Source organism: Bradyrhizobium sp. BR 10261, from assembly GCF_019455395.1.
Classification (GTDB): domain Bacteria; phylum Pseudomonadota; class Alphaproteobacteria; order Rhizobiales; family Xanthobacteraceae; genus Bradyrhizobium; species Bradyrhizobium manausense.
The window spans coordinates 1-57,671 of record NZ_JACOFQ010000012.1; the positions used below are offsets into that span (position 1 = coordinate 1).

At 64.3% G+C, this 57,671-nt stretch carries 51 protein-coding genes (1 of these 51 running past the window's edge); 28 read left to right on the forward strand and 23 right to left on the reverse strand.

Annotation, left to right across the window (positions count from 1 at the left end; translation table 11 throughout):
- Positions 1-255: 255 nt before the first annotated feature.
- A complete protein-coding gene (locus tag HYH07_RS15795) occupies positions 256-1,395 on the reverse strand; it encodes a cysteine desulfurase family protein (RefSeq protein ID WP_220003334.1) in 1,140 nt (379 codons plus the stop codon).
- A gap of 51 nt (positions 1,396-1,446) precedes the next feature.
- Positions 1,447-2,640 (reverse strand): acyltransferase, encoded by a 1,194-nt coding sequence (locus HYH07_RS15800; RefSeq protein ID WP_220003335.1) that lies wholly within the window; start codon positions 2,638-2,640, stop codon positions 1,447-1,449.
- Between the two features lie 44 nt (positions 2,641-2,684).
- Here HYH07_RS15800 and HYH07_RS15805 point away from each other — a divergent pair, with 44 nt between their 5' ends.
- The 4 genes from HYH07_RS15805 to HYH07_RS15820 all read left to right on the forward strand — a co-directional run bounded on the left by HYH07_RS15805 (position 2,685) and on the right by HYH07_RS15820 (position 5,539).
- On the forward strand, positions 2,685-3,635 hold the full coding sequence (locus HYH07_RS15805; RefSeq protein WP_220003336.1) for a LytTR family DNA-binding domain-containing protein: 951 nt from the start codon (positions 2,685-2,687) through the stop codon (positions 3,633-3,635).
- 353 nt (positions 3,636-3,988) lie between these two features.
- A complete protein-coding gene (locus tag HYH07_RS15810) occupies positions 3,989-4,636 on the forward strand; it encodes an alpha/beta hydrolase (protein ID WP_008143006.1) in 648 nt (215 codons plus the stop codon).
- A 63-nt stretch (positions 4,637-4,699) separates the two neighbouring features.
- Positions 4,700-5,212: a DUF1697 domain-containing protein gene (locus HYH07_RS15815; protein WP_220003337.1), complete on the forward strand. Its 513-nt coding sequence runs from the start codon at positions 4,700-4,702 to the stop codon at positions 5,210-5,212.
- A 51-nt stretch (positions 5,213-5,263) separates the two neighbouring features.
- Entirely contained in the window at positions 5,264-5,539 is a 276-nt protein-coding gene (locus HYH07_RS15820; RefSeq protein WP_220003338.1) for a DUF1330 domain-containing protein, read from the forward strand.
- A 17-nt stretch (positions 5,540-5,556) separates the two neighbouring features.
- On the opposite strand, the gene HYH07_RS15825 is transcribed toward HYH07_RS15820, so the two are convergent.
- The 3 genes from HYH07_RS15825 to HYH07_RS15835 all read right to left on the reverse strand — a co-directional run bounded on the left by HYH07_RS15825 (position 5,557) and on the right by HYH07_RS15835 (position 7,762).
- Positions 5,557-5,880, reverse strand: a complete 324-nt coding sequence (locus HYH07_RS15825; protein WP_220003339.1) for a multidrug efflux SMR transporter — start codon at positions 5,878-5,880, stop codon at positions 5,557-5,559.
- Positions 5,881-5,884: 4 nt separating this feature from the next.
- Positions 5,885-6,562 (reverse strand): glutathione S-transferase family protein, encoded by a 678-nt coding sequence (locus tag HYH07_RS15830; protein ID WP_220003340.1) that lies wholly within the window; start codon positions 6,560-6,562, stop codon positions 5,885-5,887.
- A gap of 96 nt (positions 6,563-6,658) precedes the next feature.
- The gene (locus HYH07_RS15835; RefSeq protein ID WP_220003341.1) at positions 6,659-7,762 is read right to left on the reverse strand and encodes an anhydro-N-acetylmuramic acid kinase; all 1,104 of its coding nucleotides are present in this window, start codon (positions 7,760-7,762) and stop codon (positions 6,659-6,661) included.
- Between the two features lie 165 nt (positions 7,763-7,927).
- Between HYH07_RS15835 and tyrS the strand changes: the two genes are divergently transcribed.
- The 3 genes from tyrS (at position 7,928) to HYH07_RS15850 (ending at position 11,174) form a co-directional block, all read left to right on the forward strand.
- Positions 7,928-9,181 (forward strand): tyrosine--tRNA ligase, encoded by a 1,254-nt coding sequence (tyrS, locus tag HYH07_RS15840; protein ID WP_220003342.1) that lies wholly within the window; start codon positions 7,928-7,930, stop codon positions 9,179-9,181.
- 56 nt (positions 9,182-9,237) lie between these two features.
- On the forward strand, positions 9,238-10,509 hold the full coding sequence (locus HYH07_RS15845; RefSeq protein WP_220003343.1) for an MFS transporter: 1,272 nt from the start codon (positions 9,238-9,240) through the stop codon (positions 10,507-10,509).
- A gap of 218 nt (positions 10,510-10,727) precedes the next feature.
- The gene (locus HYH07_RS15850; protein ID WP_220003344.1) at positions 10,728-11,174 is read left to right on the forward strand and encodes a DoxX family protein; all 447 of its coding nucleotides are present in this window, start codon (positions 10,728-10,730) and stop codon (positions 11,172-11,174) included.
- A gap of 180 nt (positions 11,175-11,354) precedes the next feature.
- Here HYH07_RS15850 and HYH07_RS15855 read toward each other — a convergent pair whose 3' ends face one another.
- Positions 11,355-15,167, reverse strand: a complete 3,813-nt coding sequence (locus HYH07_RS15855; protein WP_220003540.1) for an AsmA-like C-terminal region-containing protein — start codon at positions 15,165-15,167, stop codon at positions 11,355-11,357.
- A 204-nt stretch (positions 15,168-15,371) separates the two neighbouring features.
- Between HYH07_RS15855 and HYH07_RS15860 the strand changes: the two genes are divergently transcribed.
- Entirely contained in the window at positions 15,372-16,073 is a 702-nt protein-coding gene (locus HYH07_RS15860) for a peroxiredoxin (protein ID WP_220003345.1), read from the forward strand.
- Between the two features lie 111 nt (positions 16,074-16,184).
- Positions 16,185-17,546, forward strand: coding sequence for a M23 family metallopeptidase (locus tag HYH07_RS15865; protein ID WP_220003346.1), 1,362 nt, complete (start codon positions 16,185-16,187; stop codon positions 17,544-17,546).
- A 37-nt stretch (positions 17,547-17,583) separates the two neighbouring features.
- On the opposite strand, the gene HYH07_RS15870 is transcribed toward HYH07_RS15865, so the two are convergent.
- From HYH07_RS15870 to HYH07_RS36735, 7 genes are all read right to left on the reverse strand, one after another.
- Positions 17,584-18,819: an ABC transporter substrate-binding protein gene (locus tag HYH07_RS15870; protein WP_220003347.1), complete on the reverse strand. Its 1,236-nt coding sequence runs from the start codon at positions 18,817-18,819 to the stop codon at positions 17,584-17,586.
- Positions 18,820-18,928: 109 nt separating this feature from the next.
- A complete protein-coding gene (locus HYH07_RS15875; RefSeq protein ID WP_220003348.1) occupies positions 18,929-19,840 on the reverse strand; it encodes a DMT family transporter in 912 nt (303 codons plus the stop codon).
- A 116-nt stretch (positions 19,841-19,956) separates the two neighbouring features.
- Complete coding sequence (locus HYH07_RS15880) at positions 19,957-20,838, reverse strand: NAD(P)-dependent oxidoreductase (protein ID WP_220003349.1); 882 nt, start codon at positions 20,836-20,838, stop codon at positions 19,957-19,959.
- A gap of 2 nt (positions 20,839-20,840) precedes the next feature.
- Positions 20,841-21,972 (reverse strand): peptide chain release factor 2 gene (gene prfB, locus HYH07_RS15885; protein WP_220003350.1). Its coding sequence is split into 2 segments (ribosomal slippage): positions 20,841-21,902 and positions 21,904-21,972, totalling 1,131 coding nucleotides; the frame shifts between segments, so codons are not numbered across the junction.
- Positions 21,973-22,173: 201 nt separating this feature from the next.
- Positions 22,174-24,681: a penicillin-binding protein 1A gene (locus HYH07_RS15890; RefSeq protein WP_220003351.1), complete on the reverse strand. Its 2,508-nt coding sequence runs from the start codon at positions 24,679-24,681 to the stop codon at positions 22,174-22,176.
- 231 nt (positions 24,682-24,912) lie between these two features.
- Complete coding sequence (locus HYH07_RS15895) at positions 24,913-26,211, reverse strand: N-acetylmuramoyl-L-alanine amidase (RefSeq protein ID WP_220003352.1); 1,299 nt, start codon at positions 26,209-26,211, stop codon at positions 24,913-24,915.
- Positions 26,212-26,824: 613 nt separating this feature from the next.
- Positions 26,825-27,799, reverse strand: a complete 975-nt coding sequence (locus HYH07_RS36735; RefSeq protein WP_312016673.1) for a hypothetical protein — start codon at positions 27,797-27,799, stop codon at positions 26,825-26,827.
- Here HYH07_RS36735 and HYH07_RS15900 point away from each other — a divergent pair.
- On the forward strand, positions 27,734-30,043 hold the full coding sequence (locus HYH07_RS15900) for a ribonuclease E/G (RefSeq protein WP_312016674.1): 2,310 nt from the start codon (positions 27,734-27,736) through the stop codon (positions 30,041-30,043). The genes HYH07_RS36735 and HYH07_RS15900 overlap by 66 nt on opposite strands.
- A 65-nt stretch (positions 30,044-30,108) precedes the next feature.
- Here HYH07_RS15900 and HYH07_RS36320 read toward each other — a convergent pair whose 3' ends face one another.
- Entirely contained in the window at positions 30,109-30,312 is a 204-nt protein-coding gene (locus HYH07_RS36320; RefSeq protein WP_228749581.1) for a hypothetical protein, read from the reverse strand.
- A gap of 194 nt (positions 30,313-30,506) precedes the next feature.
- On the opposite strand from HYH07_RS36320, the gene HYH07_RS15910 reads away from it, so the two are divergent.
- A complete protein-coding gene (locus HYH07_RS15910) occupies positions 30,507-31,259 on the forward strand; it encodes a prephenate dehydrogenase (RefSeq protein ID WP_220003354.1) in 753 nt (250 codons plus the stop codon).
- A gap of 215 nt (positions 31,260-31,474) precedes the next feature.
- On the opposite strand, the gene HYH07_RS15915 is transcribed toward HYH07_RS15910, so the two are convergent.
- Genes HYH07_RS15915 through HYH07_RS15925 form a run of 3 tightly spaced genes read right to left on the reverse strand, consistent with a single transcriptional unit; the run spans position 31,475 to position 33,092 of the window.
- Complete coding sequence (locus HYH07_RS15915; RefSeq protein ID WP_220003355.1) at positions 31,475-31,771, reverse strand: hypothetical protein; 297 nt, start codon at positions 31,769-31,771, stop codon at positions 31,475-31,477.
- Positions 31,765-32,403, reverse strand: coding sequence for a hypothetical protein (locus HYH07_RS15920; protein WP_220003356.1), 639 nt, complete (start codon positions 32,401-32,403; stop codon positions 31,765-31,767). The genes HYH07_RS15915 and HYH07_RS15920 overlap by 7 nt, the downstream gene beginning before the upstream one ends.
- 26 nt (positions 32,404-32,429) lie before the next feature.
- Complete coding sequence (locus tag HYH07_RS15925; RefSeq protein WP_220003357.1) at positions 32,430-33,092, reverse strand: helix-turn-helix domain-containing protein; 663 nt, start codon at positions 33,090-33,092, stop codon at positions 32,430-32,432.
- 208 nt (positions 33,093-33,300) lie between these two features.
- Between HYH07_RS15925 and HYH07_RS15930 the strand changes: the two genes are divergently transcribed.
- From HYH07_RS15930 to HYH07_RS15940, 3 genes are read left to right on the forward strand one after another with little or no spacing between them, the layout of a single operon-like run.
- Positions 33,301-34,797 carry an amidase gene (locus HYH07_RS15930; RefSeq protein ID WP_220003358.1) on the forward strand — a complete coding sequence of 499 codons (1,497 nt, stop codon included), beginning with the start codon at positions 33,301-33,303 and terminating at the stop codon, positions 34,795-34,797.
- 59 nt (positions 34,798-34,856) lie between these two features.
- Entirely contained in the window at positions 34,857-36,071 is a 1,215-nt protein-coding gene (locus HYH07_RS15935; RefSeq protein ID WP_057744918.1) for an MFS transporter, read from the forward strand.
- Positions 36,072-36,085: 14 nt separating this feature from the next.
- A complete protein-coding gene (locus HYH07_RS15940) occupies positions 36,086-37,318 on the forward strand; it encodes an FAD-binding oxidoreductase (protein ID WP_220003359.1) in 1,233 nt (410 codons plus the stop codon).
- Here the strand turns inward: HYH07_RS15940 and HYH07_RS15945 are convergent.
- A complete protein-coding gene (locus HYH07_RS15945; RefSeq protein ID WP_220003360.1) occupies positions 37,315-38,151 on the reverse strand; it encodes a helix-turn-helix transcriptional regulator in 837 nt (278 codons plus the stop codon). The genes HYH07_RS15940 and HYH07_RS15945 overlap by 4 nt on opposite strands.
- A gap of 89 nt (positions 38,152-38,240) precedes the next feature.
- Between HYH07_RS15945 and HYH07_RS15950 the strand changes: the two genes are divergently transcribed.
- The gene (locus HYH07_RS15950) at positions 38,241-39,119 is read left to right on the forward strand and encodes an SDR family oxidoreductase (protein WP_220003361.1); all 879 of its coding nucleotides are present in this window, start codon (positions 38,241-38,243) and stop codon (positions 39,117-39,119) included.
- A gap of 26 nt (positions 39,120-39,145) precedes the next feature.
- On the opposite strand, the gene HYH07_RS15955 is transcribed toward HYH07_RS15950, so the two are convergent.
- The 3 genes from HYH07_RS15955 to HYH07_RS15965 form a co-directional block, all read right to left on the reverse strand.
- The gene (locus HYH07_RS15955; protein ID WP_220003362.1) at positions 39,146-40,480 is read right to left on the reverse strand and encodes a dicarboxylate/amino acid:cation symporter; all 1,335 of its coding nucleotides are present in this window, start codon (positions 40,478-40,480) and stop codon (positions 39,146-39,148) included.
- Between the two features lie 87 nt (positions 40,481-40,567).
- Positions 40,568-41,125, reverse strand: coding sequence for a biotin transporter BioY (locus HYH07_RS15960; RefSeq protein ID WP_220003541.1), 558 nt, complete (start codon positions 41,123-41,125; stop codon positions 40,568-40,570).
- Positions 41,126-41,215: 90 nt separating this feature from the next.
- The gene (locus HYH07_RS15965) at positions 41,216-42,403 is read right to left on the reverse strand and encodes a pyridoxal phosphate-dependent aminotransferase (protein ID WP_220003363.1); all 1,188 of its coding nucleotides are present in this window, start codon (positions 42,401-42,403) and stop codon (positions 41,216-41,218) included.
- A gap of 152 nt (positions 42,404-42,555) precedes the next feature.
- Between HYH07_RS15965 and HYH07_RS15970 the strand changes: the two genes are divergently transcribed.
- The 10 genes from HYH07_RS15970 (at position 42,556) to aat (ending at position 52,514) form a co-directional block, all read left to right on the forward strand.
- On the forward strand, positions 42,556-43,950 hold the full coding sequence (locus HYH07_RS15970) for a M48 family metalloprotease (RefSeq protein ID WP_220003364.1): 1,395 nt from the start codon (positions 42,556-42,558) through the stop codon (positions 43,948-43,950).
- Positions 43,951-44,143: 193 nt separating this feature from the next.
- Positions 44,144-44,911, forward strand: coding sequence for a DsbA family protein (locus HYH07_RS15975; RefSeq protein ID WP_220003365.1), 768 nt, complete (start codon positions 44,144-44,146; stop codon positions 44,909-44,911).
- 208 nt (positions 44,912-45,119) lie between these two features.
- A complete protein-coding gene (locus tag HYH07_RS15980) occupies positions 45,120-45,956 on the forward strand; it encodes a DUF1236 domain-containing protein (RefSeq protein WP_220003366.1) in 837 nt (278 codons plus the stop codon).
- 225 nt (positions 45,957-46,181) lie between these two features.
- Entirely contained in the window at positions 46,182-46,649 is a 468-nt protein-coding gene (gene aroQ / locus HYH07_RS15985) for a type II 3-dehydroquinate dehydratase (protein WP_220003367.1), read from the forward strand.
- A gap of 37 nt (positions 46,650-46,686) precedes the next feature.
- Positions 46,687-47,181 carry an acetyl-CoA carboxylase biotin carboxyl carrier protein gene (gene accB, locus HYH07_RS15990; protein WP_220003368.1) on the forward strand — a complete coding sequence of 165 codons (495 nt, stop codon included), beginning with the start codon at positions 46,687-46,689 and terminating at the stop codon, positions 47,179-47,181.
- A gap of 81 nt (positions 47,182-47,262) precedes the next feature.
- Positions 47,263-48,621, forward strand: a complete 1,359-nt coding sequence (gene accC, locus HYH07_RS15995) for an acetyl-CoA carboxylase biotin carboxylase subunit (RefSeq protein WP_220003369.1) — start codon at positions 47,263-47,265, stop codon at positions 48,619-48,621.
- Positions 48,622-48,723: 102 nt separating this feature from the next.
- On the forward strand, positions 48,724-50,241 hold the full coding sequence (locus HYH07_RS16000; protein WP_220003370.1) for a CHASE3 domain-containing protein: 1,518 nt from the start codon (positions 48,724-48,726) through the stop codon (positions 50,239-50,241).
- Entirely contained in the window at positions 50,238-50,678 is a 441-nt protein-coding gene (locus HYH07_RS16005; RefSeq protein ID WP_220003371.1) for a response regulator, read from the forward strand. The genes HYH07_RS16000 and HYH07_RS16005 overlap by 4 nt, the downstream gene beginning before the upstream one ends.
- Entirely contained in the window at positions 50,675-51,781 is a 1,107-nt protein-coding gene (locus HYH07_RS16010; RefSeq protein WP_220003372.1) for a sensor histidine kinase, read from the forward strand. Before HYH07_RS16005 ends, HYH07_RS16010 begins: the two co-directional genes overlap by 4 nt.
- 52 nt (positions 51,782-51,833) lie before the next feature.
- The gene (aat, locus tag HYH07_RS16015) at positions 51,834-52,514 is read left to right on the forward strand and encodes a leucyl/phenylalanyl-tRNA--protein transferase (protein WP_220003373.1); all 681 of its coding nucleotides are present in this window, start codon (positions 51,834-51,836) and stop codon (positions 52,512-52,514) included.
- Between the two features lie 38 nt (positions 52,515-52,552).
- Here aat and HYH07_RS16020 read toward each other — a convergent pair whose 3' ends face one another.
- Positions 52,553-53,605 (reverse strand): DUF2155 domain-containing protein, encoded by a 1,053-nt coding sequence (locus HYH07_RS16020; protein ID WP_220003374.1) that lies wholly within the window; start codon positions 53,603-53,605, stop codon positions 52,553-52,555.
- Between the two features lie 197 nt (positions 53,606-53,802).
- Between HYH07_RS16020 and HYH07_RS16025 the strand changes: the two genes are divergently transcribed.
- Positions 53,803-54,750 (forward strand): alpha/beta hydrolase, encoded by a 948-nt coding sequence (locus HYH07_RS16025; protein WP_220003375.1) that lies wholly within the window; start codon positions 53,803-53,805, stop codon positions 54,748-54,750.
- Positions 54,751-54,766: 16 nt separating this feature from the next.
- Positions 54,767-55,774 carry a Na+-dependent transporter gene (locus HYH07_RS16030; protein WP_220003376.1) on the forward strand — a complete coding sequence of 336 codons (1,008 nt, stop codon included), beginning with the start codon at positions 54,767-54,769 and terminating at the stop codon, positions 55,772-55,774.
- 28 nt (positions 55,775-55,802) lie between these two features.
- Here the strand turns inward: HYH07_RS16030 and HYH07_RS16035 are convergent, their stop codons facing one another.
- On the reverse strand, positions 55,803-56,705 hold the full coding sequence (locus HYH07_RS16035; protein ID WP_228749582.1) for a LysR family transcriptional regulator: 903 nt from the start codon (positions 56,703-56,705) through the stop codon (positions 55,803-55,805).
- Between the two features lie 114 nt (positions 56,706-56,819).
- Here HYH07_RS16035 and bla point away from each other — a divergent pair, with 114 nt between their 5' ends.
- Positions 56,820-57,671 carry the 5' portion of a class A beta-lactamase gene (bla, locus tag HYH07_RS16040; RefSeq protein WP_220003377.1) on the forward strand. 33 nt of this gene lie beyond the right edge of the window, so only the first 852 of its 885 coding nucleotides appear in the window; its start codon is at positions 56,820-56,822; the stop codon falls past the right edge of the window.

Genomic DNA, 57,671 nt, shown 5'->3' on the forward strand with positions numbered 1-57,671 from the left:
TCTTCTGCGAGATGAATTTGACGATCTCTTCCGACAGCCCCTTGGGAGCCTTCTCGGAGTCGATCAGGGTCTCAAACCCATAACGATACTGGTCGACGTCGATGCGCTTGACGCGCTCGACCGTCTCTTGAACGGCTGGCATTCCATCCTCCGCTCGTGGTTTCAAGGACCACGGTGGATCAAACTCGAACGACTATTACGATGTTTCTGTGCGGAAAGCACGGGCTTAGAACGGTTCAAGCCGTGTTTCGTCGCTTACGCTCTAAGTAGGGTATTACCGAGCTTTCGCCAAGCCTCTAACGCCCGATTGATGTCCTCAGGTCCCGTGGACCAGCCCAGACTAAGGCGCACCGCTCCCTGGGCCACGGTGGCATCATACCCCATCGCCGAAAGGACGTGGGACGGCTGGACCTTTCCCGAGGAACACGCGGAGCCCGAGGATACGGCAATGCCCTCGAGGTCAAAGCCGATGACAGCGGTCTCGGCCTTCAACCCGGGCGCAGTGAACAAGACGGTATTGGGCAACCTCTTCACATCTTCGGCGAAGACCGTCGCTCCGGAAATTTCGCGAAGACCATTTCCCAAGCGATCTCTGAGGCTTGCCATCCGCTCCAGATCCTCAGGCAGAGCCTGAAGGACAGCTTTCAACGCCGCGCCCAAGCCCACGATCCCTGCGACATTCTCGGTTCCGGCCCGCCGGCCGAGCTCCTGCCCGCCGCCGCGCAGGACCGGTTCCAATCCGGAAAGTCCTTCCGCCACGACCAGTGCACCCACGCCCTTGGGGCCGCCGATCTTGTGCGCAGAAAAGGCCGCAAGGTCGGCGCCTACCGCGTTAAGATTGAATACAATTTTGCCCAGCGCCTGGACCGCATCGACATGCAGAAGGCCGCCGGCCTCGTGGACCAGCCCAGCCGCCTCGGCCACCGGCTGGAGTGCACCCGTCTCGTTGTTGGCCGCCATGATCGAGACGAGCGCCGGCGGGCCACCATGCAGCAGTTCTCGCAGGTGATCGAGATCGACGACGCCGGATCGCGTGACCCTGATCTGGCCGACGCTTTCGGCCGGAAACCGCCCGCCAGCCAGCACTGAGGCGTGCTCGACGGCCGAGACCAGAAGCCGCCGCACTGGCTCGCCCGATCGGCCGCGTAGGCCGGGCGACAGCGCCAGAGCATTGGCCTCGGTTCCAGCCGAGGTAAAGATCACATTCCGCGGCAGCGCGCCCACCGCCGTCGCCAGCGCGGCTCGCGCCTCCTCGACCAGCCGCCGCGCCTCCCGCCCCTCGGCATGGACCGAGGACGGATTGCCGATCAGCTCGTAGGCGGCCAGCATCGCTGCGCGCGCTTCCGTGCGCAGCGGTGTGGTCGCATTCCAGTCGAGATAGACACGGCTCGGCATGGCGCCCTCTTAGCACCTTTTGTCCGCTCGCCAATCGGGCGCTGCCGCACATCAGGCCGGCTGTTGTCGCGCGATCCCGGCGACGGAACGCGGCTCCACGCGCAGCCCGAACAACGGACGCAGCCAGAAGATGCGCCGCGCGACCTCGTAAGTCACCGCACAGGTGAGCGCGGTGCCTGCTATCACGATGGCGGCCTCGCTTGCCGCAGACAGCCGGCTGCCTCGCAGCGCGTGTGCGATCATGATGATCGCGGTTTGATGCACAATGTAATAGGGAAAGATCGCATCGGTCAGGTAGCGGCGCACCGGGCCATCAGCCGTCAAATGGCGGCGCGCAAAGCCGAGCACGGCGACCATCGCGATCCATTGGTAGCAGCCATAGGCCGAACCGGCGATCCACTGGAGCATCGGCGAGCGCGGCAACAAGCCGGCGTAAGCGAGAACAAAGACGGCGAAGCAAACGGCTGCTAGCGACAGCGCCACCCATCGTTGGCGCTCGATGTCGCGCCAGATGCCGCCCTCGCGTGCGAGCAGAAAGCCGATCAGGAACGCGGTCGCATGGTCGGCGTGGTTGTACCAGTCGCCGAACAGGGCATGTGTCGAGGGGAAGATCGGCGACAGGAACAGCCGCCAGGCCGCGAACAGCAGGCACGGCAGTACCAGCAACCATGGCCCGGCGAGCAGGGCCGCCATCCTCTGGCCGATCCAGTCGGCGGCCGCCGGCCACAGCGCCAGCGCGCCAGCCAGGGACATGGTGTAGACCCAGAGATAGACCACGAACCAGAGGTGGTTCCAGGTCGGCTGCACGATGCAGGGGTTCGGGCAGAACTGCGCGCTGAACGCCAGATAGTGATGGAGGTAGTAATCGGCGAACCCCTGGGGGTAACCGAAGCTCTCGACGATCTGGAGATATGACTGCGGCGGCACGATCACGACCATGCCAAAGATCAGCGGGATCAAGAGCCGCACCGAACGGGCCCGGGCGAACGCCGCGAGCCTGACCTTGCTCAGCATAAAGCGGCTGGCGACCCCGGAGACGAGGAACAGGAGCGATAGCCGCCAGGGATTGAGCACCAGCATCGCCGGCTCGAGAAAGGTCAGCCGGTGCTCGCTCTTGATGTGAAATCCCCAGGACACGTAGAGCATGCCGACATGGTAGAAGATCAACAGCCCAAAGGCTAAAATCCGCACCCAGTCCAGATCGATGCGTCGTTCCGAACCTGATGCTTGCTGTGGTGTTGACATGGATCTCTGCTCCCTAGGCTCTCGGTATCAGTGGGTTTGGGGCCATGGCTGACGGCCAAAATGCGCCGGAAACGGAGCGCGTCGAGGCGGTGCGGGATCAGAACCGAGCGCGAGGGGACGAAGCGTCCTCCTCAGGGACGGGCGGTTGGCGCGGCGGGATCAACGGCGACTGGGCAACGTTCGCTGCGATCGCCGCCATCGCGCTCATCGTCGGAATCGTCAATGCGCTCTCCGGCGCACAGGACGCGGCCTGGCGCGGTGACAGCGCCGATATCGGCCGGCGCCTGTTCTGGGAGATGACGAGCATCGCCGTCATCTGGGCCCTGGTGCCGATTCTGATGCTGTCGGTCCGGCGCATGCGCCGGACAATGGGCATCGCGGCGCGGATCGGAATCACGGCAGTCGCCTTGCTCGGCTTCTCGGCGCTCCACATCGCCGGCATGGTGGGCTTGCGGAAGTCCCTGCTCTGGCTCGCGGGCGGCGCTTACGAGTTCCATTTCTCGACGGCCGTCGTCCTCTACGAGTTCCGTAAGGACGCTGTGACAGCGTTGCTGATTGGGGCAACTCTCTGGCTGTTCGAAAGCCGCCGCGAGCTGCGCAAGACCGCGCAGGAAGCCCGCTCCAATCCGGCCGCTTCGCTGGAGCAACCGTCGCCGAACCTGATCTGGCTGCGGGACGGCACCAGCCGGATTCGGGTCGCGCCGCGCGACATCCTGTGGGTCGCCTCCGCCGGCAATTACATCGAGTACAGCCTTGCCAACGGCACCCAGCACCTGATCCGGGGGACCCTTGCCGCGACAGAAAGCGAGCTGGCCCGTTTCGCCATCGTGCGCGTTCACCGCACCCGGCTTGCCAATCTCGACCGCGTCAGCGGCGTGGACTTCAAGCCGTCAGGGGATTTCGAACTCACCTTCGACAACGGCAAGACGCTTGGCGGCAGCCGCCGCTACCGGCCCGCCGTCGCCTCGCTCGGAAGCCGTACTGCGCCCGTGTGAATCGCCGCTCGGATCAGCCGGCAGCCGATAAAACGATCGTGATTCCAAATGCTTGCCGCCTCAATGCCAGCCTCCGCGATCTTCCTGCGCGATCCCGACCATGCCGGACGTCGCACCGCCATGACCCGCTAAGGTCTTGAGCAGATTGGCAGATGTCGAAGATGCTTGCTTTTTGCCCCGCTGCCTATGTTAGAACGCGCACCGTCAAGTCACCGCGCGCCATCTGCGCATCACCGCAAGGCGCACGGCCTTCTCGTCCTTCCATTCGCGCTTTCGTCGGCATCCGCCGATGAGGCCACAATCGGTTGATTGCCAAGGACCCGCTTTCCAGCAAGTCAATCCAGAGATCATCAATGCCTGAAGTCATTTTTGCCGGCCCCGCTGGCCGTCTCGAAGGCCGCTATCACCCGGCCAAGCAGAAGAACGCGCCGATCGCGATGATCCTGCATCCGCATCCGCAGTTTCACGGCACGATGAACCATCAGATCGTGTACCAGTGCTACTACGCCTTTGCGCATCGCGGCTTCTCGGTGCTCCGCTTCAACTTTCGCGGCGTCGGCCGCAGCCAGGGCTCGTTCGACCATGGCACCGGCGAATTGTCGGATGCGGCGGCAGCGCTCGACTGGGCGCAGACCATCAATCCTGAGGCGCGCGCCTGCTGGGTCGCGGGCTTCTCCTTCGGTGCCTGGATCGGCATGCAACTGCTGATGCGCCGTCCCGAGGTCGAGGGCTTCATCTCGATCGCGCCGCCGGCCAATCTCTACGACTTCTCGTTCCTCGCGCCCTGCCCCTCATCGGGGCTGATCGTGCATGGCGAGAAGGACGCGGTGGTACCGCCGAAGGACGTCAACACGCTGGTCGAGAAACTGAAGACGCAGAAGGGCATCGTGATCGACCAGCAGGTCATTCCCGGCGCCAACCATTTCTTCGACGCGAAGCTCGAGCCGCTGATGGAAACCATCACGGCCTATCTCGACATGCGCCTCGCCAACGTGCGGTAAGACTCTTGTTGAGCATGATCTGTTCGGAAAACCGCTTCACACTTTTCCGGATCATGCTCTGACATGACCGCGTTTGTAGCCCTGCTGCGCGCGGTCAATGTCGGCGGCACCGGCAAGCTACCGATGACCGAGCTCAAGGCGATGTGCGAAGAGCTTGGCTTCGGTGCCGTACACACCTACATCGCCAGCGGCAACGTGGTCTTCACCAGCCGCAAATCGGAATCCACTATCAAGGCCGCCCTGGAAAAGCGTCTGCACGCATACGCCGGCGCGCCGGTCGGTGTGCTCGTGCGCAGCGCGGCCGAAATGGCAGGCGTCCTGGCCAATAATCCCTTTCCAAAGATGGCGCCGAACCGCACAGTCGCGATCTTCCTCGACAAGGCACCGGCCGCGGACACGATCGCCGGCATTCGCGGTCAGAAGGATGAAGAGATCAGGCTCGGCCGCCGCGAGATCTACGTGCATTACGGCGACGGCATGGGGACGTCAAAACTCGTGATCCCCGCCGCGAAGGCCGGCACCGCGCGCAACATGAACACCATCGCCACCCTTGCGAAGATGGCCGCGGAGCTTTAGCTGACCGAAGACGATATCGCCGGTTAGGGGAAAACATTGAAGGCATATCTGGTGCTCGACCTCTCGGTGAACGAATTTGCCGGCTTCAAGACCTACATCGATGAAATCCCGGCATTCATCGCCAAGCATTCGGGTCGGTACATCATCCGTGGCGACGAGCCGACTACAATCGAAGGCGACTGGACGCCCGCGCGACTTGTCATCATCGAATTTCCGGAGCGCGCGAAGGCGCAAGCCTTCCTGGATGATCCCGACGCTCAGGACCTTTTCAAGCTGCGCCATGCAACGACGACGAGCAGGCTGCTGTTAGCCGATGGCTGCACCTGACCGTTGTTCTCTGTTGGTTAAGCGAGTTTGAGCGCGACGATCCCCATCAGGACCAGCACGATACCGACAAGCTTCATCGCGCTGAGCGCCTCGCCGAACAGCACCACGCCCATCAGGAACGTGCCGGCGGCGCCGATGCCGGTCCACACCGAATAGGCGACGCCGACCTCGAGCACCTTCAAGGCACGTCCGAGCAGAAAGACAAAAGCCGCAAGCAGCACGAGCGAAGCAAGGCTCCAGCCCACGCGCGTGTAACCTTCCGCGTACTTCATCGAGATCGCCCAGCCGACATCGAGCGCGCCGGCGATCACCAGCATCAGCCAGGCCAGCGATTGCGACATGTGCTCAGGCCGCGAGCTTGAGCAGATGGGCATCGTGCCGAACGAGGAAGGCGCGCAGCAATTGCGGATAGTCCGCGCCGACGGCACCACGTACGCTTGGACGTTTTGCAAGCTCCGCTCGCCACGCCCGCACCTTCGGCACATCGTTGAAGATGCCGTGCCCGGTCAGTTCGTCGAACAGATCGAAATAGCGGAAGACCGGCGCGAACACCGCATCGACCAGACTAAACGCTTCGCCAGCAAAGAACGGTCCTGTGCCAAGCGCGGCCTCCACACGCGCGAATTTCGCGGCGAGTGCCTGGCGCTTGCTCTCGAATGTCGCGGGATCGGTCGTGGTCTCCAGCCCCCAGAGGTCGCCAAGGATCGCCGAGCCGAACTCCATCCAGGCGCGGTGCTCGGCGCGTTTCAACGGATCGGCCGGATGCAGCTTCGCGCCGCCTTGCGTCTCCTCGATGTATTCGCAGATCACGTTGCTCTCGAACAGCGCGACCTCGCCCTTGTCCGTCGTCACCACCAGCACCGGCACCTTGCCGAGCGGCGATATCTTCAAGAACCAGTCGGGCTTGTTGGCGAGATCGATGTCGATCCGTTCGAACGGCACACCCTTCTCTTTCAGCGCGATCACCGCGCGCTGCACGTAAGGACAAAGCTTGTGGCTGATCAGCTTGAGTGAGGCGGACATGGCGCGATCCCGACGGTTCGATGCAACTGCATCCAATATAGATGCACTTGCATTTATCCGTCAAGATCGATGCAGTTGCATCAATCACCCGTGATCTCACGGCCGCGCGATCACCCCGCCGGTCATAGGCATCGGCACGCCTGTGGTGGCCGGATAGGACAGCGGCAGACCCTTCAGGCCGCGTGCGGCGAGGAAGCCGAAGGCCTGGGCTTCGATGGCATCAGACGCCCAGCCGAGCGTCTCGGCGGCCTCGACGGTGGCGGGCGCCAGCCGCTCGCGCAGCATCCGGAGCATGGTGAGGTTGCGGGCACCGCCACCGGCAACGATCCAGCTTTTCGGCGGCTTGGGCAGCAGCGGCACGATCCGCGCGATCGCCGCCGCGGTGAAGGCAGTGAGCGTCGCAGCACCATCGGCAGGCAGCACATCGCCAAGCTTCAACGCCACGAAATCGTTGCGGTCGAGCGATTTCGGCGGCGGCAGCGTGAAGAACGGCAGCTCCAGCGCGCGCGCGATCCAGGCTTCATCCGCCTCGCCGAGCGCCGCGAACTTGCCTTCCGCATCGAACGCCTGGTTCATGATGCGGTACATGAAATCGTCGAGCAGAGCGTTGCCGGGCCCGGTGTCGCAGGCGATCAGCGTGTCGTTGCCATCGATATAGGTGATGTTGGAGACACCGCCGATATTGACCACGACGATCGGCCCCTCGCGCGCCAGCGATTGCGCCAGCGCCCGGTGGTAGACGGGCACGAGCGGCGCCCCCTGCCCGCCAGCCTCGACGTCGGCGGCGCGGAAGTCGTACATGACCGGGATATGGATGGCCTTGGCCAGCGCCGCCGCATCGCCGATTTGCACCGTCAGCCGCTTCTCGGGCCGGTGCAGCACGGTCTGGCCGTGGAAGCCGACGATGTCGATGTCCTCAGGCCTCATCCGATTCTGGGCGACGAAGGCGGCGACCGCCTCGGCATGGGCGCGCGTCACCACCCGCTCGGCCTGGGGCAGAATACCCGGCCGGGCATCGCGTTGCGGCAGGTTCACGGCCTCGCTCAGCGCCTGGCGCAGCAAATTACGCTCTGCCGGGTTGTAGGGCCGGTAACCGGAGGGCCCGAACGCCTTGACCTGCCTTCCGTCGGTTTCGATCAGCGCGACGTCCACCCCATCCAGCGAGGTGCCGCTCATCAAACCGAGTGCCGTCAACATCATGGGATCAGCGTCCTCAAACATCGCCTCCGGCATGCCGATCTTGTGCCAGAGGGACACATCTTATAATGCCACAGCGCCAAGTGGCGGGCAGCAATCGAGTTCCCAGGTAAGACCCTTAAATTGCTCCCAAAACAGTAAACCAAGAATTGTCAGGCACGCCGACAGATGACTGCATTTAAATCGGATTTCCTCAACACGCTTCAGGAACGTGGATTCATCCACCAATGCTCCGATTTCGAGGGGCTGGACGCCCTCGCAGCCAAGGGCGAGGCGACCGCCTATGTCGGCTACGATTGCACCGCCCCCTCGCTGCACATCGGCAACTACCTGACGATGATGATGCTGCATTGGCTGCAGCAGTCCGGCAACAAGCCGATCACGCTGATGGGCGGCGGCACTACCATGGTCGGCGATCCCTCCGGCAAGGACGAGACGCGCGCGATCCGCACCATTGCCGAGATCGAGGCCAACAAGGAATCGATCCGCGGCGTATTCGCAAAGGTGCTGAAATACGGCGATGGCAAGAGCGACGCCATCATGCTCGACAATGCAGAGTGGCTGACCAAGCTGAACTGGATCGAGATGCTGCGCGACGTCGGCCGGCATTTCTCGGTCAACCGCATGCTGACGATGGACTCCGTGCGCCTGCGCCTCGAGCGTGAGCAGGAGATGAGCTTCATCGAGTTCAACTACATGGTCTGCCAGGCCTATGACTTCGTCGAGCTCGCCAAGCGGACGGGATGCAAATTGCAGATGGGCGGCTCGGATCAGTGGGGCAACATCATCATGGGCGTCGATCTCGGCCGCCGCATGGGCACGCATCAGCTGTTCGCGCTGACGACTCCGCTGCTGACCACCGCGTCGGGCGCCAAGATGGGCAAGACCGCGCAAGGCGCGGTGTGGCTCAACGCCGACCAGTTCTCGCCCTATGACTTCTGGCAATATTGGCGCAACACAGAGGATGCCGACGTCGGCAAATTCCTCAAGCTGTTCACGACACTGCCGATGGCCGAGATCAAGAAGCTCGAGGCGCTCGGTGGCTCCGAGATCAACGAGGCCAAGAAGGTGCTCGCGACGGAAGCAACCGCGCTGCTGCACGGGCGCGATGCCGCCAATGAAGCGGCCGAAACCGCGCGCCGCACCTTCGAGGAAGGCGCACTCGCCGAAAGCCTGCCGACGGTGGAAATTCCGCGTGGTGAGCTGGAGTCCGGCCTCGGTGTGCTCAACGCCTTCGTCAAGGCAGGCCTCGTTGCATCCAATGGCGAAGCGCGGCGCCAGATCAAGGGCGGTGGCCTGCGCGTCAACGACGTCGCGGTCACCGACGAGAAAATGACGCTGTCGGCCGGCCATCTGACGCCTGAAGGCGTGATCAAGCTGTCCTTCGGCAAGAAGAAGCACGTCCTCATCAGGCCTGCATAGCGGTATGAGCTTTTGATGCTTGTCAGGGCGCGCGGATGCGCGCTCCCTGATAGGCAATGGATCAGAACACGCCCAGGGAAACGCCGGCGAAGGCGAGCAAGGATGGCGTCGCGGCGACGCCGGAAGGCGCCGTGCGCATCGCACTCACGGTGCTGGCGCTCTGCTTCACGCTGGCCGTTCTCGGCCGCGGGCTCGGCGACAGTTTCACGGTGTTCCTCAAGCCGATCTCGGAGAGTTTTGGCTGGGATCGCGCGCAGATCGTTTCGGTCTATTCCCTCACCTGGCTCGCGAGCGGCCTCACCGCTCCCTTCGTCGGACGGCTGTTCGATCATTCGGGACCACGCATCGTCTATGCGCTTGGACTTCTGCTGCTCGGCGCGGCGTTCCTGATCGCGGCGCACGCCCAGCATCTCTGGCAGTTCCAGCTCTCGATCGGCCTCTGCGTCGGCATTGGCGTGGCCTTCATCGGCATCGTGCCGAACTCGATCCTGCTTGGCCGCTGGTTTGGACCACGGCTGCCGACCGCGATGTCCGTGGTGTATTCGGCGATGGGCGGCGGCGTACTGGCGCTGTTGCCGGCCTCGCAGCTCCTGATCGATCACATTGGCTGGCGCGACACCTACCAGCTGTTCGGCTTTGCGGCATTGGGGCTGCTGGTGCCGCTGCTGCTGCTGCCATGGCGGCTGTTCGCCGCGGGCTCGCCGCATGTCGTGAAGAGGACCGATCCCGATTTCCTCGACAACGGCTGGACACTCCTCGGCGCGATGCGCCACCACGCGTTCTGGGCGCTGTTCTCGACCTTCTTCTTCACCGCCGTCGGCATGTACGCGATCGCGGCCCAGATCGTGGCCTATCTGATCGACGCCGGCTTTCCGCCGCTGCAGGCCGCGACCGCCTGGGGCTTCTCCGGCGTCGTGCTGGTGTTCGGCATGCTGGGTGTCTCCGCGCTCGACGGCCTGATCGGGCGCCGGCCGTCCGTGCTGTTGAGCTACGCGATCTCGATCCTCGGCATCATCCTGCTCTGGCTGTTGCAGTATTCGCCGAACATCTTCCTGCTCACCGGCTTCGTCGTCTGCTTCGGCAGCATGATGGGCTCGCGCGGCCCACTGATCAGCGCGACCGCGATGCGGATCTTCCAGGGCAAACGGGTCGGCACCATCTACGGCACCATCTCGATCGGCAGCGGGCTCGGTTCGGCCTTTGGCTCCTGGAGCGGCGGCCTGATCCACGACGCCACCCATGGCTACAACGCGCTGCTCGCCTTCGCACTTGCGAGCGTCGTGCTGGGGATGATTCCATTCCTGATTGTGCCCGCCTTGCGGCGCTAGGTTTCCCGGCGGTAACCTGCACGCATTCGTGTCACCGGGGAACTACGGGCGGCACTGCGCGTAGACGCCTAGAAATGCAGACAGCGTGTGGCTGAAACCACACTCTGCGGTGTTTTGTCCGTCATGACGAAAATGTCAGCGTGAATTGACCTGGCGCAGCTTGCGAGGCGGTACCGAATGCGGTCCTAGTCGCAGCATTGGATGGAGGGCACAAACCAATGAACTTTCCTTATCTCTCTCGCTATCAACCGGTTCTCTTGAGCCTGTTTCGCTTCATCACCGGACTGCTGTTGTTCCAGTACGGCATGACCAAGCTCTTCCACATTCCGCAGGTGGCCATGTTCGCCAATCCGCCGCCGCTGATCTGGACGGCCGGCCTGATTGAGCTCGTGCTTGGCGCAGCCCTGATGATCGGACTGTTCACCCGCCTCTCGGCCTTCATCCTCTCCGGTGAAATGGCCTTCGCCTATTTCCTCGGTCACGTCTTCCACATCTCGAAGGAAGGCCCGCCGGTGTTCCTGCCGCTGCTCAACGGCGGTACCGCGGCGATTCTGTTCTGCTTCGCTTGCCTCTACCTCGCGGCCGCCGGTGGCGGCGTGGTCAGCGTCGATGCGCTGGTGGGCAAAGAGAGCGAGGCGACCGGCGGCGCCTTCGCTCGACGCTAAGGACCTCGATCAACGAAAAAGAGGCGGCGCCCACGACAATCGTGGCGCCGCTTTTTTATCGCGGGCCCAGCACGTTCCAGATCAGGACCAGCACTGCCACGAGCAGCGCGAACATGATGATGCGGTGAACGAAGCGGCTCATTGCTGATCGCGCCGAGGCTGCGGCAGTCAGGTTTCGCGCTAACGCCGCGCGAGGCTGCAACCGCTCGACAGTGGCCGCGATGATCCCGTCGGGCTGTCGCCCGCCTGCGCCGCCGGCAGCTGATCGTCGAACGGCGAGTTCTGCTTACCGGTATTGAACTCCATGATCTTCCGAGTCACGCCGGGAAATATTGCCGAGATCGGGTTGACGCGCATCACGGGCGCAGCCGGGGTGCCGATGACCTCGTAGGTCACGCCGATCAGTCCCTCGTTGTTGCCACCACCCAGGAACAACCCGAGTACCGGAATCTGTCCGAACATGTTGTTCAACCCGTACATCGGCACGAAGGTACCGCTCATGCAAACCTGGTTGCCGGGATAGTCGATCGAGCCTTCGATCGTGGCGCCGATCATCGGCCCCTTGACCACCCCGTCACGAACCGTGAGCGCGCCGTTCTGCCGCGTGAACTCGGCGCGCAATGCACTGAAGGAAACGCCGTTCCCGGTCCCGTTGGGCGAACCAGCCGCAACCCGCTCGAGCTGCGCCTCGCCCTTCACCGTGAAGTCGCGCACGTTGATAAGGCCCTCGCGCGAGGTATTGGGCTCCGATGTCGGCGGCTCCATCGCTACCACCATCTGGCCGCCGACCGCCTTGGTGTAGGTGTCAGTGAACTTCAGTAGCGATCCCGCATCATTGGTCTGCAGATAGATCACCTCGCGGCTGCCTTGCGCGCGCCCGCCGCGCAGATCCGCTGCGACCGGGGTGTTTTGGCCGATCCTGCCGCTCAGCGTGAATGCCTTGATCGCCCCGGCGCGCTTCGACATCTTGGCATCGACGCTGCGCATCGTCTCGCCGTTGAACCCGGCGACCGTGCCAAGCTTCACATCGATGTCGAAGTCGATGTTCTTGAGCTTGCTCTTGTCGTCCTTGGAATTGCCCGAGATCGCCGACTTCAGGAAGCCGCGGCCGTCGAACACATCGCCGCGCATGGTGCCCCTGACCACGCCGTCCTGACCGCGCTCCACCTTGAGCGACGTCTTGTCGCCGTCAGATGGCGAGTAGACCGGGAAGTTCGCATTCATGAGATCGCCGTTGGAGTCGACTTCCAGCGAGCCCTTGATCGAGGCGCCGCCGCCCTCGATGACGATGTCCTCGAGCCGCGTCGATTGCGCCGTCGGCACCACCTTGAACGTGGCCTTGCTCGCTTTACCCGGCAGCTTGACCCAGCCTGGGAGGATGTTGTCGAGCTTGACCGAGGTGAGGTCAGCCTCGATGCCGAGCTTGGTCGTTGCGTCGGGACTGCCGGCAATCTTGCCCGACACCTTGACCGGCACCGAGCCACTGACGGCAGGACTGAGGTCGAAGCCGAGGCGTGCGCGGCTGGCATCATCCAGCGTCGTCTGCAGCTTGACGTCGGCATCGCCATCGGTCGTCTTGCGATAATCGAGCGAGGCCGCCTGCCCGTTGATCTTGACGTCGCCCTTGACCTGGTACCCCCCGTTGTTGGCGACGATCCTGAGATTGTTGGCCTCGAGCTTCTGGTTCATCACCAGCTTTTCAGCGCTGAAGCCGTTGAGATCGGCGGTGACGGCGTAGGTGGTGTCCGCCTTGGTCAGCTCGCCCTTGACCGGCAGGCCGAGCTGGATATTCGCCGTGAATGTGCCCTTGCTGGTGTTGGGGTCGACGACGGTCGACGACAGATCGCTCAGCCGGTCATTGGACAGCATTTCAGCCGCCGCCGGCACCGGACCTTCGACCCGGAAGCGCGTCCGCGAGGGCGACGGCTTTGGCGCCATGTCAGGCACCTCGAAGGTGAAATCGGAGATCGTGATCTTGCGGCCCGCGGGCGTGTCGGCAATGCCTTGGGCGATATTCACCGTGGCCGTGCGTCCGGTCACGTGCGCCTTGAGGTCGGCGTCGTGCACGACAGGCATGCCGTCGACGGGCCGGACCGCGACGCCGCTGGCCACGATGTTGACCGAGAGGCCGTCGTCGGGAATCGGCGGTCCCTTGCGCGGAAGGTTACGTGTCGGCGAGTTGACGCCGACCTCGATGCGCTGGAGTGTGCCGCGCTCGATCCGCTCGATCACCCATTGGCGCAATTCAGGGACCACCAGCGTCGGCCACATCCGCTTCAAGGCGGAGGCCGACATCGGCGTTCCCGCAAAGCCGAGCGTCAGGCGCGGCTCGCCGGAATAGTCGATCGCACCGGTGCCGGCGACGCCGATCTCGCCGTTGCTGATATCGGCCTGCGTCAGCAGCATGCGCTTGTGGTCGGTGTCGAAGCGGAAGCCGATCGCGATGCGGTTGAAGACGAGCGGCGGCTCGTTGTCGATGCCGCCGAGCAGGATCGAACCGCCGCTGAAGCCGAGCTGCCAGTCGTTCACGGTGCCGTTGGGCGGCTCGAGATGGGCCAGCAGCGTCAGACGGTTCGCGCCCGAAAGGACCTTGAACGGCGCGACCAGCACCCGTCGATTGGCATCCCATTCGATGTTGATCTCGGCCTGGTCGATCGCCATCGGATAATCGGGCGTGTCGGTGTCGATGATGTTGCCCGCGCCGACGCTGACCTTGCCGCGGAAGAATGTCGGCACGCCGTCGCGGCCGAGCTCGCCTTTAAGCTCGCCGGTCAGCGGCAAGTCGGCCGTATAGGTCAGGTCCTTGACGCGCAGCGCGAGCAGGATGTTCGAGGTCGAGACCTTGTCGGCGCGGATATCGACCGAGCGCACCCCATTCTCGCTGGGTCCGATCGTGGCGCGCAGCGACCACGGATGTCCGCCCTCCTCGCCGAGGCTGAGCGCCACACCGCCCTGGCTCGGCCGGCGCAGGCTGAGCGTGATGTTCTCAAACGTCCATTTGCCGCCGCGCTGCTGGTCGTCGACGATCAGATTGCCGTTCTTGAGACCGATCTCGTTGAGGTTCTGGCCGTCGAGGCCGGTCATGCTCAGGCTGTCGAGCCAGTCGAGCCCCTGAAGAATGCCGCTTTGCGCAGTGGGTTGGGGCGCGGCCTGGGATGCATCCGGCGTTGCAGGCGCCATCCCGAAAGGCGGCGGCGGCACGCCGTTGCGGGGGAAGGTCGGCGGCAGCCCCGCTTCCTTCTTGGACGCGACGCCGGTCGCGAGCGGCTTGGCGGTGTCGCCGGCGGAGACCGTGACGGTGCCGTCGGGCGCGATCCGGATCGCGAGTTCTGCATCGACCAGGTTGAGGCTTTCGGCGCGCAGGCGGCCGGTGAGAAGAGCTGTTCCCGACAGCCTCACTTCGGCCTTCGGCGCGCTGGCGACGATGGCATGATCATGATCACGAACGATGATGTCGCGGATGCGCACGGCGATCCCGACGCGCCCGGTCCGTTCGATCTGGGTCCCGCCGACCTCCACGGTGTTGCCGTGGCCGATATTGTCCTCGATTGCGGCGGCGAGCCATGGCGTTGCCACGTCGAGATTGATGGGGCCGGCGCCAAGCCGCCACCACAGCGCGCCAAAGCAGCCGACGAAGATGACGATCAAGGAGCCGAGGACGACGGACATCCGGCGAAGCCAGCGTCCGCTCGGCAGCATCCGGCGAAACGCCGAGGCGCCGTTACCGATCTGGAAGCGCGAGTTGGAACGCGACAACAGGCGGCGTGCGCGGTGGCCCGCCTCCTCCTCCTGGTCCTGATCCCAGTCGGCCTCGTCCCAATCCGGCTGCTCGTGATGGCCGGCGTATCGGTCGAAGTCCCGATTGTGATCCTGGGTGTGATCCTGGGGCGACGTATTCCTTGCCATTGCCTCTCGATACAGGCGCCCGTCGTAGGACTGAGCGCCGCCGGGACCGCAGCCATCGACGGGTATAGACGCTCCCCGCCCCGGCATTGCCGCCATACCTCTGATGTTCCTGCTGTTCGTCATTTCGCCCCGGGAGCGCGTTCAACGAGCAGTGGGGTGGTGCGTGGAATTCCTTGTAACCATACTCCGGCGCCGCCAAAATTGCCCAGCCGAGGGCGCGAATCCGGCACACCGGACGAGAGCTGCAATACCGCTTTGGTTGACCCGCCGAAAGCGACGAAAGGAAGGCGTATGTCCAAGAAATCCCGAAAGAAATCGTCCAAAACGCCCTCCGGCAGTTTGACCGCTAAAAAGATGCCCGTGAAAACGCGGGCAACGACTCAAACGCGCAGCGCAAAGACACAGCCGCCATCGGCAGGCAAATCAACCAGGACGGGCGCAAAGCCAGCATCGCATAAGGCCGCATCGAAACGGTTAAAATCTTCTGAAAAGGCCTCCAAGCCCGCGGCTGCGGCTTCCGGCGCCAAATCCCCTTTGGCCGAGGGCCAGAAGGCCCCGGCGTTCCGCCTCCCTCGCGACGGTGGCAACGTCGTCACACTGTCGGATTACGCCGGCCAGAAGCTTGTCCTGTTCTTCTACCCCCGCGCCGACACGCCGGGCTGCACCCGCGAGGCGATCGACTTCACGCGGCTCAAGGGTGACTTCGCGGCCGCCGGCGCCGCGGTGCTGGGCATTTCGGCCGATCCGTTAAGGGCCCAGGAGAAATTCCGCGACAAGCACAGTCTCGGCATCCCCCTGATCTCGGACGAACACCATGAGATACTGCAGGCCTATGGCGCCTGGGGCGAAAAGTCCATGTATGGCAAGACCTTCCTCGGGATTCTTCGTACCACCGTGCTGATCGGGAGCGACGGCAAAGTGGCCAGGATCTGGCGCAATGTGCGGGTCGACGGCCATGCCGACGAGGTGCTGGCTGCGGCAAGAAGTCTTTAACCAGCCCGTTAAAATCGGGCGATCCCGTTTCCGGAAAATTAACCATGACTGGCCCAGATTGCCGCGGCAGTTAAGCCGCAAGGAACCGTTCCGACCGGCGCGGGAGTGCCGATGTCGAAAAGTTCTGCCCAATATTCGCAGTACCCCCAGCATCACCCGCACGACCACGGCCGGTCCTTTCACCGCCGCCCTGCTCCGGCAGTAGCTGCAGCGATTCCCCTCCCCGATACCGACGACGCCTACACCATCCAACATCACGGCAAGCAGGTTCGCCTCGGGCCCGTCGTGTTCTGGATCGTGGTCGGCACCGTCGTTCTGCTCGGGCTCTGGTCGGCGGCAACCGCCACCTATTTCGCTTTTCGCGACGACGTCCTGACCCGGCTGATCGCCCGCCAGGCCGAGATGCAGTACGCCTATGAAGACCGCATCGCCGAGCTGCGCGCCAAGGTCGATCGCGCCACCAGCCGGCAACTGCTCGACCAGGAACAGTTCGACCAGAAGCTCGACCAGATCATGAAGCGCCAGACGGCGCTGGAGTCCCGGGCCACGGCGCTCGGCGCCATGCCCGACGTGACCGGATCGATCCCCCGCGCGGCGCCGCAGCGTGGCGAGGCGAATCAGCCGACCCAGGGTACGCCCAAACCGTCGCCGATCAGCGACACCGTGATCTTCGTGGCGCCGCCTGACCGAGAGGCGCGGCTCGAATCGCGCGCGCCTGCCGTGATCGCCTCGCCGGTCAATCAATTCGCCAAGAACCAGGGCTTTGACAATGTCCTGGTCCGGCTCACGAACTCGCTCGATCAGGTCGAGCGCCGCCAGGTCGCGGCGCTCAACGCCGTCGAGGAAGGCATGGATTCGCGGATGCGGCGGATGCGTGGCGTGGTCAGCGACCTCGGCCTGAACCTCGCCAGCCTCGAGGCCGCGGTGCCGCGCGCGCCGATGGGTGGCCCGTTCGTGCCGGTGAAGCTCACGGCGAACGCGGGCCCCTTCGAGAAGCAGCTCTATCGCATCAACGTCACCCGCGCCGAATTGGACCGGCTCAATCGCACGCTGGCACAGGTGCCCTATCGCAAGCCTGTCGTCGGCGAGGTCGAATTCACGTCCGGCTTCGGCGTGCGCAGCGACCCCTTCCTCGGCCGGCCGGCGATGCACACCGGTCTCGACTTCCGCGCCGCGACCGGCGATCCCGCACGCGTCACCGCCAACGGCAAGGTGGTCTCGGCCGGCTGGTCCGGTGGTTACGGCCGCATGGTCGAGGTCGATCACGGCAACGGGCTGTCGACCCGCTACGGTCATCTCTCCGAGATCAACGTCAAGGTCGGCGAGATCGTGAGGATCGGCCAGGTCATCGGCCTTGTCGGCTCGACCGGCCGTTCAACCGGTCCGCATCTGCACTACGAGACCCGCATCGACGGCGAAGCCGTCGATCCGCAGAAGTTTTTGCGCGCCGGTGTGCGGCTCAGCGCGGGTTAAGCCCCGCGCCTGGGCCCTTCGCGCCGCCCGTCTCTGATTACTGGCTGTGTTCGTGGCCGACCTCGCCGGTGATGACATCGCCGAACAGCTCCCAGGCCTGTCCGTTGAAGCGCATCAGCTGCATCTGCTCGATTGGAAAGTAGTCGTCCGGTGAGGTGTTGACCACGATACCTGGCAGCATCAGGTCGGTGTGAAAATTCTTCAGATTAGCGGCCTGCTTCATGACGTTGTCGCGCGTGAGATTGTCGCCGCACTGCCTCAGCACCTGCGCCATCGCCTCGGCCTGCACGTAGCCATAGAGGTTGTTGGCGTTGGTCTTGTCGCCATCAGGATAATACTTGTCCATGAACGCCCGCCACGCGATCACCGCCGGATCCTTGTCCCAGGTCGGATCGGTCGGATCTTTCAGATAGGCAGTCGAGATGATGTCCTTGGCATATTCGAGCCCGGCGGGCTTGAGCACCGAGGCGATCGACGTTGCGGTGTTGGCCAGAAAGAATCTGGGTTTCCAGCCGAGCTCACCGACTTTACGGATCGCCTGCGCCGAGCCCTTCGGCGCGGCCCATGAGAAGAAGATGTCGGCGCCGGAATCGTGCAGCGCGACGATCTGCGAGTCGATCGAGGGATCGCTGACCTCATAGGATTTGTCGGCGATGATCATGCCAGCCTTGTCGCCAAGGCCATCTTTCAAGCCCTTGAACTGATCCTTGCCGGCGTCGTCGTTCTGCCAGAACACCGCAATCTTGCCATCAGGGAAATTGTCGAGGATGTATTTTGCATAGATCCGCCCCTCGCTCTGGTAGTTGGGCTGGAAACCCATCGTCCACGGAAAGTTCTTCGGGTCGCCAAACTTGGTGCCGCCGGAGGCAACGAAGAGCTGCGGCACTCTCTTGGCGTTCATGTACTTCATGATCGCAGAGTTCGAGGGCGTGCCGAGCGCCTGGAAGATCAGCAGCACCTCGTCGCTCTCAACCAGCTTGCGCGCCTGCTCGATCGCCTTAGGCGGCGAATAGGCATCGTCATAGCTGATGAAGTTGATCTTGCGTCCGTTGATGCCGCCCTGATCGTTGATCATCCGGAAGAACGCCGCCTCGGTCCTGCCGATCACGCCATAGGACGACGCCGGCCCGCTGTAGGGCATGATGTTGCCGATCTTGATTTCGGTGTCGCTGGCGCCGGGACCGTATGTCTTCTGCGCCAAAGCCGGCGTCGCGACGAGTACGCCGGTAACGAGCATGGCGAGGGCGGCGAGGTGTTCGCGACGACCCGGCATTGGTCTCTCCCTGGATTTTATCGTTCTTGTTTTGGGAGAGTGTCGCAAGGTGGCCGGCTGCTGGCAAGCGGCAGGATTTTCCGCGAAGTGAAACGATCGGATCGGGAACTTACCCGACGCGCTGCAACACTCGCAGAGCCCGTCCGTCGATCACGATCAAGGCGCTGCCGATCACGATCGCACCGGCGATCTCGCGCCTGGAGATTGGCTCACCCAGCACGAGCCATCCCAGCAGGATGGCGGTGACGGGGATGAGCAGCGTCACCAGCATGACGTTTGTTGCGCCTGAGCGTCGTATGATCTGAAAGAAGACGATGTAGGCAAGCGCGGTCGAGAGCGCGGCGAGGCCGAGCACCGCTAGCCAAGTCGCAAGGCCCGGCATCGGTTGCCGCCAGGGCTGCTCCACGACACCTGCGACGATCGCCATCATCACCGTTGACGCCATCAGTTGAAATGCCGCCGTGCCGAGCGGGGCTGAGTCCTTCAGCAGCCTGCGCGCGGCAAGCGCCGCAAAGCCATAGCTCAGCGCGCCCCCAAGACAGAGCAGGATGCCGATCCCTTGCCCGCTTCGCGTCTCGATTCCCGATCCCCGCAGGATGATCACGCCGGCGATGCCCAGCGCCACGCCAGCCACCCGCCGCACCTGCAAGGTTTCTTCGCCCGCAGCGGCCATCACCAGGACCGTGAACAGCGGCGTGGTCGCATTCAGGATCGACGCCAGCCCGCTCGGAACGAAGGTCTGCCCGATCGCGATCAACGAGAACGGGATGACGTTGTTGAGCAACCCGATTGCGACAAACGGTGTCCAGCCGGCGACGCCCTTGGGAAAGCCGATCCCCTGCATGCGCAGAAGCGGCAGCAGCATGGCCGCGCCGAGGACGACACGCAGGAACACCAGCATCAGCGGCGGCAACTCGCGAAGAGCGGCGCCGTTGAAGAAGAAAGAGCCGCCCCAGAGGATCGAGAGGACGGCAAGCAGCGACCAGTCCCGCGCGTCGATCCGGTGGTCGTTCGGAGACATAGGTTCACCTCGGCGGGCCGAGCTTGCTCGCCTAGGACAACATCCTGCCACCCGATTCCCGATGAAGTCTGCAATTCCCAGTCATCAGCGGCAAACGCAACTGGTCTGCGCCAGCGTTAAGACGGCTGCTTCGGCCGCGACACCAGCTCGATCATCCTGCCTTCGTCGTCGTTGGGCATTGCGGCCTTCGCCTGCGCGTAAGCATCGACCGCAGCCCGCGAGACCAGTGGCTTGCCCGCGAGCAAGCTCTCGGCCAGCTTCACGGCATAGGCGGCATCCTTGTGCCGCAGCGCGGTCGTGAACGTCGCGCCGCTGAAATAGCGGGCGACCATGCGCTTGGAGTGGCGCTGAACCTGCGGGCTCGCGGCAACACCCGCCTGGATCGACTCCAGCACCAGCTTCATGTCGAGCCCGGCCTGCTCGGCGATGGCGAGGCCCTCGGCAAGGCCTGCGATCTGGATCGCGCCCATCAGATTGTTGATCAGCTTGTAGACCGTGCCGGAGCCGACCGCACCGAAATGCCTGACGGTCGAGCCGATCGGTTCGAGGAAGGGCCGCGCGCGCTCGAGGTCGGCCGCGTCGGCGCCAACCAGCAGTGTCAGCTTTCCGGCCGCTGCCGCATCCGGCAATCCCGTCACGGGGCAATCGATATAGATCAGGCCACGCGCATTGAGCTCGCGGCCCATCTCGCGCGCGTGATCATAGGAAATGGTGGAGCACTCGATGGCGATGGTGCCCGCCTTCGCGGCCTTGGCGGCGCCATTGGGGCCGAGCCAGACCGCGCGCGAGGCTTCGTCGTCGGCGACCATGGTCACCACGGCATCGGCGTCGATCGCGGCATCCTCAGGCGAGGTCGCCCACTTTGCGCCGCGCGCGATCAGGTCTTCCGCTTTGGCCTTGCTGCGGTTCCACAGCGTGACCGTGAAGCCGGCGTCGAGATAGCGGCCGGCCATGCCATGGCCCATCCGCCCAAGCCCGATGAAGGCGACGCGGGTCATCGCTAATCCACGTCCTCGACATCGCCTGCAGTGGTGCCGAAGGCGCGCTGCGCCAGTGTCGCGGCCATGAACTCGTCGAGTTCGCCATTGAGCACGCCCGACGTGTCGGAGGTCTGCACGCCGGTGCGCAAATCCTTCACCATCTGGTAGGGCTGCAGCACATAGGAGCGGATCTGATGGCCCCAGCCGATGTCGGTCTTGGCGGCCTGGTCGGCGGCGGCCTTCTCCTCGCGCTTCTTCAGCTCGATCTCGTAGAGGCGCGCGCGCAGCATGTCCCAGGCCTGCGCCCGGTTCTTGTGCTGGGAGCGGCCGGCCTGGCAGACCACCGCGACGCCGGTCGGGATATGCGTCAGGCGCACCGCGGATTCGGTCTTGTTGACATGCTGGCCGCCGGCACCGCCCGACCGCATCGTGTCGGTACGGACGTCGGATTCCTTGATGTCGATCTTGATGCTGTCGTCGATGACGGGGAATACCTGCACGCTCGAGAACGAAGTGTGGCGCCGCGCGTTGGAATCGAACGGCGAGATGCGGACGAGGCGATGCACACCCGCCTCCGTCTTCAGCCAGCCATAGGCGTTGTGCCCGGAGACCTGGATGGTCGCGGACTTGATCCCGGCCTCTTCGCCCTCGGACTCTTCGAGATACTCGACCTTGAAGCCGTGCGTTTCGGCCCAGCGCGTATACATGCGCAAGAGCATCTGCGCCCAGTCCTGGCTCTCGGTGCCACCGGCGCCGGCATGGACTTCGAGATAGGAATCGAAGCGATCGGCCTCGCCCGACAGCAACGCTTCGAGCTCGCGCCGCGCGACCTCCTTCTTCAGGTTCTTCAACGCAGCTTCGGCTTCGGCCACGACGCCGTCATCGCCCTCGGCTTCGCCGAGCTCGATCATGCCGATATCGTCTTCGAGCTCCTGCTCGACTTTGCCGATGCCCGAGAGCGAGTCCTCCAGCGAGGTCCGCTCTTGCATCAATTTCTGGGCTTTCTGGGGATCGTTCCAGAGGTTGGGATCTTCTGCGAGCTTGTTCAGCTCAGCGAGGCGCGCCGTCGATTTCTCGACGTCAAAGATGCCTCCTCAGCAGCCCGACTGACTGCTTGATCTCTTCTACCAACCGTTCGATTTCGGCGCGCATGTCGTTCTCTCTCGCGGAATGTTCCGCGTCTGATTGCAACGGGATGTAGCCGCGACTGCGCCAAAGCGCAACCGCCAGCCGCACCCGTTTCAGGCGTTATCCGCTAGAGCATGATCCGGAAAAGTGTGAAGCGGTTTTCCGAAAAGATCATGCTCAAACAAAGAGCTAAAGCGCGATGACTCAATCCAATCTCATCGCGCTTTAGTACAGCCCGCCGGTGCCGGGCCGCATGAAGAAGCCGGAATCCGGCGCCTGCTGCGGCGGCGACACGCCACCGCGCCCGTCGGCGTCGGCGACGCCAATGACCGAGTAGTTATCCGGCGGCGCCGTGCCCGGCTTGAAGGCCTCCAGGATGGTTCCACCGGTCTCGCCGGGACCGGCGCGCATGCCGGTCTTGGCAACGACGCGGACCAGCTTGATGCCCGCCGGCACCTTGAACGGCACCGCCGGCTTGTCGGCGAGCGCGAGCTTGAAGAAATCGCGTGCGATCGGCGCCGAGAGATGGCCGCCGGTCGCCGCATTGCCTCGGCCGAGCGGACGCGGCTTGTCATAGCCCATGTAGATGGCGACAGCGACATCGGGCGAGAAGCCGACGAACCAGGCGTCCTTGGCCTCGTTGGTGGTTCCGGTCTTGCCGGCGATCGGCTTGCCGACCTCCCTGACCACTGTCGCGGTACCGGCCTGCACCACGCCTTCCATCAGCTCGGTGATTTGATAGGCGGTCATGGCATCGAGCACCTGCTCGCGACGGTCGATCAGCTGCGGCTCGGGCTGATTCTTCCAGCCGCCGGGCGAATCGCAGCCACGGCATTCGCGCTGGTCGTGCTTGAAGATGGTGTGGCCATAGCGGTCCTGGATGCGGTCGATCAACGTCGGCTTCACACGACGGCCGCCATTGGCGAGCATCGAATAGGCCGTGACCATGCGCATCGCCGTGGTTTCACCGGCGCCCAGTGAGTAGGACAGGTAATTGGGCAACTCGTCATAGACGCCGAATCGTCGGGCATATTCGCCGATCAAGGGCATGCCGATGTCCTGGGCAAGCCGCACCGTCACCGTGTTGCGCGACAGCCGCAGCGCATTGCGCAAGGTCATCGGCCCCATATACTTGCCGGCATCGAAGTTTTCAGGCCGCCAGACACCTGCGCCCTGGCCCTGGTCGATTTCGATCGGCGCATCGAGCACGACCGTCGACGGCGTATAGCCGTTGTCGAGCGCGGCCGAATAGACGATCGGCTTGAACGACGAGCCGGGCTGCCGGTAGGCCTGGGTGGCGCGGTTGAACTGGCTCTGGTCGAACGAGAAGCCGCCGACCATCGCGAGCACGCGGCCGGTCCAGGGGTCCATCACCACCATCGCGCCCGAGACTTCGGGAATCTGTCGCAGGCGATACTGGCCTTCGACCGGTTGTCCTTCCTTGCTGTAGAGCGGATCGGCATAGATCACGTCGCCAGGCTGAAGCACCTGCGCTACTGACGTCGGCGTCTTGCCCTTGAAGTTGCCCTGGGTCGGCCTCGCCCAGCGCACGCCGTCGACCGTGATGAGGCCAGTCTCGCGCTGCTTGCTGACGGCGCCGCCAAGCTCGCGGTTCGGCTGGAAGCCGATGCGCGCCGACTGGTCGCTGGTTTCCAGCACCACCGCCATACGCCATGGCGAGATGTCGGAGAGCGACTTGATCTCAGCGAGCTTCACGCCCCAATCGCCCGAAATATCGAGCTTGCTGATGGCGCCGCGATAGCCCTGCTGCTCGTCATAGTTCACGAGGCCGGCGACCATGGTCTTGCGCGCCATGACCTGGATCTTCGGATCGAGCGTGGTGCGAACCGACAGGCCGCCCTCGTACAGCTTCTTCTCGCCATAGCGCTCGAAGATGTCGCGGCGGACTTCCTCGGCGAAATATTCGCCGGCGAAGGTGTGGGCACCGTTGGAACGGCTGGTGACGACCAGGGGCTCCTTGCGCGCCTTGTCGGCGTCAGCCTGCTTGATCCAGCCGTTCTCCTGGAGACGGTCGATCACGTAGTTGCGGCGCTCGATGGCGCGATCGCGGTTGCGCACCGGATGCAGCGTCGCCGGCATCTTCGGCAGCGCCGCGAGGTAGGACGCTTCCGCCACGGTAAGCTCATTCACCGACTTGTCGAAATACACCAGTGAGGCGGCGGCGATGCCATAGGCGCCGAGGCCGAGATAGATTTCATTCAGATAGAGCTCGAGGATCTTGTCCTTCGAATAGGTCTTCTCGATGCGCATCGCGAGCAAGGCTTCCTTGATCTTGCGCGAGAACGAGACCTCGTTGGTCAGCAGGAAATTCTTGGCGACCTGCTGGGTGATCGTGGAGGCACCCTGCGGACGGCGGTTGGAGCCGAAGTTCTGCAGATAGAGCACGCCGGCGCGCGCCATGCCGGTGTAGTCGATGCCGCCATGCTCGTAGAAATTCTTGTCTTCGGCGGCGAGGAACGCGTTGATCACGAGCTTCGGCACCGCCTGGATCGGCAGGTATAATCGCCGCTCCTTGGCGTATTCGCCGAGCAGCGAGCCGTCGACCGCGTGCACACGGGTCATCACCGGCGGCTCATAATCCTGAAGCTGAGAGTAGTCGGGCAAGTCCTTGGAGAAATGCCAGATCAGGCCTGCCACGGCACCGACACCAACAAGGAACACCACCGTTCCCGCGGCGAACAGGAAGCCCATGAACCGCACAAGCAAGCGCATTATGTGTTTATCCGTTTAATCCCAGGATCAGCCCAAGCCGCCTAAACAAGGCGCCCCAAACGGGCGCCGTCCTCACGTCGCGAACCACCGGCCTACCCAATACCATCGATGCCGGACCGAAAGACGCTTGCCGAACGGGATTCTCGTCGATTCCGGAACCCCCTGCCGCGTTTTTATAAGGCGCCCGCTGTGGCCAAACTAGGGCTTAACAGCTGACTCGGCATTCTCTTCTTAATTGCTGGCCCCCGCCGTCGCCATCCGCTTGGCCAGGAACGTGTCAATCGCCTGGGCCATCGCGCCGACGGCTTTGGACCGCCAGCCCTCGGAGACAAGATGCTCGAGATCGCCCTTGTTGGAGACATAGCCGATCTCAACCAGCACCGAGGGCACGTCGGGCGCCTTCAGCACCCGAAAGCCGGCCGACTTCAGGGGATGCTTGTGCATCCGCATGGTCGTCTTCATTTCGCTCATCAGCAGATGGGCAAAACGGCTTGAAAAGGTACGGGTTTCCCGCTGCGTCAGGTCGATCAGGATATCGGCAACGTCGGTCGGCTCTTCCGCCAGGTTGAAGCCGGCGATCGCGTCGGCGCGGTTTTCGGCATCGGCCAGGCGCTGCGCTTCGGCGTCGGAGGCCTTGTCCGACAGCGTGTAAATGGTGGCGCCCTGGGCATCGCCCTCGGCCTTCGGCAGCGCATCGGCGTGGATCGAGACGAACAGCGCGGCATTCAGATTGCGGGCGACCCTGGGCCGGTCATTCAGCGGAATGAAGGTGTCGTCGTCTCGCGTCATCACCACCCGGTATTTGCCTGATTTTTCCAGCCGGTCGCGCAAGGCGAGGCCAAAGGCCAGCACCAGATTCTTCTCGCTCTCACCGCTCGACTGGGTGCCGTTGTCGATGCCGCCGTGGCCGGGATCGATCACGACGACCGGGCGGCCGTCCGAAGCTGCACCCGGCTTCTGCTGCGCCGGGTCGGGTGCGGCGGGAAGGGTTGCCGGGGGAACGACGGCGATCGTCGGCCGCAGCTCGGGGCGATTTTCCGGCGGGGGAGTTGGCACGAAGGCGGCGCGGTCGACCTCCTCGAGTTCCAGCACCAGCCGGGCTGGCTGGCCATTGGCCGCATCGAGCACGTAGGAATTGGCGATCTTGGCCGGCCCGGTCAGGTCGAACACGATTCGGGAGCCGCCGGGCATCACCAGCCCGTACCGGAAGGCCTTGACCAGCCCTCGCCCGGTCCCTGTGCCCGGTGCCAGCTGAAAATTGACCTGGGGAACGTCGACCACCACCCGGTAGGGATCGGCGAGAGTCGTGGCGCGGAAGGTGACGGTCTGGTCGAGATCGAGAATGAAGCGAGTCTGCTTGCCGTCACCGGCGAGGCGCGCGGCTGAGGCGACAGGAAAATTTGCTGCCGCTACAGAGGGCCGCGAGGGGCTCTCCGCGGCGTTCAGGCGCGAGGAATCGGCGCATGGCAAGGCTGAGGCGCATAGAAGCGCAAATCCCAGCAAAACCCCTTGATTTGTGCGGCTCGCCACCGAATCCGTGCCTCCGAGCAGCCCTCTTTAACGCAATAGAACCACAGGGTTAATCGGTCCTTAATGACGGAAACGCAAAACTCCCGGACTGTGACCGGCGTGCGACGCTCCCTTGCACGGATGGCCCATTCCTCGTATGTACGGAATGCTGACGGCCAATGATTTCCGGTTGTGTCGCATTCAGCCTCCCGGTGCAGCGCCGGAGCTCCCAAGGTTCGGGAATTCCAGCGTTTTTCTGTTCCCCTCAACGACCAGCGCGGTGCGCGGCAGCGAGGCGAACGGGGCAGGCCCCGGCGGCGGACGGTTTCCGGTTACCACACTGTTTCCGGAACAGTTTTGACAGCGACGCGGCCAGTTACCCACTCCCTTAATCCAGAGGGGGCGGTTCTTGATCCAGGGCGAGCGCGCACGCGCCATGCCTGGCCAGCAGCAACTGATTAGGGGCGGCCCCGCCGTCCAACGTTTCATACGGGCCGACGCTTGATGCGCCAGACTGTGCCGACGAATTCTGAAGGACCTTTCGCGACACTGCGGAGTGAAAATCCCGCGCGCCGCTTCGGTTCTAAAGCTTCCGATTCGGCAAGGCGCGAGAGACGGCGTTTCGGCCTTCCCCTCACCCCCGAATCAGGTGGACCGTCGCGTCACCCGGCAGCGCTCTTCGCGCCCACGGTGAACCGCGACCGCCGCCGCCAAGAGTTAAGACATGCCCAACAAGATGTTGATCGACGCCACCCACCCGGAAGAGACCCGGGTCGTCGTGGTCCGCGGCAATCGCGTCGAGGAGTTTGACTTCGAGACCGCGCAACGCAAGCAACTGCGCGGGAATATCTACCTCGCCAAGGTCACCAGGGTCGAACCCTCGCTCCAGGCCGCCTTCGTCGAATATGGCGGCAACCGCCACGGCTTCCTCGCCTTCAGCGAAATCCATCCCGACTATTACCAGATCCCGGTCGCCGACCGACAGGCCCTGATCGAGGCCGAAGAGCAGGCTCATCGCGAAGCCGAGGAGGAGAGCGAGAACCGCTCCCATGGCCGCCGCCGCTCGCGCCACCGCAATGCCCGCCGCCGCGGTCACGGCGAGCGTGTCCGCAGCGACATCGTCGAGGGCCTCGACGCCGGCGCCGATCCCGCCGCCCAACCAGTCGAAGGTCAGGCCCTGCCCGAGCACGCCGAAGGCGCGCCGCAGGAGGGCGAGCACCTGCACGCTGATGCCGAGCATCACGGCGAGCACCACGAGGGTCAAGAACACGACCATGATCACGACGATCACGGGCATGACGAACATGAGCATGATGATCCCGGCCATCACGATCATCCTCACGCTGATGACGCGCATGCGCACGATCATGACGATCATGGTCATGACCACGAGCATGATCGTGACGAGCACGAGCATCATGCCGACGAGACGCCCGCGCCTGTCGCGGCTGTTGGCGCCGAGCCCGCGGTTGCGGCCGAAACGGTTGCCGAGCCTGAGCAGGCTCCTGCCGTCGAAGCCCATGGCGAAGCGTTTGCGGAAGTCGTGACCTCGGTCACCGAACCGGCCGATGCCGTTTACGCCGCCGGCGAAGCGGTCGAGGCGCCGCATGGCGAGGCTGCGGAAACCGAAGAAGACGAAGAGGACGACGAGGACGGCGAGGAAGGTGAAGAGGACCACGTCGAATCCGTCGGCGGTGACGACGTGCTCGAGGAAGTGCCGGAGCGCACCTTCCGTCCGCGCCGCCAGTACAAGATCCAGGAAGTCATCAAGCGCCGCCAGGTGATGCTGGTGCAGGTGGTCAAGGAAGAGCGCGGCAACAAGGGTGCGGCGCTGACGACCTATCTGTCGCTCGCCGGCCGTTATGCCGTGTTGATGCCGAACACCGCCCGTGGCGGCGGCATCAGCCGCAAGATCACCTCGGCCCAGGATCGCTCGCGCCTGAAGGAAGTGGTGCAGGATCTCGACGTGCCCGAGGGCATGGGCATCATCCTGCGCACCGCGGGTGCCGCCCGCACCAAGCCCGAGATCAAGCGCGACTTCGAGTACCTGATTCGGATGTGGGAGACGGTGCGCGATTTGACGCTGAAGTCGCAGGCTCCGACGCTGGTCTACGAGGAAGGCTCGCTGATCAAGCGCTCGCTGCGCGACCTCTACAACAAGGAGATCGACGAGATTCAGGTCGCCGGCGAAGCCGGCTACCGCGAAGCGCGCGACTTCATGAAGATGCTGATGCCCGCCAATGTCAGTGCGGTGAAGCAGTATCGCGACGGCCAGCCGCTGTTCTCGCGCATGGGCGTCGAGAGCCAGCTCGATGCGATGTTCTCGCCGACCGTGCAGTTGCGCTCGGGCGGGTACATCGTCATCAACCAGACCGAGGCGCTGGTCTCGATCGACGTCAACTCCGGACGATCGACCCGCGAGCACCATATCGAGGACACCGCGCTCAAGACCAATCTGGAAGCGGCCGAAGAGGTCGCCCGCCAGCTTCGCCTGCGCGACCTTGCCGGCCTGATCGTCATCGACTTCATCGACATGGACGAGAAGCGCAACAACCGCGCGGTCGAGCGCAAGCTGTCCGATTGCCTCAGGCAGGACCGCGCGCGCATCCAGGTCGGCCGCATCTCGCATTTCGGCCTGCTCGAGATGTCGCGTCAGCGCATCCGCGCCAGCGTGCTGGAATCTTCGACCGATCCCTGCCCGCATTGCGGCGGCACCGGCCATGTCCGTTCGGTGTCCTCGGTGGCGCTGCAGCTGCTGCGCGGCCTCGAAGAGATCCTGATGAAGGGCGCGACGCACAATCTCGTGGTCCGCACCCGCACCGACGTCGCGCTCTATGTGCTGAACCACAAGCGCGGTCATCTCCGCGATCTCGAGAACGGCTTCAAGGTCACGCTGTCGGTGATCGCCGATCCCAGCGTCTCGGGACCGCAGGCTTATGTGATCGACCGCGGCGAGCAGGTGCATACGCTCGAAGCCGCCAAGGCGTTGCTGGCCGCACAAGCGGCCGCAAGCCCGCCGCCGCTGCCCGAAGAGGCCTATGACGACGAGGACGGTTTCGACCTCGAGACCGAATCCGAGGTCGAGACCGACGAGACCGAAGGTCTCAGCGAGGAGCAGGCGTCCGGTGAAGCCGCGTCCGAAGGGGACGGCCAGCGCCGCAAGCGCCGTCGCCGTCGCCGCGGTCGCGGCGGTCAGCGCGACGGTGAGCTTCGCGAGGACAGCCCGGCCACGCTTCCCGAGCCGGCGCTGGCCGTCGGCGAAGGCGAAGAGGATGGCGACACCGAGCAGGACGGCGAGGACGGTGAGGAGCAGGCCGCCCGTGGCGAGCAGCAGGGCAGCGGCGAGCGCCGTCGCCGGCGCGGCCGTCGGGGTGGCCGTCGTCGGCGCGGCGGCAACGAGGAAGGTCTCGCCGGGTCCATCGGCGACGAACTCGGCGGCAATCCGCCGCCGGAAGCAACCAACGCTGTGGCCGATTTCGACAGCGCCGGCAGCGAGGCCGCTCCGTCGATTGCGCATTCAGGGCAGATCGCCCCGGTTGAGCACGAGACGTCCCAGCCCGAGCCTCAATTCCACCAGGCCCCGGTTGAAGCGCCGGTCCAGGCCCCACCGGCTGCTGCTGTCGCCGAGGAAGAGCCCGTCGTCGACGAGAAGGCGGCACGTCGCCGCTCGACTGTCCGCGAGAAGGTGAGCTTCCTGTCGAGCAGCCCGAGCGAGCCGGCAACCCCGGTTGCTTCAGCTCCGGAGCCGGTTGCTCCGCCTGCGCCCGCACCCGCGCCGGAAGCCGCAACCGAGACGCCAACGGCCCCGCGCCGCGCCGGCTGGTGGTCGCGCCGTTTCGGCGGCGGCCAATAAAGCCGAACACCCAATGCAAAACGCCCGGCCAAAAGCCGGGCGTTTTCGCGCCCCCCACCAATCCGCTACGGCGGCAGCTCGCCATCACCTGATGAGGCCACATCACGCGATGCGATCTGGCGAATCTGGTCGTAGAGATCGGGCGCCTCGCTGGTGCAGAGACAGACGCCCTTGGCAGCCTTCGACAGGGTCGACAGCGCCATACCGGTCCGCTCAGTCACCTGCTTGAGCGTCAGGCTGCGTGCCTGATAGGCGGCCGTTATTGGCACAACTATCGCGTGATCAACCTAACATTGCATGACTCTTTTATGGCGTCCTGGCGGGCCTCCTGCCCACATAAGCCGCCAATTGTGCGCTCCGCGTCGGTCGAGGCTTGACGACGGCCATGGGCTAAAGCTAAGGCGGTATCTCAATCAAGTTACAACCGTTGCGTAGCTGACGTCGCAACTAACGGAGCTTTGCGATGTCGCCAAAGTTGGATGTCAAATCGATCGGCATACTCGGCTTCGGTGCATTTGGCCGGTTGATTGCGGCACACCTGCATCCGTATTTCTCGCTCACCGTCTACGATCCCGAACTGACGGTCGAAGAAGATCGCGTCAACCATTTTCAGCGCGGCAGGATTGCGGATGTTGGGCGCTGCGACCTCGTAATCCTTGCCGTTCCTGTTTCCAATCTGGCAGCCGCAATCGGTGAACTTCGTCCGCACCTTCGCGTCGGCGGAATAATCGTCGACGTCGGCTCGGTGAAGATCCGCCCTGTCGAGGTGATGAAGGCTGAACTTCCCCCGTTTGTCGAGATCGTTGGAACACACCCTCTGTTTGGACCGCAGAGCGCCCGCGACGGAATTGCTGGACGTAAGATTGCGCTGTGCCCTGTGCGAGGCCGCTCGGCCCTCAGAATTGGAGCATTCCTGCGACGTGTGCTCAGACTTGAGGTACACATTGTGTCGCCGGAGGAGCACGATCGGGAGGCCGCAATTGTTCAGGGCGTCACGCACCTCGTCGCCAAGGTTCTGGTGGGAATGGAGCCTCTGCCGAGGCGTTTGACGACGGCAAGCTTCGATCACCTCCTTCAAGCCACTGAAATGGTCAGACACGACGCACCAAGCGTATTTCTTGCCATTGAACGCGAAAATCCCTACGCCGCCGAAGTTCGGGAACGCTTTTTTTCACTCGCCGATGCAACACGCGTGGTGCTGGATCAGCACGACTGATTAGGCATCGTTGCCTGGCGCGGATCGACAACGCTCAAAGCGATCGAGCGCAACGCCGTTCGCTTTGGACTCGATGCCGTTTGAGTTCATGAGCCGCCGTCGTGTCGTGCGCCGGAGAGGACGCAGCAGCCGAAGCAGCATGAGACGAGGGATCGAACGATCTACTCCAACCCCAACTGCAATGGCTCCGCGCCAGCCGATATGATCCTCATCAATCAAGACACCAAGGCGAGCCCGGTTCCTAGCGGCTCAAGAAGTGAGCTCTCCACTTTGTCTCGCCGGCCAAACAAATATCGGACTTCCGTTCCCTTTCGCGTCAGATCGAACAGCTCCATGCCAGAACCCAAATATCGGCCAATCTGATCGACGTTGTCGGCCGCGCACTCTTCGACGTTCAGCCATTGCGGAACAACCTTGGCAGAATGATCCCGAGCAACCACGACGCGCTCGAACCCGCCCCACAGATGCGCAAGCGCGCGACCGGTCATGCCATAGCGAAGGAAGTTCACCAAGCTGTAGGGATTTCGTGGTGACACCGTCGCCACTGTGATGGGCCGCCCCCTGAGCATTCGGCCAAATATTCCGAGCGAGCGGCGTCCATTTCGCGAAGCATTTTCGGATGCAGTGCTTCGTCGATGAACTTAAACCGCCGCACGCCGAACTGCTTATACGCATCCTTCATGGCGCGCACGACAGCGCCGCCGGCGGACATACCGACGTAGTTGTTCGGCCCCCACCCAAACGGAATCGCACAGAAAGAGCATTTGCCATAGAAGCATCCGCGAGCACCAACCATCGTGAAGTACTTGGCGCCCCAATACTCGTCGTGCGGCAGCCCTTCAAAATCCAGCAACGCGAATTGATTGGGCCTGAGCAGGTCTATTTTGTTCTCGACAATCTCGCCGTCTGCATTGCGCCACGTCAAATTGGGAATGCCGTCCAGCGGCGCACCCACTTTGATGGATTGATAGAGCTCGTCCAGGGCACGCTCGCCCTGATATGTCGTCAGACCATCAATTAGATCAAAAACCCAATCGTGCTTCATGTCCTTTGCGATGCGGCTTATCTGGTTGCCGCCGAGCGCAACGAATCCCTCATAACCGGCCGCTCGCAGAAGACGGACAAATTCGAACGTCGTCAACATCTGCGAGGGCACGTATAGCGACAAGCCTACGATCCTGAGGCCACATCACGCGATGCGATCTGGCGAAGCTGGTCGTAGAGATCGGGCGCCTCGCTGGTGCAGAGACAGACGCCCTTGGCAGACGCTCCCTCGCCGGCGTTGAGGTAGGCGTGGCCCATGGTGCTGTCGAGATAGATGCCGTCGCCCTCGCCCAGGATCTCAGGTGCGTAGAACTCGGTGTGGACGGCCACGCGTCCGCTCGTCACCAGAAAATACTCTTCGCCGGCGTGACGCAGCAGTGGGCCGAATTCGTCCAACGAGCGTGCACGGACCTCGGCGACGATCGGCACCATGCGTTTGCCGATCAGGTCGGTGCATTGATAGGTGTAGGTGTAGAATTTCGTGTTGATCAATTGCCCCTGTCCGGCCCGGCTGATGCTTCGGCGCGCGGTGACCGGCCGGCCCTGTGCAGGCGTCGCGACCGCGGGATTGAACAGCTCCGCGATCTCCATCTTCAGACCTGAGGTCAGCTGGAGCAGCTTGTCATAGGTCAGCGACATCAGGCCATTCTCGACCTTCGACAAGGTCGACAGCGCCATCCCGGTCCGTTCCGCCACCTGCTTGAGCGTCAGACCGCGCGCCTGACGGGCGGCCTTGAGACATTGGCCGAGCTGGGAGTTGGCACCCTCTGACGTCGTGATCTCGCTCATGGAGCATCTCTACCATGGGCCCAAGAAAAAATATTGGCTGATCGGCCCAATCTTTTCGAGGCCACCCACCCCTGGATGCCTCTCCTGGTTGCCGGCTGGGCATGCAGGCCAGGGTTTGTGCATGAAATGGCCGGTTTTGACGAATATTGGTGCGCGGAGATCCTTTCCGATATGCTAAATCGTTTTCATAATCTGAAAGGGATTGGCCTTGCCCGACCTGTGCGATTCCAGCGCCGTTGAGTTGCGCCGCCTGCTGGCCAGCAAGGCGATCTCGCCTGTCGAACTGCTCGACGCCTGCTTGTCCCGCATCACCGCCGTCAATCCCGCTGTCAACGCCGTCGTCACTCTGGACGAGCCCGGCGCTCGCGCCGCCGCAAGGGCCGCCGAGACCGCCATCCGGTGCGGTGAGGATCGAGGCCCGCTGCACGGGCTCCCCGTTCTGATCAAGGACACGCAAGACACCGCCGGGATGCGCTCGACCTATGGCAGCCCGCTGCTCCGCGACAACGTGCCGGCTGCTGACCAGGGCTCGGTCGCGCGCTTGCGCGCCGCCGGTGCCATCATCTTCGGCAAGACCAACACGCCGGAATGGGCGGCAGGCGGCAACACCCGCAATCCGGTATTCGGCGCGACCGGCAATCCCTTCGATCCCATGCGCTCGGCGGCCGGCTCCTCCGGCGGCTCCGCGGTCGCGCTCGCCTGCGGCATGGCGCCGCTCGCCTCGGGCTCCGACACCGGCGGCTCCCTGCGCAATCCGGCGGGCTTCTCCGGCATTGTCGGCATGCGGCCCTCCTACGGTCTCGTGCCCAGTGAAAAACGCATCTTCGGCTGGTCCAACCTGTCGACCGATGGACCGATGGCGCGCAACGTTGCCGACACCGCATTGATGCTGTCGGCAATGGCGAGCGACGATCCCCGCGATCCACTCGCTTACACGCTTCCCGGCGAGCCCTTGCGCGGTCGCGCCGAGCGCTGGGCTGCGCCGCGCCCAGCAGAGCTCGGCAAGCTTCGCCTCGCCTTCACCGAGGATTTCGGCTTCGCGCCGACCGAGCAGGCCATCCGCCGCGTGTTCCGCCAGCGCGTGAGCAAGCTCGCGCCGCTCTTCGCCGAGAGCGACGAGGCGACACCCGACTGCACCGGCGCCGACGATGCTTTCGCCGTGCTGCGCGCGGGCATGTTCCTGGCGACCCATGGCAAGAACTACAAAGAGCGGCCCGAGATGCTCGGCCCCAACGTCCGCGCCAACGTCGAGGAAGGACTCCGCTACACGCTCGAAGACCACGCCCGCGCTTCCACGACGCAGACGCGGATTTATCGCGCCTATCAAAGCTTCTTCGAAACCTGCGACGTGCTGATCAGCCCGACCATCACGCTGAGCCCGCGGCCCTGGTCGGAGCTCTATCCCGCCGAGATCGACGGCGTGCCGACGAAATCCTACTTCCACTGGCTCGCGCTCGCCTACGCCGTCACGCTTCCCGGCCACCCCGCGATCAGCATTCCGCTCGGCCTCGATGAAGCCGGCCTGCCGTTCGGCCTCCAGATCGTCGGCCCCCGTGGTGGCGATGCCATCGTCCTCTCGGTCGCCGCGAGCATCGAGGCTGCGTTCGCGAACGATCCGGACATGTGCCGGCCGGTGCCCGACCTCGCACGGCTCGCCGCCGCGCCGCCGCTGTCGGCCGCGCCCGGCTTTCTCGCCTGGGAATAGAGCCGGCGCATAAACCAAACAGGCATGACCGCCGGCTCGCCGGCATCGAGGAGATCAGCATGGCCGAATTGTCGAACCGCAAGACCGGAATCGTCGCCTTCGTCCTGCTCTATCTCGCCTATTGCATCTCCTATATCGACCGCGCCGCGATCTCGCTGGCGCTGGCGCAGATCGGCAAGGATTTCAATCTGCAGGCTGCCGATCTCGGCATCGTCATCAGCGCATTCTTCCTGGGGTATGCCGCCATGCAGGTGCCCGGCGGATGGCTCTCCGACCGCTTCGGCTCGAAATATGTCGTCATCGTCACCATCGTGATGTGGTCGCTGTTCACCGCGTTCACGAGCCTTGCCTGGTCGCTGACCTCGCTGATCGCGATTCGCTTCATCTTCGGCATCGCCGAAGGCGGCTTTCCGCCGGCAAGCATTCGCGCCATCGCGGAGCTCTTCAAGAAGGACAGCCGGCCCAAAATGTCATCGCTGCTGCTGTCTTCGAATTATGCCGGCAGCATGATCGCACCGCTGATCATGGCGCCGCTGATCGTCTGGCTGGGCTGGCGCCACGCCTTCAATACGATCGGCATCGCCGGCATCGTCTTCGCGGTGATCTACTTCGTCTTTGTTCCACATCTGGCGCGCATTGGCGTCGGACCGGTGACGGCAAAGCCCCGCGCGCCGATGCGCGAGCTGATGAAGAATCCGCTGCTGTGGCAGCTCATGGTGGTGTGGTTCGGCCTCAGCTGCGTCAACAAGGGCCTGGATTCCTGGATGCCGCTCTATCTGCTCCAGCAGCGCGGGCTCGACCTCAAGACCGTCGGCGTGGTGGCGCCGATACCGTTCGTGATGGCGACATTCGCAACCGCAATCGGCGGCTGGGTGATGACCACCTTCTTTGCCGAGCGCGAAAAATATCTCTTGATCGGCAGCTCTGCGTTAACAGGCATCTTCCTCTACGCCATGTACAAGGCGGAGACGATCACCGCTTTGATCGTCTATCAATCGGTGGTCTACTTCTTCAAATCCTTCGTCCTGGCCTCCGTGATTGCGCTGCCGACCAAGCTGCTGCGTGACGACCAGATCGGATCGGGCATCGGCATGGTCAACCTGGGCGGCCAGAGCGCCGGCTTCGTTGCGCCTGCCATCATGGGGTTCATCGTGACCGGGTCAGGATCATTCGACGCGGCCTTCGGCTTCCTGGTGACGATGACGGCGATGTCGGTCGTCGTCGCCGCGACCATCAACACGGCGCAGCCGAAGCTGGCGCCGAAGCCGGCCTGACAGGAGTTTTGCCGATGCAAAGCGCAATCATTCTCGGCGGCGGCATGGTGGGGGTCGGCGCCGCCGTGCATCTGCGCCAGCGCGGCTGGACTGTGACACTGGTCGACCGCCGGGAGCCCGGCCGCGAGACCAGCTACGGCAATGCCGGCATGATCCAGGCCGAAGCCGTGCGGCCCTATCCGATGCCGCGCGACCTTTCTTCGCTGCTGAACATCGCGACCGGCCGCACCAACGACGTGCGCTACAGTTTTTCCTCGCTGCATCGTCACGTCGAGCCGCTGCTGCGTTATTGGTGGCATTCGGCGCCGAAGCGGCATCGCGAAGCGATCGCGGCCTGGGCGCGCCTGATCGCTTATGCGACGCCCGAGCACGACGTCCTGATCCGCGAGGCCCATGCCGACAATCTGATCCGCCGCGCCGGCTATCGCGCGGTGTTTCGCGATGCCACGGCGCTCGACCACTCGATCAAGGAGGCGGAAGCAGACCGCCGCGAGTTCGGCGTGAATTTCCGCGTGCTGTCGGGCAGCGAGTTGACAAAAGCCGAGCCGATCCTGCGCAACGATCTTCCCGGCGCGATCCACTGGCTCGATACCTGGACCGTGTCCGATCCCGGCGCACTCGTGACGGCCTATGCCGAGCTGTTCGAACGCCTTGGCGGTCAAATCGTGCTCGGCGATGCGCAGTCGCTGCAACAGACCGCAACCGGATGGTCTGTGAACACCGACAATGGCCGCATCGATGCCGCCAACGCCGTCGTGACGCTGGGGCCGTGGTCGCCGGATCTCTTGCACAAATTCGGCTACAGGATTCCGCTGGTGCGCAAGCGCGGCTATCACATGCACTACACCGGCGGCGCCACGCTCGATCTGCCGCTGGTCGATAAGGGCCGGGGCTACGCCATGGGACCGATGGCCAAGGGCATCCGCATTACCACCGGCGCGGAGCTGACAGGGCCCGATGCGCTGGCAACGCCGGCGCAGCTCGCCAGTGCCGAAGCCTCCGCGCGCGAGCTGATCGATCTCGGCAGGCGCGCCGAGCCGGAGCCGTGGTTCGGCACCCGCCCCTGCACACCTGATATGGTGCCGGTGCTCGGGCGCGCCCCGCGCCACGGTGGCCTCTGGATGAATTTTGGCCACGGCCACCAGGGCTTTACGCTGGGACCCGCCACCGGTCGCCTGCTCGCCGAGATGATGAACGGCGAGACGCCGTCGATCGATCCGACGCCGTACCGGCCGGAGCGGTTTTAACCGTCAGATCTCGCCGCCAGCACTTTCCTGATGCGCTGGGCATCCTCCGACGTTGCCGGGTTGTAGACGACCATGCCGAGGTCGGGCCGGCCGTCGACCGCAAAAGCCGAATATTCGAACGCGACCGGGCCGAGCACGGGATGGCGCAGATGCTTGACGCCCTCGCTGTAGGAGCGGACATCATTGTCGGCCCACAGCTTTGCGAATTCCGGGCTGAGACGGCACATCTCATCGACGAAGTCAGCGACATGCGAGACCGCGCCGGCGCGCGCCACATCGGTCCGGAACGCCGCAACCACGAAGCGGGCGACGCTCTCCCAATCATATTGCGCGGCGCGCACCCGCGGCTCGCAGAAGATCAGGCGCAGGATGTTGCGCTGCTCGGGTAGCAGCTTTGAATAGTCGGTCAGCACGATTGTGGCCGCGCGATTCCAGGCGACGACGTCCCAGGTCGTCGTACGAATGATCGCGGGGCTCGTCTCCAGCGCATCGAGCACGCGCTGCAAACGCGGCGAGACGCCTTCGCTCGCCCGGTAGCGCACCTCTGGCGGACGGCCGAGCCCGATCAGGAACAGGTGCTCGCGCTCGACGTCGGTCAGCATCAGCGCACGCGCGATGCGGTCGAGCACGTCGGCCGACGGCGCGCCGCCCCGGCCCTGCTCCAGCCAGGTGTACCAGGTCGGGCTGATATTGGCCCGCTGCGCCACCTCCTCGCGGCGGAGCCCGGGCGTGCGCCTGCGAGAGCCGCTGAAGCCGAACGCTGCCGCATCGAGCCTGACACGGCGGTCCTTCAGGTAGGTCCCAAGCAGGTTCTCGCTGGCGGTCTCGCTCATCCTGTTAGCCATTATACCCTGATAATATCACTACTTTACCCGGATAATCCTAGCGCAGATGCTCGCTCCAACCAACCGGAGACCTGCTCATGCGTGTATTCGTCACTGGCGCCACCGGATTCGTCGGCTCCGCCGTCGTTGCCGAACTGATCGCCGCCGGCCACAACGTCACGGGCCTTGCGAGGTCCGACGCCGGCGCGGCCGCCCTCGCCGCGGTGGGTGCCAAAGTCCATCGCGGCTCACTGGAAGACCACGCCTCCTTGCGCAGCGGCGCGGCCTCCTCGGACGGCGTCCTGCATCTCGGCTTCAACCACGACTTCTCGAAATTTCTGGACAATTGCGAGCTTGACCGCCGCGCCATCCTCGCCCTCGGCGAGGAGCTCAAAGGGTCCGATCGTCCCCTCATCGTCACATCAGGCGTAGCTCTGCTGGCGCCGGGGCGCCTCGCAACGGAAGACGACGAGGCAGCGCACCGTTTTCCGCGGGTGTCGGAATCCACCGCGCTGTCGCTGGAAGGCGTCCGCGCCGCGGTGGTTCGACTGCCGCCGACGACCCATGGCGAGGGCGACCATGGCTTCGTGCCGATCCTGATCAACCTCGCGCGCCAGAAAGGCGTGGCGGCCTATATTGGCGATGGTACCAACCGTTGGCCGGCCGGGCACCGCGTCGATGCCGCTCGCGTCTACCGCCTCGCGCTCGAGCAAGGCGCAACGGCACCGCGCTATCACGCGATCGCCGAGGAAGGCATCCCGTTCAAGACGATTACGGAGGTGATCGGCAAAAGGCTGGGCCTGCCCGTGGTCTCGAAATCACAGCACGAAGCGGCCGAGCATTTCGGCTGGTTCGCACAGTTCGCCGGTGCCGATGTGCCGACGTCCAGCGCCAAGACGCGCGCGCTGCTCGGCTGGCAGCCCAAAGAAAAAGGGCTGATCGAGGATCTCGACCAGCCCTATTACTTCCAGGTCTAACGGCGCAACGCGCCGTTAGATCCTGATCAGTCGGTCGTAACAGCGGTTTCCATGTCGGTCGGATCGATCTGCTGGCTCAGCCGCGCGTTGAGCTTGTCGCGATCGAGCTCGCCCTCCCACCAGGCGACGATCACGCAGGCGACGCCGTTGCCGCAGAGATTGGTCAGCGCACGGCACTCGCTCATGAACTTGTCGATGCCGAGCACGATCGCCATGCCCGGCACGAGGCGCGGATCGACCACCGCAAGCGTCGCCGCCAGCGTGATGAAGCCCGCGCCGGTGATGCCGGACGCGCCCTTCGAGGTCAGCATCGCCACGACCAGGATCGTGAGCTGCTGGCTGAAGGTGAGGTCGTAGCCGAGCGCCTGCGCAATGAACAGCGTCGCCAGCGTCATGTAGATGTTGGTGCCGTCGAGATTGAACGAATAGCCCGTGGGCACCACGAGGCCGACCACCGACTTCGAGCAGCCGAGCCGCTCCAGCTTCTCCATCAAGGACGGCAGCGCGCTTTCGGAGGACGAGGTGCCGAGCACGATCAACAGTTCGTCCTTGATGTAGGCCAGGAACTTGAAGATCGAGAAGCCCGCGATGCGCGCGATGATGCCGAGCACGACGAACACGAACAGCGCGGCGGTCAGGTAGAACGTCGCGATCAGGCCCATCAGGTTGAGGATCGCGCCGGTGCCGAACTTGCCGATGGTGTAGGCCATCGCGCCGAAGGCGCCGAGCGGCGCCGCGCGCATCACGATGGAGATGACGCCGAACACCGCGTGCGCGGCATCGTCGATGAAGCTGCGGATCACATGGCCGCGCTCGCCAAGGCCCATGATGGCGAAGCCGAACAACACCGAGAACAGCAGCACTTGCAGGATCTCGCCTTGCGCGAAGGCGCCGACCACGGTGTCGGGAATGATATGCAGGATGAAGTCGACCGACTTCTGCGCTTCGGCCTGCTTGGCAAAGTTGGCGACGGCATTCGCATTGGCTGCCGCACTGCCGAAGCCCGCGCCCGGCCTGACAACGTTGCCGATGATGAGGCCGATGATCAGCGCGAATGTCGAGACCACCTCGAAATAAACCAGCGCCTTGACACCGATGCGCCCGACCTTCTTGGCGTCCTGGATGTGGGCAATGCCGGAGACCACGGTGCAGAAGATGATCGGGGCGATCACCATCTTGATCAGCTTGATGAAGCCGTCGCCGAGCGCCTTGATCCAGTCGTTGGTGGCAACCGTCGGCCACAGCCAGCCGACGATCGCGCCAAGCACGATCGCGATCAGCACCTGGACATAGAGAATTCTATACCACGGCTTGGCGGTAGCAGGTGCAGCCGGCGCGCTGGCCATCGTTGTCGTTGTCATTGTTTGTTACCTCCCCCTCGAAACTCAGAGCCAGCCAAGATCAACTTGGCCGGCCCTGTCAATTGGAACTGTTCGGTGTGGTAAGTTCTAGCAGCGGCGGTCGACGATCCGGCGCACCGCCGGCATCAGCGCGGCCCCGAGCGCGTTCTTGATGACCGAAGCCGCGATGAACGGCGCGACGCCGACCGCCCAGGCCTTGTCCGCACCAAGGCCGATTCCGTAGGCCAGCCAGCCGAAGCCGGCGATGAAAATGACGACATGACCGGCGGCCATGGCCGCAAACAGCAATACGACGTTGCGATCCCAGCCGCGCTCGGCGAGCCAGCCGGTGATGAAGGCAGCGGCCACGAAGCCGAAGAGATAGCCGGCGGTCGGGCCGACCAGCGGTGCAATTCCACCGACGGGGCCGGCGAACACCGGCAGCCCCATCGCGCCCTCGGCGAGGTAGGCGATCATGGTTGCGCTGCCAAGGCGCCAGCCATAAGCCGCGCCGATCATCAACACGACCAGCGTCTGCAGCGTCATGGGCACGTAAGGCAGCGGCAAATTGACTTTGGCCGACAGCGCCATCAGCGCGGAGCCGAGTGCAACAAGCACCGCAGCGCGCAAGTGCCCGACGGCTTCGCCCGGCCGGGTTGGCCACATCACAGCGGCGAGAGGAGACCGCGACGGGGCGGCGGACTGGACGGTTCGATCGGACAAGATGCACTCCGGAAGGCTGGCAAAAACTGGCGGCTATTTAAGCCAGTGAGCGATCCGGTCAACTGCCTCCTGCATCTCTTGAAGCGAGCGCGCATAACAGAATCGAATGAACGAACGGCCATGAATCGGATCGAAATCGACGCCGGGCGTGGCCGCAACATGGGCCTTCTCCAGCATCTGCTTGGCGAAGTCGAAACTGTCGGAGGTGAAATCCGAGACGTCGGCGTAGAGGTAGAATGCGCCATCCGCCGGCAGGAACCTGACGAGGCCCGCCCTGGGCAATCCCTCGATCAGGAGGCGCCGGTTTTCCTGATAGCCATGCTTGATCTCCTCCATCTCGGCGGCGCCGTCGAAGGCGGCCTCGGCCGCGATCTGCGAGAGCGAGGGCACCGAGATCGAGAGATTCTGCTGCAGCCGCTCGATCGGACGCACCAGAATATCAGGCACGACCATCCAGCCGACGCGCCAGCCCGTCATGCAAAAATACTTCGAGAACGAGTTGATCACGAGCGTCTGGTCGGACAGCGCGGCCGCCGTCACGGCAGGAAACGCATAATCGAGCCCGTGATAGATCTCGTCCGAGATGAAGCGAATGCCGGCATCTTCCGCGGCTGCAATCAGGCCGGCGAGCGCCTCGCGGGACATCATCGTTCCCGTTGGATTGGCGGGGCTGCCGACCAGCACGCCCTTCAGCGGCGCCTTGCGATGGGCGGCGAGCAGCGCCTCGCCCGTGAGCGCGTGGCGGGTGTCGTTGGTAGTCTCGATCAACACCGGCTCGCAGCCGAGCGCGGTGAGGATGTGACGATACGGGGGATAGCCAGGCACCGTGACGGCGACGCGATCGCCGGGCTCGAACATCGACAGGAAAGCCAGGATGAAACCGCCGGAGGAGCCCGTGGTCACCACGATCCGGTCCGGACTGACGCTGCAGCCATAGGCGTCGCGATAATGCCGCGCGATGCGCTCACGCAGGCTGGGAATCCCGAGCGCCGAGGTGTAATCGATCCGCGCCGTCGCAAGCGCCGCCTGAGCAGCCGCAATCGCCGTCTTCGGCGCACCTGCCGCGGGCTGGCCGACCTCCATGTGAATGACATGGCCGCCAGCGGCCTCCATGCGGGCCGCTGCCGCCATCACGTCCATCACCATGAACGGGGGAACATCGCTGCGGCGGGAGGGCTCGAGCCACTGCCCCACCCGGTTCCTTAGTGTCGCATCGTGCATTGATTTCTGCTATTTCGCTGGCAAAACAGGGCGCTTGCGCCCCAGACTAGCCGCATTATACGGCTCATAAGGGCATATCGCGTATCCGGTCCGCCGCCAATCGCCAAAACCAATCACAAAACTGCATCCAAATCCGTTTGCAAGCCCGTTTGATGTCGCTCCAGATCGTATTGCGCAAGAAGGCCACCGCCCTCACCGCCCTCGTTACCGCGACTGCAATCGCGCTGCTGCCGGTCCCGGCAGCGCAGGCGCAGGAAGGCCGCGGGCCGCCGACCTTGCGCGACTCGGAAACCGAGCAGCTGCTCCGCGAATATACGCGCCCGATTCTGCGCGCCGCCGGTCTGGAGAAGCAGAACATCCAGATGGTGATCATCAACGACAACTCGTTCAACGCGTTCGTCGCCGATGGCCGTCGTATCTTCGTCAATTACGGCGCAATCCTGCAGTCGGAGACGCCGAACCAGCTGATCGGCGTGCTTGCGCATGAGACCGGGCATCTGGCCGGCGGCCACCTGGCCAAGATGCGCGAGCAGCTCGCCAGCGCCCAGACGCAGATGATCATCGCCATGCTGCTCGGCGCCGGCGCCATCGCGGCCGGTGCCCGCGGCGGTGGCAATAATGGGCTCGCCAACGCCGGCGCGGCCGCGGTTGCCGGTCCGCAGGAGATGATCCGCCGCTCGCTGCTGTCCTATCAGCGCCAGCAGGAGGAGAACGCCGACCGCGCCGGCGTGAAGTTCCTGACCGCGACACAGCAGTCGCCGAAGGGCATGTACGAGACCTTCAAGCGCTTCACCAGCGAAAGCCTGTTCGCGGCGCGCGGCGCAGATCCCTATCTGCAGTCGCACCCGATGCCCGCCGACCGCGTCGCAGCGCTCCAGGAATTTGCCAGCAGCAGTCCCTATTGGGACAAGAAGGACGATCCTGCTCTCCAGCTGCGCCACGACATGGTGCGCGCCAAGATCTCCGCCTTCATGGAGCGGCAGGAGGTGGTCTATCGCCGCTACCCCCTGACCAATGACAGCCTGCCGGCGCGCTATGCCCGCGCCATCAGCACCTATCTGCATGGTGACTTGCGCAGTGCCCTCGCCCAGATCGATGCCCTGATTGCGGTGCAGCCCAACAACCCGTACTTCTACGAGGTGCGCGGCCAGGCCCTTCTGGAGAGCGGCAAGCCCGCCGATGCGATTGCCCCCCTGCGCAAGGCCGTCGCACTCTCGAACAATTCGGCCCTCATCGAGATGTTACTTGGGCAGGCTCTGGTTGGAACCGATAATAAGGCCTACACGGACGACGCCATCAAGATTCTCCGTGAAGCGGTGGCGCGCGAGCCCGAGGCGCCGATCGGCTACACCCAGCTTGCGATGGCCTATGGCCGGAAGGCAGACTATGCCGAGGCGGATCTCGCCTCTGCCCAGGCCGCTTATTTGCGCGGCGACAACAAGACCGCTCGCGAGCTTGCCACGCGCGCGAAAACCCGTTTCGCCGTCGGCACGCCCGGATGGGTCAAGGCCGACGACATCGTGGCGTCGAAACCGCCGCGCAACTAAAGCGTTTTCAAGCGAAGGGGATACCGGTTCGCGCCAGGAAAACGCGTCAAAACAAAGAGCTGGAGGCCCGTTCCCACCTCGTCGGATCGGGGCTCCAGACCGAAGCCTGAACTGCTCATTTGACGTCACGACACCACGACTAAGTCCGCCGGGACGTTGTTTCAAAACCTGCTCTGGATAAGAGGATTTGCCAATGCCATCGCTGCGCCTGCTTGCTTCCGCGCTCATTGCGCTCGCCTTCGTCGGCGCAACGGGACCGGCTTCGGCCGAGAGCTTCTCGGATGCCCAGCGCACCGACATCGAGGCGATTATCAAGAACTACCTCGTGAGCCATCCTGAGGTGCTCGAGGAGGCCATGACGGAGCTCAGCAAGCGGCAGGCCGCGGCAGAGACCGAGAAGCACGAAGCCAGCATCGCGCAGAACTCGGATGCGATCTTCAACTCGCCGCGTCAGGTCGTGCTCGGCAACAAGGACGGCGACGTCACCTTCGTCGAGTTCTTCGATTACAATTGTGGCTATTGCAAACGCGCAATGAGCGACATGCTCGACCTGATGAAGTCCGATTCCAAGCTGAAGGTGGTGCTGAAGGAGTTTCCGGTGCTGAGCCAGGGCTCGGTCGAGGCCGCTCAGGTCGCGGTCGCAGTGCGCATGCAGGATCCCTCCGGCAAGAAATATCTCGACTTCCACCAGAAGCTGCTCGGCGGTCGCGGCGCGGCCGACAAGGCGCGCGCCATGCAGGCGGCCAAGGAAGCCGGCCTCGACACCGCGAGGATCGAGAAGGACATCGCCAGCCCCGAGGTGCGCTCCACCATCGAGGAGAATTTCAAGCTCGCCGAGGCGATGGGCATGAACGGCACGCCGAGCTACGTGATCGGCAAGCAGATCGTGGTCGGCGCCATCGGCCTTGAGGGCCTCAAGGAAAAGATCGGCGTGGCGCGCTGCGGCAAGGCGACTTGCTAGCGAGACGATTCACCACTTGCGGACGGAACGAGGCCGGCTGAAAAGCCGGCCTTTTTCGTATGCCGAAAACCGGCGCGAATCCGGCACGGATGTTCATCTCGCGTTCAAGAAACAAATGCCGGGGAACAGCAGATGTTCCGGAACAAGTGACACCTCCTCTCGTTGTCGGCGCGGGCAATGACGCAAAGAAACACGTGAGGAGAATACGATGTTGAACCGCTTTATGATCTCGGTTGCCGCACTCGCGCTGATCGCAGGCGCCGGTCTGGCGAACGCACAAGGCACGATGAAGAATGACAGCGGCGCCGGTGCGCAGCCGATGGAGCACTCGCAGTCTTCGGGCGGCGCCAGCGAGCGCGGCAAGGACTCCGCAAGTCCGCAGAAGGGCACGGTGGGTCAGGCCGGTGGCTCCATGAAGCAAGGCGAAGAGAAGTCGTCTGGCGCGATGGAGAAGTCCGGGACCGCGGAGAAATCCGGCGGCGCGATGAACAAGAACGCGGCCGAGGAGAAGGCCGGCGCGGCGAAGGGTGAACACGCCCAGAGCGCGCAGGACAAGTCCACGCAGGACAAGTCCAAGAGCATGAGCCAGGACACCAGCAAGTCCGGCGCCCAGAAGGACATGAAGGCTGAGGGCACCAAGAGCGGCACCTCGACCAACAATGCCGAGAACCAGAAGGGCACCACGAGCACCAACCAGAAGGCCCAGGGTCAGACCAGCCCCGGCGCTAACCAGAACGCGCAGGGCCAGGGCAACACCAACACGACGGTCGGTCAGGCCGGCGCCGGCGCCAAGCTCTCGACCGAGCAGCGCACCCAGATCACCTCGGCGATCCGCGAGGAGCACATCGCTCCCGTGAGCAACGTGAACTTCTCGATCTCGGTCGGTACCCGCATTCCGCGCGAGGGCATCGAGCTGCACGCCCTGCCGTCGCGGGTCGTGACGATCTATCCGGAGTGGCGGACCTACAAGTACGTCCTGGTGAAGGATGAGATCGTGATCATCAATCCGGACACCTACGAGATCGTGGCTGTCCTGAACGTCTAAGGCCGGAAGACGGCAACCTCAGGGGCGGGCAGCGATGCCCGCCCCTTTTGCATTGGGCCGGCAGCCATGCTTGGAGCTGGTTAGCAAGCAATTTCCGTAGTTTCCGCACAGGTTTTTGCACGCTGGATGAGGCGCCTGAACCGGCCCGGGAAGCCCTTGAAGGCTTCCCCTCACGCACTTTGTTACCTATAACCCCGCCACGCCGAAACACCTTTCCGGGACAGAATGGCCGAACCAGCGACCGACACGATCCTCGTTCTCAACGGGCCGAACCTCAATGTGTTGGGGACGCGGGAGCCGGAGAAGTATGGCCATGCCACGCTGGCCGACGTCGAGAAACTGTGCCGGGAGACCGCGGCGAGCTTTGGCATCAAGGCCGACTGCCGGCAGTCCAACCGCGAAGGCGAACTGATCGACTTCATCCACGAGGCACATGGGCGCAAGACGAAGGGCATCATCATCAACGCCGGCGGCTATTCGCACGGCTCGATCGCACTGCACGACGCGCTGCTCGCCGTGCAGATCCCGACGGTCGAAGTGCGCGTGACCAACATCCACGCCCGCGAGAGCTTCCGTCACCACTCCTACACCGCGCGCCCGGCCTTGGCCTCGCTCTGCGGCTTCGGCATCGAGGGCTACCGCCTCGCTATCCAGGGGCTTGCCGCCAAGCTCGGCACCAGGCCCAAAGCCTGACGCTCTCTCTTCACCCAGAACATTCGGATCAAAGAACATGGCGCGCCAGCCAGACGACAAAGCAGCCGCAAAGTTTTCCAGCGACGATTCCGCGCTCGTCCGCGAGCTCGCTCTGCTGCTCGATGAGACCAGCCTCACCGAGATCGAGATCGAGCGCGCCGGCCTGCGCCTGCGCGTCGCCCGCAACATCAGCGTTGCCGCGACCATGCCGATGCCGGTTGCGGCCGCAGCCCCCGGGGCCGTCGCAGCTCCCGCCGCCGCGCCTGCGGCCGCAGGCGTCGCAGACGTCTCCAAGCATCCAGGCGCGGTGACCTCGCCGATGGTGGGTACCGCCTATTGGGCGCCGGAGCCCGGCGCCAAGCCGTTCGTCGAGGTCGGCTCCAAGGTCTCGGTCGGCCAGACCCTGCTGATCATCGAGGCGATGAAGACCATGAACCAGATCCCCTCGACCCGATCAGGCACCGTGACGCAGATTCTGGTCGAAGACGGCCAGCCGGTTGAGTTCGGCGAGCCGCTCGTCATCATAGAATAACGCGAATGGCGAATTGCGAATAGCGAATGGCGTCAGCCCTCCCTACTCGCCTTCGCCACTCGCCATTCGCTGCAGGACAACATGTTCGACAAGATCCTCATAGCCAATCGCGGCGAGATCGCTCTTCGCATCCTGCGGGCCTGCAAGGAGCTCGGGATTGCGACCGTCGCCGTGCACTCCACCGCCGACGCCGACGCCATGCATGTGCGCCTGTCGGACGAGAGCGTCTGCATCGGGCCGCCGCCGTCGAAGGACAGCTATCTCAACATTCCCGCGCTGCTCGCGGCCTGCGAGATCACAGGCGCCGACGCCGTGCATCCCGGCTACGGCTTCCTGTCGGAGAACGCGCGCTTCGCCGAGATCCTTACCGAGCACAATCTGCAATTCATCGGTCCCAAGGCCGAGCATATCCGCCTGATGGGCGACAAGATCGAGGCCAAGAAGACCGCCAAGCGGCTCGGCATTCCCGTGGTGCCCGGCTCCGACGGCGCGGTCGGTCCCAACGATGACGCAATGGCGATCGCCAGGAGGATCGGCTTCCCCGTGCTGGTGAAGGCGGCCGCCGGCGGCGGTGGCCGCGGCATGAAGGTCGCACAGAGCGAAGCGGATCTGCAGATTGCGCTGTCGACGGCGGCCAACGAAGCGAAATCCGCGTTCGGCGACGCCTCGGTCTACCTGGAAAAATACCTGCAGAAGCCGCGCCACATCGAGATCCAGATTCTCGGCGACGGCCGCGGCGGCGCGATCCATCTCGGCGAGCGCGACTGCTCGTTGCAGCGCCGTCACCAGAAGGTCTGGGAGGAAGGCCCCTCGCCCGTGCTGGCTGCTGCGGCGCGCGCCAAGATCGGTGAGACCTGCGCCAAGGCGATGCGCGAGATGAAATATCTCGGCGTCGGCACCATCGAATTCCTCTACGAGGACGGCGAGTTCTATTTCATCGAGATGAACACGCGCATCCAGGTCGAGCATCCCGTCACCGAGAGCATCACCGACATCGACCTCGTGCTGGAGCAAATCCGGATCGCCGCCGGCGGCGAGCTGCCAGCCCGGCAGGACGAGATCCAGATCATCGGCCACGCCATCGAATGCCGCATCAATGCGGAGAACCCGCAGACCTTCCGCCCTTCGCCCGGCCGGATTCTGCAGTATCACCCGCCCGGCGGCCTCGGCGTGCGCATCGATTCCGCGGTCTATCAGGGCTACCAGATCCCGCCTTATTACGATTCTCTCGTCGGCAAGCTGATCGTCCACGGCAAGACCCGCGCCGAATGCCTGATGCGCCTGCGCCGTGCGCTGGACGAGATGGTGGTCGAGGGCATCGAGACCACCCTGCCGCTGTTCCGCGATCTGGTCCGCCAGGACGACATCATCAACGGCGACTACCACATCCACTGGCTGGAACAGTACCTCGCCGGCAAGACGGAACCGTCCGCGAAATAATCGTTACCCTGGCCGGGAACCCGTTGGGCCCCATCGCGTTTTGGACGGTGGGCAGTTCCAAGGGGGCGTTTTGACTTCCAGATATGATCCAGCGAGATCGTCGTGACCGCGGAGGGGCAGCGACGTCGCGCATTTTGGCAGATCCTGCTGTTCGCGGCCGGCCTCGTCGTGCTGACCGCGATCAGCGCAGGCTCCGTCTATCTGGTCAACGAGGCGCGCAACGACAACAAATGGGTGGTTCACACCATCGAGGTGGAGAACCAGGTCAATGCATTGCTGCTCGAGGTCCGTCGTGCCGAGAGCGGCGCGCGTGGCTACCTGCTGACCCGGGAGGCGGGTTTCCGGACCGATCACGAAAAGGCCGTCGCCGCGATCATCCCTGCGCTCGACAGGCTGACGCGCCTGATCGGCGACAATCCGGCACAACGCAAGAATATCGAGCAGCTTAGTGCCGCGATCGAAACCCGCCTCGGCCAGTTCGCGCGCGAGATCGATTTCGTGGGCCAGGGTCAGCCGGAGAAGGCCACGGCGCTCGTCAGCGAAGCCGCCAGCGCCGGCACCACGATCGCCATCGGCAGCGCCGCGAGCGCCATGATCCGCGAGGAGGAGCGCCTATTCCAGCTCCGCACGGCCAACGCCGACCGCAGCCAGACGCTGGCTGCCTCCCTCACCGGCATCGGTTCCGGCCTCGTGGTGGTCCTGGCCCTGATCTCGATCTGGCTGGTGCGGCGTTCGGCGCGCATCCGCGACGAGGCCGAGGCACAGCTGCGCGATGCCAACGTCAACCTGGAGGCCACCATCGACGAACGCACGGCAGACCTGCGTGAAGCCAACGACGAGATCCAGCGCTTTGCCTATATCGTCAGTCATGACCTGCGCTCGCCGCTGGTCAACATCATGGGCTTCACCAGCGAGCTCGAAGAATTGGGCAAGGACATCTTCCGACGAATCGCAGGGCTTACGCGTGTGCCGGCCGGCGGTCCACCGGTCGATGCCGCAGAGATTCCGCTCGAGGACGCCGACAAGCAGCTGTCGGCGGATTTTTCCGAAGCGCTCGGCTTCATTAAATCTTCGATTGCCCGGATGGACCGGCTGATCTCGGCGATCCTCAACCTCACCCGCGAGGGCCGGCGCGAGTTTCAGCCGGAGCGGATCGACACCCGCGACTTCATCGAGGCCATCGTCTCCTCGCTGGCGCACCAGGCGGCCGAAGCGCAGGCCGAGATCCACATCGAGCCGTTGCCGAATATCGTCAGCGACCGCCTTGCACTGGAGCAGATTTTCTCCAATCTGATCGATAACGCGATCAAGTACCTCAAGACCGGGGTTCCCGGCGAGATAAGAATTCGCGGGCGCACCAAGCTTGGCTACGCTATCTTCGAGATCAGCGATAATGGCCGTGGCATCGATCCCAGGGATCATCAGCGGATTTTCGACCTGTTCCGGCGTGCTGGAACCCAGGACAAGCCCGGTCAGGGCATCGGTCTTGCCCATGTCCGTGCACTTGTGCGCCGCCTCGGCGGCACCATGTCGGTATCGTCGGAACTGAATGCGGGCAGCACGTTCACGATCACGCTGCCCATCAATTGGAACGCCAGCAACCGGAACGCGGACCGATGACATTGCCCGTCACCATCATCATGATCGAGGACGACGAGGGCCACGCCAGACTGATCGAGCGCAATATCCGCCGCTCCGGCGTCAACAACGAGATCCTCTCCTTCACCAACGGCAACTCGGCGATGAAGCATCTGTTCGGCCCTGATGGGACCGGGCTCGCTCAGAAGGGAAATGCGCTGCTGATTCTGCTCGACCTCAACCTGCCCGACATGAGCGGCATCGACATCCTGAAGCAGATCAAGGAAAACAAATATCTCAAGGCCTCACCCGTGGTGGTGCTCACCACCACCGACGACAGCCAGGAGATCAAGCGCTGCTACGAGCTCGGCTGCAACGTCTACATCACCAAGCCCGTCAATTACGAGAATTTCGCCAATGCCATCCGGCAGCTCGGCCTGTTCTTCTCGGTCATCCAGGTCCCGCCCGCCGCTTCATGACCCAACAGCGCACCCCGACACTGCTCTATATCGATGACGACGACGCACTGGCGCGCCTGGTCGATCGCGGCCTCACTCGGCGCGGCTACAAGGTCGTCCATGCCGCCAGCGGCGAGGAAGGCCTCGAGCGCATCCGCAACGCCAGCACTCAGGGCTGCATCGATGTCGTGGCGCTCGACCAGTACATGCCGGGTCTCGACGGGCTCGAGACGCTCGAGCAGATCATGGCTATCCCGGACGCCCCGCCCGTGGTCTTCGTCACCGCCTCGCAGGATTCCAGCATCGCCGTCACCGCGCTGAAAGCAGGCGCGGCCGACTATCTGGTCAAGGACGTCAAGGGCGACTTCATCCCGCTGCTGCATGTCGCGGCCGAAGGCGCGCTGCGCCAGGCCGAGCTGCAGCGCGCGCGCGAGCAAGCCGAGGCCGAGATCCACGCCTCGCGCGACCGCTACGCCGCGCTGGCCGCCGAACGCGAGCTGCTCTTGCGCGAGGTCAATCACCGCGTCGGCAATTCGCTGCAGATCATCGCTTCGCTGCTGCACCTGCAGGCGAGCTCCGCCGCACAGGACGAGGTCAAGGCCGCCCTCACCAACGCGATGGGCCGCGTTGCGGCCGTCGCCCAGGTGCACCGCCGCCTCTACACCTCGCAGGATCTGAAGAGCGTGATGCTCAACCAGTATCTCGATTCCCTGCTCGAGGACCTCCGCCGCTCCGCCGAAGGCAACCGGATGTCGCGCCTGACGGTGCAGGCCGAGCCGATCGAGATCGACCCCGACCGCGCCGTCGCCGTCGGCATCATCGTCAACGAGCTGGTGATGAACGCGGTGAAATATGCCTATCCCGATGGCGCCGGGCCCATTCACGTCGAGCTGACCTCGCAAGGCGAGGATCTGCTGCTGTCCATCAGCGACGACGGCGTCGGCGACAACGTCAAGGCCGATCCGCGCTCCACCGGCATGGGCCAGCGCATCGTCGCCGCCATGGCTTCCAAGCTCGATGCCACCGTCGAGCGCGATCCGAACCATTCCGGGACCCGCATCCTGCTGCGGTTCCGCACCCCCGCCATATCAGCCCAGGCGAACAGCGCCGCGGCGGCAAGCTGAGCCCGGCTCCGCCCCATCGCACCGGCATCGCGATCCTGCTATTGTAGCGATCATGACTTCGCGCGACTCCGCCTCATCCGAAATCACACCCGCCGTGCTGCTGCGCGCCTATGCCTGCGGCATCTTTCCGATGGCCGAGAGCGCGGACGACCCGACCCTGTTCTGGGTCGAGCCGGAAATGCGCGGCGTGATCCCGCTCGATGGCTTTCGCGTCGCCTCGCGCCTGGCGCGCACCGTGCGCTCGGACGCGTTCCGCGTCACCGTCAACACCGCGTTCAAGGCAACCATCGCCGGCTGCGCGGCGCCGCAGGCCGGGCGCGAGGACACCTGGATCAACAAGCGCATCCGCGACCTCTATGGCGGCCTCTACGAGCTCGGCCATTGCCACAGCGTCGAGGCCTGGCAGGGCGACGACCTCGTCGGCGGCCTCTACGGGGTGAGCCTGGGGCGTGCCTTCTTCGGCGAGAGCATGTTCCACACCGCGCGCGATGCCTCCAAGGTCGCGCTGGTGCATCTGGTCGCGCGACTGATCCATGGCGGCTTCGAGCTGCTCGACACCCAATATGTCACCGAGCATCTGAAGAGTTTTGGTGCGACCGAAATCTCGCGGCGGCGCTACACCGCGCTGCTCGACAAGGCGCTCGCCGGCGAGCCCGGCGATTTCCTGCGACTCTCGTCAGGCGATGCGATCCCCGGCGCACGCGCGCTCGAGATCATCGCCTCGCGGCAGTAAATCAGCCTTACCGGCTGCCAAACCCCGGGGGATTTGGCCTAGCGGCCAAACCCGGGAATACCGAACAGGCCAGGTCGCTGCTCCGGCGGCGGAGGTGGCGGCGGGGCCGCCTGCGGCGGTGGCGGCAGAGGCTGCGGCGGGCGCTGCTGCACGGCCTGCTTGGGCGCGGCCTTCTTCTGCGCCGGAGGCGGTGGTGGGGGCGCGGCCGGCTTGGTTGCGGGATCCGGCGCTGCGGTCGCAATGGTCTGCTGCGGCTCTTTGCAGTCGGTCAGCCAGATATCGTAGATCGGGTGCTCGACGCCGTGCAGGCCGGGGCTCGCGGCATACATCCAGCCGGAGAAGATCCGCTTCACCTCGCCCTGCAAGGTGATCTCGTCGACCTCGACGAACGCGTCGGTGTTGGCGGCCTCGGTGGCGGGGCGCGTGTAGCAGGCATCGGTCTTCACCCGCAGCGCGCCGAATTGCACGGTCTCGCCGATATCCTCGTCGAAATTGATGATGCGGCCGGTGATCTTGTCGAGGCCGGAGAAGGTCGCCTTCTTGTTCACGATCTTCTGGGCCGGCGGCTCGGTGACGACCTCGTCGCCCGGCTGCAGGCTTGCGGGGGCCTGCGGCACGGCGCCCTGCTGGGGCCCGCCCTTCTGCTGCGGCTGGCGCTGGCCAGGAACGGCACCGGGAGCTGCGCCCGGCTGGCCCGGCCCGCCCGGCGGCGCAATCGCCACGGCCGGCGGCTGGTTCTGGGGAGCAATGGTGCTGCCCGGCGGCGGCGCCAGCGGCTGGGTCTCGACCGGTCCGGGCATGGCATTGCCCTGGCGCGGCATCGGGCGCGACGGCAGCACACGGCCCTGCGGCGGCAGCTCAGGCACCTCTTCGTCGTCGTCCGGGGTCGGGGCCGGCTGCGGCTGTCCGCCACGGGGAATGGTCCCCGGCGGGCGCAGCGGCGGCGGATCGGAGAAGATCGTGCCGATCTGCGCCTGCACCGGCGTTGCGACTGTCAGCGCGCTGGCAGCCAGCAGCGCCGCAAGGCCTGTCAGGGTAAAGGTTTTGAACATCTCGCGCGGCTTCAACAGCGAATCGGGCTTGTTGGACATTCTACAGGGGATACCGCCGCTCGCAGGCCAACCGGTTAACACGGCGAATACGGCGGGGAAAGGGCGCATTCCTGCCCTGCCGGCCACCCGCTGGCCATCCCGGCTCCTGGATGGGATAGTTGGAGGCCTCTCCCCGGGGGCCGAAGCGGGCATTGCCACCCGTCCAACGATAACCAGAAACCACCGAAGTCGCCCCCATGCCCATCGTGCTCGATCCCGACGCCGCCGCCGTCTACCGCGCCTTCCAGGAGGCTGGCCGCCCTCCCTATGAGACGCTGACCCCTGCGGAAGCGCGCGACGATTACCTCCGGGCCCGGTTTGCCACCAACCCCGAGCCGCCCGAGCTGGCCCGCGTCGCGCCGACGTCGATCCCGGCACCCCACGGCGCAATCCCGGCACGGATCTATGTGCCGAAACAGCCGCGCCTCAGGGATGGGCTGGCGCCCGCGCTGGTGTTCTTCCACGGCGGCGGCTGGGTGATCGGTGATCTCGATAGCCACGACGTCGTCTGCCGACAACTCGCCGACGCAGGCGCGCTGATCGTGATCGCGATCGACTACCGCCGCGCGCCGGAGCATAAGTTTCCCGCCGCAACCGATGATGCGATTGCCGCGACCAAATGGGTGGCTGCGAATGCGCGCGAACTCGGCATCGACCCTGCACGCCTTTCGATCGGCGGCGACAGCGCCGGCGGCAATCTCGCGGCCGTCGTTGCGCTGGCCGCGCGCGATGGCGACGGCCCCAAGCCCGCGGGCCAGGTGCTGATCTATCCCGCCGTCGACTTCGCCATGACGCACGGCTCGCACAGCGAGCCAGAGACCAGCGTGCTGCTGACGCATGCGGTGGTCCGCTGGTTCCGCGACCATTATCTCAATGGTGCCGCCGACATCCATGACTGGCGCGCCTCGCCCGCACGCGCCGAAAACCTTGCAGGCCTGCCGCCGGCCTATGTGCTGACAGCCGGAGCCGATCCCCTGCGCGACGAGGGCAACGAATACGCCGCGGGTCTGAAACAGGCTGGCGTATCCGTCACCACCAAACATTTCCCGGGCCAATTCCACGGCTTCTTCACCATGGGCAGACTGCTGCAACAGGCCAATGTCGCCGTGAGCGAGATCGGCGCCTGGCTGAAGGCGTTGGGCTGACAACGCCACCATCCTGATGTCATCAGCGCTTCAATCCCTCTTCGCCCTTCCGCTGCGTGGCCTGACCTGGCTCGGCAGCCAGGGCACGCGCGCGGTCGCCGCAATCGTGTTCATCGCCGCAGCCGTGCCGCCGCTCGGCGCGTTGTTGCGTCCCTACGTCACCGAGGCGATCCTCGTCCTGCTCTGCATCTCTTTCATGCGGGTCGATCTCGTGGCGCTATCAGGCCATCTGCGCCGGCCCGCGCTGGTGGCGGCCGCCACCGCCTGGACCACGATCGGCGTGCCGGTCATCGTTGGTTTGATCGCTCATGCGACCGGGCTCACCGAGCACGCGTCCGGCCTGTCGCTGGCTCTGATGCTGCAGAGCATGGCCTCGCCGATGATGGCCTCTCCGGCGCTCGCCGCCCTGATGGGCCTCGATGCGACGCTGGTGTTGGTCACGCTGGTGACCGCAACCGCGATCGTGCCGTTCACCGCCTCGCTGTTCGCAAGCCTGTTTCTCGGCGGCATGCTCAGCATTTCCCCGCTCACGCTCGGCCTGAAACTGCTCGGCATCCTCGCGGCATCGCTGCTGGCGGCGACCGTCATTCGCTGGCTGTTCGGCACCGAGACGATCCAGCGCCACAAGCTGCCGATCGACGGCTTCAACATCATCATCCTCTTCATCTTCGCGGCCGCCGTGATGGGCGACGTGATCAGCGACCTGATCGCGCGGCCGGTCTTCACCATCGGCCTCGCAGCCCTGTCCTTCACGATCTATTTTGCGCTGCTTGCCATCACGACCTTGCTGTTCCGCCGCATCGGCACCGAGCGCGCGCTGGCGCTCGGGCTGATGGTGTCACAGCGCAATCTCGGCCTGATGCTGGCCGCGACATCAGGCGCGCTGCCGCCGACGACCTGGCTCTATTTCGCGATGACGCAGTTTCCGATCCATCTGGCGCCGTACTTGCTGACACCGATCGCGCGGCGGCTGACGGCGCGGGCGGAAACGTCCAGCCCGGTGGCTCCAAGCAGCGCAACTTGAAAGCTGCCGTCTGGAGGGCGCGGAAGCATTATGGATTGCGCGACTTCTTTTTCTTGCACTCCGCCAAGATCCAGTCGTGGAACGCCTTCATCGCATGCGAGAGCCGCTTGGATTTGAGCGACGTGAGCCAATAGGATCCCAGAAAGACTTGGTCGTCATAGGGGCAAACCAGCCGCTTGCGTGACAGATCGTCCGAAAACAACGCGACCGGCAGGAGCGCGACCCCGGCGCCTTGCGCCGCGGCATGCGCCAGGGAGACCGACGAGTCGAAGGTCGGTCCGGTCATCCGCGGTTGCCTGCATTTGACCGCCTCGAACCATTGCGCCCACTCGCCCGGCCGGTACGACCGCAACAACACCTCCTTATGGAGGTCGACTGGATCTCTCAGGCGCTTGGCCACATCAGGCGCGCACATCGGTGTGAAATGGGCCTCGACCAGCCGCTCGGCGTTCGTTCCATGCCACGCGCCGTCGCCAAATCGAATGGCGTAGTCCAACCCTTCGCCGCCGAGGTCCACACGGTTGTTGTTCGCAAAGATTCTGACATCGACATTCGGATGATCAGAGGTGAAGCTCCTGAGACGCGGAAGGAGCCAGCCGGATGCGAACGTTCCGACAACGCCAACTGTCAGCATTTCGCGCATTCGACCGTTCTCGAACCGGTCCAGCACCTGATTGATTCGGCCGAACGCATCCGAGATTGCAGGCTGCAGCGCCTCGCCTTCTTCCGTAAGAGCGAGCCCGCGGGTCAATCGCCGGAAAAGCTTGACGCGCAGGCTCTCTTCCAGAACCCGCACCTGCTGGCTCACGGCCGCCTGCGACACCCGCAGTTCGAGACCGGCCTTGGTGAAGCTGAGATGGCGCGCGGCCGCTTCGAACGAGCGGAGCGCATTCAGGGGCAGATTGGAAATATTGGCAGGGCGACGGGCCAAGTCCGATCCAGCTTTTTTCCGATCCAAGTTTTACTTATGGATGGCCTTACGAACCATCGTTTGTCAATCGCCCGAGCGCGACGCAAAACCTTCCCGCATTCATGGGAGTTCTCGATGCTTACACGACGTCAATTCAGCTCATCCGCATGTGCGATCGCCGGAAGTCTGTTCCTGCCTGATGTTTCGGTTGCCGCGTCAGATGGAACTGCACCGCTCATCGAGGCCATCAGGCAGCTGGAACTGAAGAGCGGAGGTCGACTCGGCGTCTCCGTGCTCGACACGAATACGGGCGTTCCCATCCATCACAGGGGAGACGAACGCTTCCCCATGTGCAGCACATTCAAGGTCCTGGCGGCGGCAGCAATATTGAAAGGCGTGGGCAGCAAGCTGGAAGGCCTTGAACGGCGCGTTCGTATCGAGCAGGCCGACCTCGTCGAGTACTCGCCCGCCACGAGCAAGCATGTCGGCGGAGAAGGAATGTCGCTTCGCGAACTTTGCGAGGCTGCCATCACCCTCAGCGACAACACGGCCGGCAACGCACTTCTGAAAAACATTGGCGGTCCCGCCGGCTTGACCAGTTTTGCGCGCAGCCTCGGCGACGAGACGACCAGGCTGGACCGGATTGAAACCGAACTGAACGAAGCCGCGCCGGGCGATCCCCGCGACACCACCACGCCGAATGCGATGGCGGCAAATTTCCGACGCCTGCTGCTCGGTGATGCCCTCGTTCCTGAAGGGCGCGATCAACTGATCAAATGGCTTGTGGCCAACAAGACCGGCGACAGCCGTTTACGCGCGGGCCTGCCGCAAGGCTGGCGTGTGGGCGACAAGACCGGTTCGGGTCAACGCGAAACGGCCAACGACGTCGCGATTGTATGGCCACCCGAGCGTTCGCCGATCATCATCGCGGTCTATCTCACCGGCGCATCGCTCGATCCCAACGGACGAAACGATGTGATCGCATCC

Bases quoted from the DNA above. Each gene is read 5' to 3' on its own strand.
- HYH07_RS15795 (WP_220003334.1), bottom strand. From the start codon at position 1,395: ATGCCGAGCCGTGTCTATCTCGACTGGAATGCGACCACACCGCTGCGC.
- HYH07_RS15800 (WP_220003335.1), bottom strand. From the start codon at position 2,640: ATGTCAACACCACAGCAAGCATCAGGTTCGGAACGACGCATCGATCTG.
- HYH07_RS15805 (WP_220003336.1), top strand. From the start codon at position 2,685: ATGGCTGACGGCCAAAATGCGCCGGAAACGGAGCGCGTCGAGGCGGTG.
- HYH07_RS15810 (WP_008143006.1), top strand. From the start codon at position 3,989: ATGCCTGAAGTCATTTTTGCCGGCCCCGCTGGCCGTCTCGAAGGCCGC.
- HYH07_RS15815 (WP_220003337.1), top strand. From the start codon at position 4,700: ATGACCGCGTTTGTAGCCCTGCTGCGCGCGGTCAATGTCGGCGGCACC.
- HYH07_RS15825 (WP_220003339.1), bottom strand. From the start codon at position 5,880: ATGTCGCAATCGCTGGCCTGGCTGATGCTGGTGATCGCCGGCGCGCTC.
- HYH07_RS15830 (WP_220003340.1), bottom strand. From the start codon at position 6,562: ATGTCCGCCTCACTCAAGCTGATCAGCCACAAGCTTTGTCCTTACGTG.
- HYH07_RS15835 (WP_220003341.1), bottom strand. From the start codon at position 7,762: ATGATGTTGACGGCACTCGGTTTGATGAGCGGCACCTCGCTGGATGGG.
- tyrS (WP_220003342.1), top strand. From the start codon at position 7,928: ATGACTGCATTTAAATCGGATTTCCTCAACACGCTTCAGGAACGTGGA.
- HYH07_RS15845 (WP_220003343.1), top strand. From the start codon at position 9,238: ATGGATCAGAACACGCCCAGGGAAACGCCGGCGAAGGCGAGCAAGGAT.
- HYH07_RS15850 (WP_220003344.1), top strand. From the start codon at position 10,728: ATGAACTTTCCTTATCTCTCTCGCTATCAACCGGTTCTCTTGAGCCTG.
- HYH07_RS15855 (WP_220003540.1), bottom strand. From the start codon at position 15,167: ATGCCGGGGCGGGGAGCGTCTATACCCGTCGATGGCTGCGGTCCCGGC.
- HYH07_RS15860 (WP_220003345.1), top strand. From the start codon at position 15,372: ATGTCCAAGAAATCCCGAAAGAAATCGTCCAAAACGCCCTCCGGCAGT.
- HYH07_RS15865 (WP_220003346.1), top strand. From the start codon at position 16,185: ATGTCGAAAAGTTCTGCCCAATATTCGCAGTACCCCCAGCATCACCCG.
- HYH07_RS15870 (WP_220003347.1), bottom strand. From the start codon at position 18,819: ATGCCGGGTCGTCGCGAACACCTCGCCGCCCTCGCCATGCTCGTTACC.
- HYH07_RS15875 (WP_220003348.1), bottom strand. From the start codon at position 19,840: ATGTCTCCGAACGACCACCGGATCGACGCGCGGGACTGGTCGCTGCTT.
- HYH07_RS15880 (WP_220003349.1), bottom strand. From the start codon at position 20,838: ATGACCCGCGTCGCCTTCATCGGGCTTGGGCGGATGGGCCATGGCATG.
- HYH07_RS15890 (WP_220003351.1), bottom strand. From the start codon at position 24,681: ATGCGCTTGCTTGTGCGGTTCATGGGCTTCCTGTTCGCCGCGGGAACG.
- HYH07_RS36735 (WP_312016673.1), bottom strand. From the start codon at position 27,799: ATGCGGCGCCTCGACCGCTTCGCCGGCGGCGTAAACGGCATCGGCCGG.
- HYH07_RS15910 (WP_220003354.1), top strand. From the start codon at position 30,507: ATGTCGCCAAAGTTGGATGTCAAATCGATCGGCATACTCGGCTTCGGT.
- HYH07_RS15920 (WP_220003356.1), bottom strand. From the start codon at position 32,403: ATGTTGACGACGTTCGAATTTGTCCGTCTTCTGCGAGCGGCCGGTTAT.
- HYH07_RS15925 (WP_220003357.1), bottom strand. From the start codon at position 33,092: ATGAGCGAGATCACGACGTCAGAGGGTGCCAACTCCCAGCTCGGCCAA.
- HYH07_RS15935 (WP_057744918.1), top strand. From the start codon at position 34,857: ATGGCCGAATTGTCGAACCGCAAGACCGGAATCGTCGCCTTCGTCCTG.
- HYH07_RS15940 (WP_220003359.1), top strand. From the start codon at position 36,086: ATGCAAAGCGCAATCATTCTCGGCGGCGGCATGGTGGGGGTCGGCGCC.
- HYH07_RS15945 (WP_220003360.1), bottom strand. From the start codon at position 38,151: ATGAGCGAGACCGCCAGCGAGAACCTGCTTGGGACCTACCTGAAGGAC.
- HYH07_RS15950 (WP_220003361.1), top strand. From the start codon at position 38,241: ATGCGTGTATTCGTCACTGGCGCCACCGGATTCGTCGGCTCCGCCGTC.
- HYH07_RS15955 (WP_220003362.1), bottom strand. From the start codon at position 40,480: ATGACAACGACAACGATGGCCAGCGCGCCGGCTGCACCTGCTACCGCC.
- HYH07_RS15960 (WP_220003541.1), bottom strand. From the start codon at position 41,125: ATGTGGCCAACCCGGCCGGGCGAAGCCGTCGGGCACTTGCGCGCTGCG.
- HYH07_RS15965 (WP_220003363.1), bottom strand. From the start codon at position 42,403: ATGCACGATGCGACACTAAGGAACCGGGTGGGGCAGTGGCTCGAGCCC.
- HYH07_RS15970 (WP_220003364.1), top strand. From the start codon at position 42,556: ATGTCGCTCCAGATCGTATTGCGCAAGAAGGCCACCGCCCTCACCGCC.
- HYH07_RS15975 (WP_220003365.1), top strand. From the start codon at position 44,144: ATGCCATCGCTGCGCCTGCTTGCTTCCGCGCTCATTGCGCTCGCCTTC.
- HYH07_RS15980 (WP_220003366.1), top strand. From the start codon at position 45,120: ATGTTGAACCGCTTTATGATCTCGGTTGCCGCACTCGCGCTGATCGCA.
- aroQ (WP_220003367.1), top strand. From the start codon at position 46,182: ATGGCCGAACCAGCGACCGACACGATCCTCGTTCTCAACGGGCCGAAC.
- accB (WP_220003368.1), top strand. From the start codon at position 46,687: ATGGCGCGCCAGCCAGACGACAAAGCAGCCGCAAAGTTTTCCAGCGAC.
- accC (WP_220003369.1), top strand. From the start codon at position 47,263: ATGTTCGACAAGATCCTCATAGCCAATCGCGGCGAGATCGCTCTTCGC.
- HYH07_RS16005 (WP_220003371.1), top strand. From the start codon at position 50,238: ATGACATTGCCCGTCACCATCATCATGATCGAGGACGACGAGGGCCAC.
- HYH07_RS16010 (WP_220003372.1), top strand. From the start codon at position 50,675: ATGACCCAACAGCGCACCCCGACACTGCTCTATATCGATGACGACGAC.
- aat (WP_220003373.1), top strand. From the start codon at position 51,834: ATGACTTCGCGCGACTCCGCCTCATCCGAAATCACACCCGCCGTGCTG.
- HYH07_RS16020 (WP_220003374.1), bottom strand. From the start codon at position 53,605: ATGTCCAACAAGCCCGATTCGCTGTTGAAGCCGCGCGAGATGTTCAAA.
- HYH07_RS16025 (WP_220003375.1), top strand. From the start codon at position 53,803: ATGCCCATCGTGCTCGATCCCGACGCCGCCGCCGTCTACCGCGCCTTC.
- HYH07_RS16030 (WP_220003376.1), top strand. From the start codon at position 54,767: ATGTCATCAGCGCTTCAATCCCTCTTCGCCCTTCCGCTGCGTGGCCTG.